The sequence below is a fragment of the Variovorax sp. FG153 genome, assembly GCF_057809595.1.
On the sequence record NZ_JBMDKG010000041.1, the window covers coordinates 1 to 55,215 of the forward strand.

The following is a 55,215-nucleotide window of genomic DNA, read 5'->3' on the forward strand; positions in this document are numbered from 1 at the left end:
TCGACTTCATGCAGGCCAAGATCACGACCGCGCGCTTCTATGCCGAGCACATCCTCGCGAAGGCGCCGGGCCTGCGCGACAGCATCGTCGACGGTGCCGAGAGCGTGAACGCGCTGGCGCTCGAGGCTTTCTGACATCCGGACTTCCGTACGCGAAGGTCGCAAAGGTTACGCAAAGGACGCGAAAGAGAAATCAAAATTTGGTTTTGCTTTTGCGCACTTCGCGGAATCTTCGCGTCCTCCGCGTCCGGCTGTCCGCTCCCGAATTCAACAACCCCTGAGACAACGACCATGTCGAAACTGCCCCCCGTGCTCGCGAACCTGCCGCTGCCGATCATCGGCTCGCCGCTGTTCATCATCAGCAACCCCAAGCTCGTGATCGCGCAATGCAAGGCCGGCGTGGTCGGCTCGATGCCGGCGCTCAACGCGCGGCCCGCGGCGCAGCTCGAGGAGTGGCTGATCGAGATCACCGAGGAGCTCGCGGCCTACAACAAGGCCAATCCCGACAAACCCGCCGCGCCCTTCGCCATCAACCAGATCGTGCACAAGAGCAACGACCGGCTCGAGCACGACATGGAAATGGTCGTGAAGTACAAGGTGCCGATCGTCATCACCTCGCTGGGCGCGCGCACCGACGTCAACGACGCGGTCCACAGCTACGGCGGCGTGACCTTGCACGACGTGATCAACAACAAGTTCGCGCAGAAGGCGATCGAGAAGGGCGCCGACGGCATCGTCGCGGTGGCGGCCGGTGCCGGCGGCCATGCGGGCATCAAGAGCCCGTTCGCGCTGATCCAGGAGATCCGCCAGTGGTTCGACGGCCCGATCGCGCTGTCGGGCTCCATCGCCACCGGTGGCGCGGTGCTCGCGGCGCAGGCCATGGGCGCCGACTTCGCCTACATCGGCACCGCCTTCATCGCCACCGAGGAGGCCCGCGCGAGCGACGCCTACAAACAGGCCATCGTCGAGGGCACTTCGGACGACATCGTCTACTCGAGCCTGTTCACCGGCGTGCACGGCAACTACCTCGCGCCCAGCATCGTCAACGCCGGCATGGACCCGGCGAACCTGCCCGAAGGCGACGTGAAGACCATGAGCTTCTCGGGCGGCGAGGGCAGCAAGGCCAAGGCCTGGAAGGACATCTGGGGCTCGGGCCAGGGCATCGGCGCGATCAGCGAAGTCTCGAGCGCCGGCGTCTTCATCGAGAAGCTCAAGCGCGAATACCAGGAGGCTCGCCAGCGGCTCGCGCTTTGAGAACGCGTTCCTAGCGTGAACGACCTGCCGGCCCCGGCGGCGAGCGCCGCACCTGCTCCCGCCGCGCGGCGGGAGCGCATGCCGCTGCTCGACGCGGCCAAGGGGCTCGCCTGCGCGGTGATCGTCGGGCATCACTTGTCGCGCTACGGGCCGATGCCCGCGGGCGCGTTGTCGCTCGCACCCGATTTCCTCGGCTGGCTGGCCAACGACGGGCGGCTCGCGGTCCAGATCTTCCTCGTGATCGCCGGCTTCCTGGCCGCGGCCAGCCTCGCGCCCGACGGGCTGCTGCGCATCGACCGGCCGCTCGTGCGCATCTTCCAGCGCTACGGCCGGCTGGTGATGCCCTACCTCGCCGCGCTCACCGTCTGCGTGCTGGTGGCGGCCGCGGTGCGGCCCTGGCTCGACGCCGAGCTCGTGCCGGCCTCGCCGAGCATCGGCCAGCTGCTCGCGCACGGGCTGCTGCTGCAGGACCTGCTGGGCTACGAGGCACTGTCCACCGGCGTCTGGTATGTGGCGATCGACTTCCAGCTGTTCGCGCTGGCGCTCACGCTGATCGGGCTGCCGGCGCTGCTCGCGCCTCCGGCGGACCAACTGGCGCGGCCCGGCGAAGCCGCGCGCCGGCGCTGGCTCGCGGTCGCGCTGGTGCTCGGCGTGGCCGTCGCATCGCTGGCGCTGTTCAACCGCGAGTCCGAGCTAGACGACACCGCCTTCTATTTCTTCGGCGCCTACGGCCTCGGCATGTTGGTGTTCTGGATCGGCCGCGCCACGCGCGCGAGCACCTGGCAGAGCGCCATCGCGCTGCTGCTGCTGCTGGGCACGGGCGCGCTGGCGCTCGAGTGGCGCAGCCGCATCGCGACCGCGCTGGTCACGGCGCTGCTGATCGCGGTGGCGCAGCGGCGGCAATGGCTGTCGCCGCCGCGCTGGCCGCTGGCGGCGGTCGCGCTGCAGCGGCTGGGGCGCATGTCCTATTCGCTGTTCCTGATCCACTTTCCGGTGCTGCTCGCGGTGAATGCCGCCGTGGTGCGGCTCGGGCCGCACGCGCCCTGGGTCGACGGGCTCGGCATGCTCGCGACCTTCGGCCTGTCGATCGCCGCGGCCGCGCTGCTGTACCGCTGGGTCGAGACCCGGCCGGCCTCGTGGCGCGCCGTCGCCGCGCTGTTCGCGGGGCTGCTGATCAGCGGCATCGTCGTCTCGCACTGAGATCCCGCCGGCCGTTCGGGCCGGACGCGTTCCTTCGTTGACTTGCGCCCGTGCGGCGAAGCGGGCAGGCTTCGCCGTGCTCGCTGTCCGGTCAGGTTTTCGGTATCATTGTGGAAATTTCAGTAAATACTGAAAATTCACGAAATCAAAAACAGATGAACCCTTCCGCCCACCGTCGACCCCTGCGTGCCCTGGCCCGGCCGGAGATCGGCGGCGTAGTGCAGGGCGCGGCCGCGCTGTTGTGGCTGCCGCAGGCGGCGCTGCTGGCGGGGGCGGTGCAGGCGCTGGCCGATGGCGGCGGGCTGGCCGCGGTGCTGTGGCCCGCGCTCGGCATCCTCCTGTTCGGCTGGCTGCGCGCCGCCTGCGAAGCCTGGGGCGCGCGGCGCACCTTCGGGCGGGCACGCGCTCGGCTCTCGGACTTGCGCGCCCAGGCCGCGGAGGCATTGGCCGGTGCCTCGCCACTCGACCGCGGCCGCGTGCCCTCGGGCCTGGCCGCGAGCGCGCTGGCCGAGCAGGCCGAGGCGCTGGTGCCGTACCTGGTGCGCTACCAGCCCGCGCGCTGGCGTGCCACCGTGGTGCCGCTCGCGATCCTCGCCGTGGTCGCGAGCCAGACCTGGGTGGCGGCGCTGGTGCTGCTGTTCGCGGCGCCGCTGATCCCGCTGTTCATGGCCATCGTCGGCTGGCGCGCCAAGGCGGCCAGCGAGGCGCAGATGGTGCAGATGGGCGGCATGAACGCCTTCCTGCTCGACCGCCTGCGCGGCCTCGCGACCCTGCGCGCGCTCCGCGCGGTCGATGCCACCGCGGCGCGGCTCGCCGACTCGGCGCAGTCGCTGCGCGAACGCACCATGGCCGTGCTGCGCATCGCCTTCCTGTCCTCGGCCGTGCTCGAGCTATTCTCGGCGCTGGGCGTGGCGATGGTGGCGGTCTACGTCGGCTTCCATCTGCTGGGCACGCTGGGCTTCGGCACCTGGAACGGGCCACTGAGCCTGGGCCAGGGCCTGTTCGTGCTGCTGCTCGCGCCGGCCTTCTTCGAACCGCTGCGCGAACTCTCGGCCGTGTGGCACGACCGCGCGGCGGGCGAGGCCGCGCTCGAGGCGCTCGAGGGCCTTCAGCGCGAGGCGCTGCCGCTGCCGGGCGCCCACGCGCCGGACGTGCACGTGGTCTCGATGCAGCCGTCGAATGCCGCGCCCTCGGTGGTCGTGCACGACCTGCATTTCGCCTGGCCCGGCGAATCGCGCCGCGTGTTCGAAGGCCGTGAGCTGCGCGTGGCCGCGGGCGAGCACATCGCGCTGGCCGGTGCCAGCGGTGCTGGCAAGACCGCGCTGCTGTCGCTGCTCGCGGGCCTGGTGCCGGCGCAGCAGGGCGAGATCCTGATCGGCGGCGTGCCGATGAACGACCGCACCGCCGCCGCGCTGCGCGCGCGCATCGGCTGGATGGGCCAGAAGCCGCACGTGTTCGCGGGCCCTGTCGCCGCCAATGTCGCGCTGGGCCGTGCGCTCGAAGCTGGCAGCGTCGAGGCCGCGATGCGCTTCGCGCAGCTCGAGCACGTCGCGCAGGCGCATCCGGGCGCGGCGCTGGGCGAGGGCGGCCTGGGCCTGTCGGGCGGCGAGGCCGTGCGCCTCGCGCTGGCGCGCATCGCGGTCCATCCGCAGGCCGACCTGCTGCTGGTCGACGAGCCCACCGCCCACCTCGACACCGAGACCGCGCGGCGCGTGGCCGATGCGCTGCTCGAACTCGCGCGCGGCCGCACCATGATCGTCTCCACGCACGATCCCGCGCTGGCCGCGCGCCTGGACCGCGTCGTGCAACTCGGCGCCGATGCCGCGGAGAAGGCCGCATGAAGCCGAACACGCACCGTCACGCGGGCGAATTGCGCCTGGTGCTGCGTCCCTTCTTCGCGGCCCAGCCGCGCGCCTTGCGCTGGGGTGCGCTGCTGGCCGCCGTGACCGTGCTCGCGGGCATGGCGCTGCTCGGCCTCTCGGGCTGGTTCATCACCGCCACCGCGCTCGCGGGCCTGCATGCGGCCACGGCCTTCACCTTCGACGTGTTTGCGCCCTCGGCCGGCATCCGGCTGCTGGCGCTGGGCCGCACCGCCTCGCGCTACGGCGAGCGGCTGGTCACGCACGACGCCACCTTCGGCGCGCTGGCCGCGCTGCGCGTGCGACTGTTCCGCGGCTGGGCGCGGGCCGAGGCGGCGCGCGCGCTGGCGCTGCGCCCGGCGCGCCTGCTGTTCCGGCTCACGAGCGACATCGATGCGCTCGAGTCGCTCTACCTGCGCCTGCTGGTGCCGGCCGCAGCCGCGCTCGGCGCCGCGCTGCTGGCGGGCGTCGTGCTCGGCACGATGCAGGCAGCGATGGGTGCCGCGCTCGCGGCCTGGCTCGTGGCCGTGGGCTGGGGCCTGGCCTTCGCGGTGTCGCGCCGCGCGCGGCGTCCGGCCTTGCGGCGCGCGCGCGCCATCGAGACGCTGCGCGAGCGCGCGGCCGACCTGGTGGCCGGCCAGACCGAACTGGCGATGGCCGGCCGCCTCGATGCGCAGCGCGAGGCTCTGGCCGCGGCCGACCGCCGGCTGGCGCGCGCCGACCTCGCGCTCAACCGCCTCGAGAGCACGGCCGGCCTGGCCTATGGCGGCGCGGGCACGCTCACGCTGGTGGCCGTGCTGCTCGCCGTGGCGGCGCTGGTGGGCGAGGGCGCGATCGGCGCACCCGCTGCCGCGCTCGCGCTGCTGGTGGCGCTCACCGCGCTCGAACCCTTCGCCGCGCTGCGCCGCGGCGCGCTCGACGCGGGCCGTACCTGGCTCGCGGTGCGTCGCCTGGCACCGCGCATGGCGCAGGACGACGCGCCCACCGCGCCCCGGCTTCCCGAGGACGCATCGCTCGCGCTGCGCCTCACGACGATCGATGCCTTCCACCGCGCCAGCGCCGTGCCCGCAATCGAAGGCCTCTCGCTGGCCATCGCCAAAGGCGAGCGCGTCGCCATCGTCGGCCCCAGCGGCAGCGGCAAGTCCACGCTGCTCTCGGTGATAGCGGGCGAACTCGCGCCGCGCCGTGGCGAGGTGGCCGCGCTGCCCTGCTGCCTGCTGACCCAGCGCACCGAGCTGTTCGAGGACACGCTGCGCGACAACCTGCGGCTGGCCGATCCCGCCGCCGACGACGAACAACTGTGGGCCGTGCTGCAGGCCGCGGGCCTGGCCGACGACGTGCGCCATCTGTCGTCCGGCCTGTCCACGCGCCTCGGCGAAGGCGGCCTCGGCCTCTCGGGCGGCCAGTCGCGCCGCCTCGCGCTCGCGCGCCTCTTTCTCCGCCCGGTGCCGCTGTGGCTGCTCGACGAGCCCACCGAGGCGCTCGATGCCGCGGTCGCGCACGACGTGCTGCAGCGCCTCGCGCGCCATGCCGAGGGCCGCACGCTCGTGATCGCCACCCACCTGCGCCGCGAGGCCGCGCTCGCCGACCGGCTGCTGCGCATCGAGGACGGCCGCGTCGTCGCCGACCTGCGGCGCGGCGGCGAGGCCTTCGAGCAGGCGCTGCGGCAACTGCGCGCCGATTGAACGACACCGAAGCAACGCCAACCACTCCACCACGAAGAACACAGGGAACACAAAGGAAGCCACCATGGACCTCGACATCGTCGCCTTGTCGCGATTGCAATTCGCCGTCACGGCGCTCTACCACTTCCTCTTCGTCCCGCTGACGCTGGGGCTCTCGATCGTCATCGCCATCATGGAGACCGTCTATGTCATGACCGGCCGCGTGATCTGGCGCGACATGACGAAATTCTGGGGCGTGCTGTTCGGCATCAACTTCGCGATGGGCGTCGCCACCGGCGTGGTGATGGAGTTCCAGTTCGGCATGAACTGGAGCTACTACAGCCACTACGTCGGCGACATCTTCGGCGCGCCGCTGGCCATCGAGGGCCTGATGGCCTTCTTCATGGAGGCGACCTTCGTCGGCCTGTTCTTCTTCGGCTGGGACCGGCTCTCCAAGGTCGGCCACCTCGCCACCACCTGGGCCGTGGCCATCGGCTCCAACTTCTCGGCGCTGTGGATCCTGATCGCCAACGGCTGGATGCAGAACCCGGTGGGCGCGGCCTTCAATCCGCAGACCATGCGCATGGAGGTCACCGATTTCGCCGCCGTGCTGACCAACCCGGTGGCGCAGGCGAAGTTCGTGCACACGGTGTCGGCCGGCTATGTCTGCGCGGCGGTGTTCGTGCTGGGCATCTCGGCCTGGTACCTGCTCAAGGGCCGCCACATCGAGCTCGCCAAGCGCTCGATGACGGTGGCTGCCTCCTTCGGCCTCGCGGCCTCGCTGTCGGTGGTGGTGCTCGGCGACGAGAGCGGCTACCTCTCGACCGAGCACCAGAAGATGAAGCTCGCGGCCATCGAGGCCATGTGGGAGACCCAGCCCGCGCCCGCGGCCTTCACCGCCTTCGGCTTTCCCGACCAGGCCGCGCGCGAGACCCACTACGCGATCCACATCCCGGGCGTGATGGGGCTGATCGGCACGCGCTCGCTCACCACCGTGATCCCGGGTATCGACGAGCTCGTGAAGCGCGCCGAGGCGCGCATCCGCGAGGGCATCAAGGCCTACGACGCGCTGCAGAAGATCCGCGAGGCCGGCGGCAAGCCGGTCACGCAGGGCGTGCGCGACGCCTTCGAGAACAACGGCGTCGACATGGGCTATGCGCTGCTGCTCAAGCGCTACGTGGACGATCCGCGCCAGGCCACCGACGAGCAGATCGCCAAGGCGGCCTGGGACACGGTGCCGCAGGTGGCGCCGCTGTTCTGGCTGTTCCGCATCATGGTGGGCATCGGCATGCTGCTGATCCTCTTGACCGGCACCTTCTTCGTGCTGTCGGCGCGCCGCACGCTGGACCGCCACCGCTGGCTGCTCAAGGCCGCGGTGATCGCGATCCCGCTGCCGTGGATCGCGGCCGAGGCCGGCTGGCTGGTGGCCGAGTTCGGCCGCCAGCCCTGGGTGATCGAGGGCGTGCTGCCGACCGCGGTGGCGGTCTCGAACATCGGCATCAAGTCGGTGCTGTTCACGCTCGCGGGCTTCGTCGCCATCTACACCGTGCTGCTGGTCATCGAGCTCAAGCTGATGGTCAAGGCGATCCGCAAGGGGCCGGTCGCCGAGCACTCGCCCGACGAGGGCGACGCGCGCTCGCACGTTCCGCCCGCCCACGCCGTCTCGACCACCGGGAGCGCCGCATGATCCTCCACACACTCCTCGACTACGACACCCTGCGCTTCATCTGGTGGGCGCTGATCGGCGTGCTGCTGGTCGGCTTCGCCGTCACCGACGGCTTCGACCTCGGCAGCGGCATGCTGCTGCCGTTCGCGGCCCGCAACGACGTCGAGCGCCGGCTCGTCATCAACAGCGTGGGCCCGGTCTGGGAAGGCAACCAGGTCTGGCTGATCCTCGGCGGCGGCGCGGTGTTCGCGGCCTGGCCGCAGCTCTACGCCGTCTCGTTCTCGGGCTTCTACCTCGCGATGTTCGTCGTGCTCTCGGCGCTGATCCTGCGGCCGGTGGCCTTCAAGTTCCGCAGCAAACGCGAGTCGCCGCAATGGCGCGCGCGCTGGGACGGCGTGCTGTTCTTCAGCGGCCTGGTGCCCGCGCTGATCTTCGGCGTGGCGGTGGGCAACGTGCTGCAGGGCGTGCCGTTCCGCTTCGCGACCGACATGCACATCCACTACGACGGCAGCTTCCTCGGACTGCTCAACCCCTTCGCGCTGCTGTGCGGGCTGGTGTCGGTGGCGATGATGGCGATGCACGGCGCGGCCTGGCTGCAGCTGAAGACCGCCGGGCCCGTGGCCGAGCGCTCGCGCCGCTACGGCATGGTCGCGGCCGCCGCCACCATCGTGCTCTACGCGGCGGCGGGCTTCTGGATGGCCTCGGCCGTCGGCGGCTACCGCATCACCAGCGCGGTCGATACCGTGGGGCCGTCGAATCCGCTGCTCAAGACGGTCGAGCTGCAGGCCGGTGCCTGGTTCGCGAACTACGCGGCCCACCCCTGGACCCTGGCCGCGCCGGTGGCCGGCTTCGCGGGCGCGCTGCTGGCGCTGATGGGGCTCGCGCTGCGGCGCGAACTGCTCGCGCTGCTGGCCGGCGCGTTCGGCATCGCCGGCATCATCCTGAGCGTGGGCGCCTCGATGTTCCCGTTCATCCTGCCGTCCTCCATCGATCCGCGCGCCAGCCTCACCGTGTGGGACTCGTCCTCGAGCCACCTCACGCTGTTCATCATGCTGGTGGTCACGGCCATCTTCATCCCGCTGATCGTGGCCTACACGACCTGGGTCTACCACGTGCTGTGGGGCAAGGTCGACGAGAAGGCGATCCGCGAGGAACGCGGTCATGCGTACTGATCGCAAGAAAGGAATAGAACGATGTGGTACTTCGCCTGGATCCTCGGCCTGCCGCTGGCGGCCGCCTTCGCGGTGCTCAACGCGATGTGGTTCGAGCTGATGGCCGACGACGCCATCCGCAAGGAGAAATTCGAGATGCCTGAAACGCCGGAGGGGCAGGAAAGGCTCTGAAAGCGGACAGCCGGACGCAGAGGGCGCGAAGGTTTCGCGAAGAACGCAAAAGGGTCAAGGAAGAAATTTCAAATGTCTTCTTTCGCGACCTTCGCGGAATCTTTGCGTCCTTCGCGTCCTTGTCCCCGTATTGACAGCCTCAATCCGTCGCAGGCTTCTTCTTCCTCGATGCACCCCCCGTGATCCGGTCCTTGAGCGTCAGCACCTTGGTCACGGTCGAGCCCATGCCCATGAGCTGCATCGCGGTCTCGGGCGACAGCCGCTGCACGTCGTCGAACCACTTCATGAGCCGGTCGATCAGGTCGTGCATCTCGCGCATGCGCTCCTGCGCATGACGCTCGGCCTCGCTGTGGGGCGACTCGAGCAGGGCATTGCGCAGCATCGAGAGCGTGGGTTCGATCTCGCGGCGGCGGCGCTCCTCGGCCAGCACGCGGAAGATCTCCCACACGTCCGACGGCGCCTCGAAGTATTCGCGCCGGTCGCCGGGCTGGTGGCGCAGGCGCACCAGGCGCCAGGCCTGCAGCTCCTTCAGGCCCATGCTCACGTTGGAGCGCGAGAACTCGAGCAGCTCGGCGATCTCGTCGGCATTGAGCGGACGTTCCGAGAGGAAGATCAGCGCGTAGATCTGGCCGACGGTGCGGTTGATGCCCCACTTGCTGCCCATCTCGCCGAAATGGGCGACGAACTGGCGGTTGAGCGGGGGCAGGTCGGAGGTGGGAGGCATGGGGCGATTGTCGCCCGGGCCTTGCGGCCGTTCCGGAAGCTTCTGAAAACTCAGGGCGCCGGCAGGGAATCGCCACCGCCGGCCGCGGCCACGCGGCGCCGGTACGAACCCGGCGCGCCGCCGGTCCAGGTCTTGAAGGCGCGCTGGAAGGCCGCGCTGTCGGCAAAGCCCAGTTCCGCGGCCAGCGCCGCCAGCGGCACGGCGCTGGTGGCCAGCCGCACGATCGCCACGTCGCGTCGCAGCTGGTCCTTGAGCGCCTGGAACGAGGTGCTCTCGGTCGCCAGGTGGCGCTGCAGGGTGCTGACCGACATGTGCAGGCAGGCGGCCACGGTCGCGAGGTCGGCCCAGGCCGGGCGCTTCTGCTGCAGGATCTCGCGCACCCTGGCGCTGATGGGCTGTTCGGCCAGCCGCGGCAGGATCACGTTGCCGGGCGAGGCCGCGAGGAAGTCGCGGATCGCATGCGCGTCGCGGTGCATCGGCGTGCGCAGCGCCTCGGCGTCGAACCACACGGCCGAGCAGGGCTGGCCGAAGCGCAAGGTGCCGGGGAACACCTTGGCATAGCCGGCCGCGTAGGGCGGCAGCGCGAAGCCGAAGTCGAAGCGCCGCGCCGCCAGCCGCCCGCCGTGCAGCCAGGCCAGCAGGCGCCAGTACACGCGCAGCATCAGCTCGTGCAGGAAGTTCTGGTGGCCGATCGCGGGGTTCTCGATCGCGATGCCGAAGCCGGCGAGCTCGCCCTCGCGCAGCAGCACCAGCCGCAGGTCGTCCTGCAGCAGGCTGAAGGTGTGGGCCACGCGGCGCAGCGCATGGCCGAAATCGGGGGCGCCGAGCGTGGAGCGCGCGATCAGCGCCAGGCTGCCGCGGCGCATCCGGCGCGTGAGGAAGCACAGCGACTCGTCGTCGAGCCGGTCCATCAAGAGCGCGAACAGCGCCACGTACTGCTCGGCCGTGACGCGCGCGCCCGGCTCGGCCAGCAGCGGCGGCGGCACGCCCGCGTCTTCCAGCGCTCGATCGATGTCGATGGGCGCGGCGGTGCCCCGGGCGCGGATGCCGGAGAGCATGCCTTCGACGAAGGCGACCGGGATGGTGACGGGCGGTTGCAGCATGGAGGAGGGCGATTCGACCGTACACGGGACGCGGCGGGCCGTCGATTGACGTTTTCTGCAATGCGAACGAAGCGAAGCGCAATCGCCGGCCCGGGCCCGGATTTCTACCATGCGCTCACGCCAGAAAAAGACCTGCAAAGGCGTGCCGACAAGACCAACGATTAGGAGACGAGCCACCATGTACCTGACCCAGGCGCTGCACCGCGCGATGCAGCAGAAACCGGACAAGACCGCGGTGCGCTTCGGCAGCCGCAGCACCAGCTTCCGCACCTTCGGCGAGCGCATCGCGCGGCTGGCCGGCGCGCTGCAGAAGCTCGGCATGAAGAACGGCGACCGGGTCGCGATGCTGTCGCTCAACTCCGACCGCTACCTCGAATACCAGATGGCCGTGCCCTGGGGCGGCGGCGTGCTCAATCCCTGCAACATCCGCTGGTCGCCGGCCGAGATCCTCTATTCGCTCGAGGACTCGGGCTCGCAGATCCTGCTGGTCGACGACGCCTTCCGCGCGGCGGCCGAGCAACTGCGCGGCCAGTCCACCACCCTGCGCGAGCTGATCTACTGCGGCGATGGCGCGGTTCCCGCCGGCATGCTCGGCTACGAGGCACTGCTCGACAGCGCGGCGCCGGTGCCCGACGCCTACCGCCATGGCGACGACCTCGCCGGCATCTTCTACACCGGCGGCACCACGGGTTTTCCCAAGGGCGTGATGCTGAGCCACGCCAACCTCTGCGCCTCGGCGCTGGCCGCCCAGGCCGAGGGCATGGCGCCGGCCGAGGGCTGCTACCTGCATGCGGCGCCGATGTTCCATCTGGCCGACATGGGCATCTCGGGGCCGCACTGGTTCCAGGGCAACACGCACGTGGTGATCCCGATGTTCAACCCCGAGGCCGTGCTCGACGCGATCGAGCGCGAGCGCGTGACCCACACGCTGCTGGTGCCGACCATGATCCAGATGCTGGTCGACCATCCCGCCATGCGCGACAGGCCGCGCGAGCTCGGCAGCCTGCGCGGCATCGCCTACGGCGCCTCGCCGATCTCCGAGGCCGTGCTCAACCGCGCGATGGCGGCGCTGCCGGGCGTGGACTTCGTGCAGGCCTACGGCATGACCGAGCTGTCGCCGGTGGCCACCATCAACCCCGCCTGGTACCACACGGTCGAGGGCCGCAAGGCCGGCAAGCTGCGCTCGGCCGGCCGCGCGAGCTTCTGCATGGAGGTGCGCATCGTCGATGCCGAGGGCGCCGAGGTGCCGCGCGGCACGGTGGGCGAGGTGGCGGTGCGCGGGCCGAACGTGATGCTCGGCTACTGGAACAAGCCCGAGCAGACGGCCGCCGCGGTGCGCGAGGGCTGGATGCACACCGGCGACGGCGCCTACATGGACGACGACGGCTTCATCTTCGTGGTCGACCGCATGAAGGACATGATCATCAGCGGCGGCGAGAACATCTACTCGGCCGAGGTCGAGAATGCCATCGCCCAGCATCCGGCGGTCGCGGCCTGCGCGGTCATCGGCATCCCGAGCGAGGAGTGGGGCGAGGCCGTGCATGCGGTGCTGGTCGCCAAGCCGGGGCAGCCGGTCACGGCCGACGAGCTGATCGCGCATTGCAAGACCCTGATCGCGGGCTACAAGTGCCCGCGCAGCGTGGCGCTGGTCGAGGCGCTGCCGCTCTCGGGCGCCGGCAAGGTGCTCAAGACCAAGCTGCGCGAGCCGTTCTGGAAGGATCGCCAGCGCGCGATCGCCTGATCTCTTCGTTTTCGCTTCAACACCCAGAGAGGAATTCCCATGACCCAGGATGTGCATGTCGTCGGCGTCGGCATGATCCCCTTCACCAAGCCCGGCGCGAACCTGCCCTATCCGCAGATGGCGGCGCAGGCCCTCAACGCGGCGCTGGCCGATGCCGGCATCGGCTACGAGCAGGTGCAGCAGGCCTACGTGGGCTATGTCTACGGCGACTCCACCGCCGGCCAGCGCGCGCTCTACGAGGTCGGCATGACCGGCATCCCCGTGGTCAACGTCAACAACAACTGCTCGACCGGCTCGACCGCGCTGTTCCTCGCGCGCCAGGCCGTGGCCAGCGGCGCGGCCGACTGCGTGCTCGCGCTCGGCTTCGAGCACATGAGCCCGGGCGCGCTGGGCGCGGTGTTCGACGACCGGCCCAGCCCCTTCGACCGCTTCGAGTCCATCACCGACGAGCTGGTCGGCAACGAGCAGGTGCCGCTGGCGCTGCGCTACTTCGGCGGCGCGGGCCTGGCCCACATGCAGCAGTACGGCACGCAGCTGTCGACCTTCGCGAAGATCCGCGCCAAGGCCAGCCGCCATGCATCGAACAACCCGGTGGCGCTGTTCCGCACCGTCGTGACCGAGGACGAGGTGCTGGCCACGCCCGTGATGTGGCCCGGCGTGATGACGCGGCTGATGGCCTGCCCGCCGACCTGCGGCGCGGCCGCCGCCATCGTCTGCTCGGCCGGGTTCGCGCAGCGCCACGGCCTGGACCGCGGCGTGCGCATCAAGGCCCAGGCCATGACCACCGACCGCCCCGTGAGCTTCGAGGCGCGCGACATGCGCGAGGTGGTCGGCTTCAGCATGGCGCGCGAGGCGGCGCAGAAGGTCTACGAGGCGGCGGGCGTCGGCCCGCAGGACATCGACGTGGTCGAGCTGCACGACTGCTTCGCGCACAACGAGCTGATCAGCTACGAGGCGCTGGGCCTGTGCCCCGAGGGCGGGGCCGAGAAGTTTGTGCTCGACGGCGACAACACCTACGGCGGCAAGGTCGTCACCAACCCCTCGGGCGGCCTGCTGTCCAAGGGCCATCCGCTGGGCGCCACCGGCCTCGCGCAATGCACCGAGCTGGTCCAGCAGCTGCGCGGCACGGCCGACAAGCGCCAGGTCGAGGGCGCGCGGCTCGCGCTCCAGCACAACCTGGGCCTGGGCGGCGCCTGCGTGGTCACGCTCTACGAACGCGTCTGAAGAAGGGCCCCGCCATGATCGACAGGAAATGGATCGGGCACGAGCTGCCCGCCTCGGTGCTGCCGCTGGAGCGCACGCGGCTGCAGTTCTTCGCCAAGGCGATCGGCGAGACCGATCCGGTCTACACCGACCCCGCCGCCGCGCGCGATGCCGGCTATGCCGACCTGCCCGCGCCGCCCACCTTCCTGTTCGCGGCCGAGCTCGACTCGGGCGCGTCCAACCGGCTGCTGGCCGACCTGGGCATACCGCTGGCCAAGCTGCTGCACGGCGAGCAGGGCTTCAGCTACCACCGCGCGGCCTGCGCGGGCGATACGGTGACGGTGCGCTCGACCATCACCGACATCTACGACAAGAAGAACGGCGCGCTCGAGTTCGTGGTGAAGAGCTCGCGCGCCACCAACCAGCGCGACGAACTGGTGGCCGAGCTGCGCACCGTGATCGTCTGCCGGCATTGAGCCCGAGGAACCCCATGACCGCACCCAACCACGACACCGTGCAGGTCGGCGACGAACTGCCGCCGCTGCAACTGCCGCCGGTCGACCGCACCACGCTCGCGCTGTTCGCGGGCGCCTCGGGCGACCACAACCCGATCCACATCGACATCGACTTCGCGCGCCGCGCCGGCATGCCCGACGTGTTCGCGCAGGGCATGCTGGGCATGGCCTGGCTCGGCCGGCTGCTCACGCAGTGGGCGCCGCAGTCGAAGCTGCGCCGCTTCGATGTGCGCTTCCAGGGCGTGACCCACCTGGGCCATGCGGTGCGTTGCACGGGCCGCGTGGTCGAGAAGCTCGAGCGCGACGGCGAGCGCTGCGTGCGCGTGGAAGTCAGCAGCACCAACCAGCATGGCCAGGTGCGCATCGCGGGCGAAGCGCTGGTGGCGCTCGCCTGAAGACTCAACGAAGAAAGACATCCAGACATGACATCCAGACTCGAAGGCAAGGTCGCCCTCATCACCGGCTCGGGCCGCGGCATCGGCCGCTCGATCGCGCTCAAGCTCGCCTCGGAGGGCGCGCGCGTGGTGGTCAACGATCTCGACGCCGGCCCCGCGGACGAGACCGTGCAGGCCATCCGCGCCGCCGGCGGCCAGGCCGTGGCCTGCAACGGCAGCGTGGCCGCGCCCGACTTCGCCGAGCGCTTCGTCGGCACCGCGGTCAGCGAGTTCCAGGGCCTCGACATCATCGTCAACAACGCCGGCTACACCTGGGACAGCGTGGTGCAGAAGATGACCGACGAGCAGTGGTACGCCATGCTCGACGTGCACCTCACGGCGCCGTTCCGCATCCTGCGCGCGGCGCAGCCGGTGATCCGCCAGCTCTCGAAGACCGAGACCGAGGCCGGCCGGCGCACCGTGCGCAAGGTGGTCAACATCTCCTCGGTGGCGGGGCTGTTCGGCAACGCGGGCCAGGCCAACTACGCGACCGCCAAGGCCGGCATCGTCGGCATGACGCAGACGCTGGCCAAGGAATGGGGCCGCATGAACGTCACCGTGAACTGCGTGGCCTTCGGCTTCATCCAGACCCGGTTGACCGCGAGCGCGGCCGACGCCACCACCGCCCACATCGACGGCCGCGAAATCAAGGTCGGCATCAACCCCGGCCTGCTGTCGATGATGGAGCAGACCATTCCGCTGGGCCGAGGCGGCACGCCCGAGGAGGCGGCCGGCGCGGTCTACCTGCTGTGCATTCCCGAGTCGGACTACGTCAGCGGCCAGACGCTGATGTGCACCGGCGGCCTCACGGGCATCTGAGATGCCGCTCGAGCAGGGCATCGCCTGGTCGGTGGAGGAGGGCATCGGCCGCATCGTGCTGCGCCGTCCCGAGCGCGCCAACGCGATCGGCGCCGCGAGCAGCCGCGCGCTGGTGCGCGCGATCGACGAGGTGCTGGCGGCCGCGCCGCGCGTGGTGCTGCTGACCGGCGAGGGCCGCGTGTTCTGCGCCGGCGGCGATATCGAGGAGTTCGTTGCGGCCGGGGACGACCTGCCCGCGCTGGTCGATGAAATCCTCGATCCCCTGCATCCGGCGCTGCTGCGGCTGGTGAACGGCCCGGCGCCGCTGATCACGGTGCTCAACGGCGCGGTCGGCGGGGCGGGCGTGGGGCTCGCGCTGGCCGGCGACTTCGTGCTCGCGGCCGAGTCGATGAAGCTGCGCACCGGCTACGCGGCCATCGGCCTGTCGCCCGACGCGGGCAGCTCGTGGTTCCTCGCGCGGCGCATCGGGGTGCTGCACGCGCAGCAGTGGCTGATGCTCAGCGAGCCCATCGACAGCCAACGCTGCCTGGCGGCCGGCGCGGTCGATGCGCTGCATCCCGACGCCGAACTGGCCGCGGCCGGCGAGGCGCTGGCACGGCGGTTGGCCGCGGGCGCGCCCGGCTCCTTCGCCGCGATCAAGGCGCTGTGCGCGGAGGCGCCGGGCCGCACGCTCGAGGCGCACCTGGCGCTCGAGCACCGCCTGCTGCGCGAGCGCGCCGGCAGCGCCGATGCGCGCAAGGGCGTGGCGGCCTTCCTGCAGAAGCGCGCGCCGCGTTTCGGCGCATCCTGAGACGCGGCGGCGCTCAGCCGCCCGCCAGGCGCGCCGGGCCGAGCATCTCGTGCGTGTCGTGCGCCATCACCGCGAGAAAGGCCACCAGCCCGATGTAGTAGACGGCGTAGGTCAGCCGCGTCTCGGCCGACACCGCGTAGTACTGCCGGTTGGCCGGATCCTCGGGGTCGTACTTCCAGGCCCGCATCACCTGCGGCGCCGCCAGCACGGCCACCAGCACCAGCATCGGGCTCGGCCGCCAGAAGAACAGGGCGACCAGCACCGGCACCCCGAGCAGCCAGATGCGCGGCGTGAGCACCGCGGTGATGCGGCCGCCATCGAAGGGCGAGAGCGGGATCAGGTTGAACAGGTTGATGAAGAAGCCCGCGTAGGCGAGCGCCAGCAGCAGCCGGCTGTCGCTCTCGCGCGCGAGGAAGTAGCAGGCCAGCGAGGCCAGGCTGCCGAGCAGCGGCCCGGCGAAGCCCACCCAGGCCTCGGTCTCGACGTCGTGCGGCTGGTCCTTGAGCTCGACCCAGGCGCCAACGAAGGGAATGAAGGTGGGCGCGCCCACGTCCAGGCCGCGCTGGCGCGCCGCGAGGAAGTGGCCCATCTCGTGGATGAAGATCAGCGCCACGAAGCCCACCGCGTAGCGCCAGCCGAAGACGAAGGCATAGGCGACCACCGACAGCAGCATGGTGCCGCCGGTGAGCAGCAGCTTGCCGAGCTTGCCCGCGCTCAGCAGCAGGAGCAGCAGCTTGACCACGGCCCGCGCGCGCTCAGGCCGCGGGCGGATTCGTCGGCGGCAGCCCGCCGGCCGGCGTCTCGCTCGCCACCGGCGCCTTCTCCTTGCGCCGGAACAGCTTGCCCGCACCCCACAGTGCGCCGCCCACCGCCACCGCGATGATCTTGGCGAACTTGGCCAGGAAGGCTGCGATCACCGCGAACAGGCCGAGCTTCTTGACCGCCGCGCCAGCCACCAGCGCCGCGAGGCCATAGGCCGCGACCTTGTCGGTGGAGGCATCGAAGTCGGCATAGCGCTTGCCGTCGTCGTACTGCAGCGCTGCCAGCAACTGGGTCGCGTCGGGCTTGTACTTCTCGAGGTCGTCGGCGTTGGTCACGAGGTTCAGGCTGATGTAGCCCTCGCGTCCCAGCGCATAGGTGTTGTAGTTGACGCCCTGGCCGCCCGAGGCCTCGCCCTTGTGCCTGGAGAGCGCCGACCACACGAGGCGGTGCACCGAGGCGTCGTACTGCGGCTTCTGTGCCCAGCCCGTGACCTCGATCGCCGGGATGCCGCGCTTGGCGCGCTCCTCGTTCGCGGCCTCGGTGCCTTCCTTGAGGCTCTTGAGCAGGTCGTCGGCGTTCCAGTCCTTGGCGTCGTCGTCCTTGATGTAGCCCTCCTTGACGAACTTCACCACGGCGAACCAGTCGGCGTCGTTGTTCGGGAACACCGCGCCGAGGAAGCTGTCGTCGACCCGGTTGCCCATGCTGCGCATGAGCTGCGCCGCGGCCGGCGTGGGCACCCAGACATAGCCGGGCGGCAGCTTCAGGTGGGCCTGGTCGCGCAGGGCGATGTCGGCCGGGCCGGTCTTCTGCACCGCGCGCGCGGCCTTGAAGGCGGCCTCCTGCTCGGCTTCGAGCGAGTTGGCCGGCACGGCGGCGGAACTGGGGGGATTGGAAGGCGGCGCGGCGGCGGCGGGGCCGGCGGCCAGGACGGCGAACGCGAACAGGACGCCCGCCGACAGGCGGGCCATGGGGATCCTCATGCTCTCTCTCCTCGGTTGTTATCGGTTTTGCGAGACGAGGGCGCAGTCTATCGGGCAGGTTCGCGCGCCGTCCGTAGGACGGCGGCGAAAGCCGGTTTCCGGGGGCTCAGGCCCAGGGCGTCGGCGGCGGGATCTCGCACACCGGCTCCACGTCCACGCTCTTGAAATCGGCCGGCGAGACGATCTCCAGGTACTCCATGTCGGGCGAGTAGTCGAACAGGTAGTGCCGGATGCCGGGGCGCTGGTGCACCACGTCGCCGGCTTCGACCAGGGTTTCCTTGTCCTCGTACATGAAGCGGGCCCAGCCCTTGACCATGATCACGATCTGGAAGTCGGCCTCGTGGCGATGCCAGCCGGTGCCCGCTTCCGGTGCCATGTTGGCCTTGACGAGGTGCGCGATCACCTTGCCGTTGGTGGCGGCGGCAACGCCGAGGTCGCGGTAGAGGAAGAAGTCGCGCAGTCCGCCCGAGACGAATTCGGTGTCGCCCGGCTTGACGTGGGAGAACTGGGTGGCGGTACGGTCCAGCATGGAAGCTCCTTTGCGGCGAGTGGGGTGGGGATGCTGCGCCGCAGCACGCATAAAGCGTTCCCGGATCGCCCGCGAATATCCCCATGCCTTGACGCTGGCGCGCGGGCTCCAGATACTCAACCGCATGGTTCACTCAGATGCCGCCGCGCCGCCCGCGCCCGTTGCCCTCGATGCCGTGTTCGCCGCGCTCGCCGACTCGACGCGCCGCGCGGTGCTCGAGACCCTGGGCGAGCGCAGCCTCAGCGTGACCGAGCTGGCCGCGCCGCATGCGATGTCGCTCACGGGCTTCATGAAGCACCTGCGCGTGCTCGAGGACGCGGGGCTGATCTCGCGCACGAAGGAAGGCCGGGTCGTGCGCTGCGAGCTCTCGCCGCGGCCGATGCAGGAGGCCGCCGTGTGGCTGTCGCGCTACGAGAAGTTCTGGACCGGGCGCCTCGATGCCTTGGCGCGCTTTCTCTACCACCAGGAGCAAACCGAATGGCGGAACCTGCCAGCCCCAACACCGGACGTCCCTCCCTCACCCTCCGCCGCCACTACGCCGTCGCGCCCGACAAGGTCTGGCGCGCGTGGACCGACCCGCAGGCGCTGAAGCACTGGTTCGGCCCCGAGGAGATCGTCGCGGTGCCGCATGCCGAGGTCGACCTGCGCGTGGGCGGGCGCTTCCGCGTGGCGATGCTCGCGGCCGACGGCGAGACGCACGACGTCAGCGGCACCTACCTCGAGATCGTGCCGCAGCGCCGGCTGGTCTTCAGCTGGGCCTGGCGCAGCACGCCCGAGCGCGAATCGCGCGTCACGGTGCGCATCGAGCCCGATGCGGCCGGCACCGGCTGCGAGCTCGAGCTGCTGCACGAGCAGTTCTTCGACCAGGCCGCGCGCGAGGGCCACGAGCATGGCTGGACCGGTTCGATGCTGCGGCTCGAGCGCTGGCTGGGCAGGCCGGAGCCCGCCGCATGACGGACGCGGTGCGCGCCACGCTCGAGGCGGTCTACCGCGGCGAATCGCGCCGCATCTTCGCCACGCTGGTGCGCCTGCTCGGCGATTTCGACCGCGCCGAGGAGGCGCTGCACGAGGCCTTTCGCGCCGCGCTCGAGCAGTGGCCGGCGCAGGGCGTGCCCGCGAACCCGCGCGCATGGCTGGTGTCGGCGGGGCGCTTCAAGGCGATCGACGCCATCCGGCGCCAGGCGCGCTTCTCGCCCTGGGACGAGTCGGCCGAGCGCGCCGAGGCGCTGGCCGACCCCGCGCCGGGCTGGGACGCCGACACCGACGAACTCGAGGACGACCGCCTGCGCCTGGTCTTCACCTGCTGCCATCCGGCCCTTTCGCCCGATGCCCAGGTGGCGCTCACGCTGCGCGAGGTCTGCGGACTCGCGACCGAGGAGATCGCGCGCGCCTTCATGGTGCCCGCACCGACCATCGCGCAGCGCATCGTGCGCGCCAAGGCCCGCATCCGTGACGCGCGCATTCCCTACCAGGTGCCCACGCGCACCGAGCTGCCCGAACGGCTCGACGCGGTGCTGCGCGTGGTCTACCTGGTCTTCAACGAAGGCTATGCGGCTTCCTCGGGCCAGAGCCTGACGCGCGCCGATCTCTCGGCCGAGGCGATCCGGCTCGGCCGGCTGCTGGTCGAGCTGCTGCCCGGCGCCGAGGCCGCGCCCGAGGCGCTGGGCCTGCTGGCGCTGATGCTGCTGCATGATGCGCGCCGTGCCGCGCGCACTTCGGCGCAGGGCGAGATCGTGCTGCTCGACCAGCAGGACCGCGGCCTCTGGCACCGCGCGCAGATCGAGGAGGGCGCCGCGCTGGTCGAGCGCGCGCTGCGCTCGCGCCGCTTCGGCCCCTATGCGCTGCAGGCGGCGATCGCTGCGGTCCATGCCGAGGCCGAGCGTGCCGAGGCCACCGACTGGCCGCAGATCGTCGGTCTCTACGACGTGCTGCTGCGGCTCGATCCCTCGCCCGTGGCCGAACTCAACCGCGCGGCCGCGATCGCGATGCGCGACGGCCCGGCAGCGGGCTTGGCGCTGGTCGACGCGCTGTTCGCGCGCGGCGAACTGGCCGACTACCACCTCGCGCATGGCGCGCGGGCCGAGCTGTGCCGCCGCCTCGGCCGGCTCGGCGAGGCGCGCGGCGCCTACGAGCGCGCGCTCGCGCTGGCCCGGCAGCAGCCCGAGCGGCAGTTCCTCGCGCGGCAACTGGCGTCCTTGCCCGGCTAGAAATATTTGCAGTTCGTCGCGCCCGCATGTCGATCCGGCGCCTCGCCGATCGACCAGTGGTGTCCTCATTCCATCCGAAAGGAGATTCCGCATGAAATACCTCTGCCTCGTCCACTGCGACCCGGCCCTGTTCGCCACCCTGTCGCCCGACGAGCGGCGCGCGCTCGACGAAGACTCGATGGCCTACGACCGCGAGCTCGAGAAGAACGGCCACTTCATCGCCGCCGACGTGCTGGCGAGCGCCAGGTCCGCCAAGGTCGTGCGCGTGCGCGACGGCAAGGCCTCGCACGTCGACGGGCCGTTCGCGGAGGTGCGCGAGCAGCTCTGCGGCTTCATCCTGATCGAGGCGCGCGACCTCAACGTCGCGATCCAGCTCGCGGGCCACATCCCCATGGCGCGCCACGGCAGCATCGAAGTCCGTCCGATCCAGAGCATGGACGCCGCCGAGGGGAATGCCGCATGAAGTACCTTTGCCTGATCTACGAAACCGAGGCTCCGCCGCTCGACATGGCGCACTACATCCAGGAACACATCGACTACGACGCGCAGTTGCGCGCGCGCGGCCAGCTGGTCGAGGCCGAGGCCCTGCAGCCGGCCGAGACCGCCACCACCGTGCGCATGCGCCGCGGCCGGCTGTCCGTGACCGACGGCCCCTTCGCCGAGACCAGCGAACAGCTCGGCGGCTTCTACCTGGTCGAGGCCGGCAGCGAGGAGGAAGCGCTGCGGATCGCGGCCGGCATCCCGTCCGCGCGCAACGGCAGCATCGAACTGCGGCCGATCCTCTCGTTCGGCCCCGGCCCCGAGGGCCCTCGATGAGCGGCGCCGCGCCGCCGCGCGCCACGGTGCGCGAATGGACCGGCCTGGCCGTCATCGCGCTGCCGTGCATGCTCTATTCGATGGACCTCACGGTGCTGAACCTCGCGATCCCCGCGATCAGCGAGGCACTCAAGCCCACGGCGGCGCAGCTGCTGTGGATCGTCGACATCTACGGCTTCCTGGTCGCGGGCCTGCTGGTCACCATGGGCACGCTGGGCGACCGCATCGGGCGGCGCCGGCTGCTGCTGATCGGTGCCGTGGCCTTCGGCCTGGCCTCGGTGCTGGCGGCCTTCTCGAACAGCGCCAACATGCTGATCGCCACCCGCGCGCTGCTCGGCGTGGCCGGCGCGACGCTGGCGCCGTCCACGCTCTCGCTGATCCGCAACATGTTCCTCGATCCGGGTCAGCGCACGCTGGCCATCGGGGTCTGGATCTCGAGCTTCTCGGCGGGCGCGGTCATCGGCCCGGTGGTCGGCGGCGTGCTGCTCGAATACTTCTGGTGGGGCTCGGTGTTCCTGGTCGGCGTGCCGGTGATGGTGCTGCTGCTGATGCTCGGCCCCGTGCTGCTGCCCGAGTACCGCGACCCCGAGGCCGCGCGGCTCGACCTCGCGAGCGTGGCGCTGTCGCTGGGCGCGGTGCTGCCGGCCATCTACGGCGTGAAGCAGACGGCCGAGCACGGCGCGAGCGCGCTGTCGCTCGCCGCCATCGTCGTGGGGCTGGCCATCGGCTGGCTGTTCGTGCGGCGCCAGCGCCGGCTGGCCGATCCGATGATCGACCTGCGGCTGTTCCGCGCGCCGGCCTTCAGCGTGGCGCTGGGCGCCTACATGCTGTCGTGCTTCGTGATGTTCGGGCTGTTCCTCTACGAGGCCCAGTACCTGCAGATGGTGCTCGGGCTGTCGCCGCTGCAGGCCGGCCTGTGGAGCGTGCCCAGCGCGGGCGCCTTCATCGTGGGCTCGATGGCCGCGCCCGCGCTCACGCGGCGCGTGCGGCCGGTGCATGCGATGACCGGCGGACTGGTGGTCGCGGCGCTGGGCTTCGGGCTGCTGGTCGCGCTGCCGGTGCAGGGCGGCCTGGCGCTGCTGGTGGGCAGCATGGTCGTGTCCTCGCTCGGGCTGGCGGTGGTGTTCACGCTGTCGACCGACCTGGTGGTGGGCAGCGCGCCGCCCGAGCGCGCGGGCGTGGCCTCGGCGATTTCGGAAACGAGTTCCGAATTCGGTGGCGCGCTGGGCATTGCCATCCTCGGCAGCGTGGGCGCGGCGGTCTACCGCGCCATGATGGCCGACGCCGTGCCGGCCTCGCTCGGCGATGCCGCCGCGGTCGAGGCCGCGCGCAGCACGCTCGGCGGTGCCGTGGCGCTGGCCGGGCAGCTCGGCGGCGCGGCCGGTGCCGAACTGCTGGCCGATGCGCGCACGGCGCTGCTGCGCGGCCTGCACCTGATGGCCGGCATCGGCGTGGTGGTGCTGCTGGCCATCGCGGGGCTGCTGGCCGTGGTCATGCGCCGCTCGGGACAAACCCGGCCCGCCGCGGCCGATGCGTTGCCCTGAGGCCGGGCCGGGCCCATACTGGCCGCGTCACCGAACGAACCCCACGGAGAGTCCATGAGCAACGAACTGCGCAAGAAGCTGCACGACCTCGCGGAGCTGGTCGACAACACGCCCGATCCGCAGGCCCGCGCGATCGTCGAGGCGATCCGGCTGCAGACCGCGGTGCTCAACGAGCGGCTGTTCTCGATCGAGCTTCAGCTCGGCGCGCTGGCGCGTCGGCTCGAGGGCGCCACCGAGTAGGCCGCGCGGGCGTTGCCCTCGGGCATTCGGGCGCCGCGCCGTCCGGCCCCGCTTTGCGGGGGATAATCCCCGCCCATGAGCGGCAACACCTTCGGACATCTCTTCGCGGTCACCAATTTCGGGGAATCCCACGGCCCGGCCATCGGCTGCGTGATCGACGGCTGCCCCCCGGGCATGGCACTGAGCGAAGCCGACATCCAGGCCGACCTCGACCGCCGCCGTCCCGGCACCAGCCGCCACGTCACCCAGCGCAACGAGCCCGACGCGGTGCAGATCCTCTCGGGCGTGTACGAAGGCAAGACCACGGGCACCCCGATCGCGCTGCTGATCCAGAACACCGACCAGCGCAGCAAGGACTACGGCCAGATCGCCCAGCAGTTCCGCCCGGGCCACGCCGACTTCACGTACCACAGGAAGTACGGCATTCGCGACCCGCGCGGCGGCGGGCGCTCCTCGGCCCGGCTCACCGCGCCCACGGTCGCGGCCGGTGCGGTCGCCAAGAAGTGGTTGGCCGAGAAATTCGGCATGGTGTTCCGCGGCTGCATGACGCAGATCGGCGAGATCGCGATCCCCTTCGAGAGCTGGGACCACGTGCCGAACAATCCCTTCTTCGCGCCGATCGCCGACGTGAGCGCGCTCGAGGACTACATGGACCGGCTGCGCAAGGCCGGCGACTCCTGCGGCGCGCGCGTGCGCGTGACGGCCACCCGCGTGCCCGTCGGCCTCGGCGAGCCGCTCTACGACAAGCTCGATGCCGACATCGCCTACGCGATGATGGGCCTCAATGCCGTGAAGGCGGTCGAGATCGGCGCCGGCTGGGACAGCGTGACGCAGCGCGGCACCACCCATGGCGACTCGATCACGCCGACCGGCTTCCTGAGCAACAACGCGGGCGGCATCCTCGGCGGCATCAGCTCGGGGCAGGACCTCGAGGTCAGCATCGCGATCAAGCCCACCAGCTCGATCATCAGCCCGCGCCAGTCGATCGACGTGAACAACAACCCGGTCGAGGTGGTCACCAAGGGCCGCCACGATCCCTGCGTGGGCATCCGCGCGACGCCGATCGCCGAGGCGCTGCTCGCGCTGGTCGTGATGGACCATGCGCTGCGCCACCGCGCCCAGTGCGGTGACGTGCAGGGCGACAACGAGAAGACCCAGGCCACGTCGCCGCAGGCGTCCTTCCTCTAGTGTCCACGCCGCCGCCCGTGGCCGGGCGCGGCCACCTGTTGGCGTTCGCTGGCCTGTCGGCCAGCTATTTCGCGCACATCGGCTTCTTCAATCCCTACCTGCCGCTGTGGCTCAAGGACCAGGGGCTGCCGATCTTCACCATCAGCCTGCTGGCCTCGGTGCAGTCGGTCACGCGCGTGTTCGCGCCCTATGCCTGGGGCGCGCTCAGCGACCACACGGGCCAGCGCGTGCTGCTGCTGCGCATCAGCGCCGCGATCGCGCTGCTGAGTTCCTTCGGCCTGTGGTGGAGCGGCGGCCCCTGGTGGCTGGCGCTGGTGCTGCTGCTGATGTTCACCCACACCAGCTCGATGATGTCGCTGACCGAGGCCGCCATGGCGCACCTCGTGGCCGGCGACTGGGGCCGCTACGGGCGCATCCGGCTGTGCGGCTCGGCCGGCTTCCTGGTCACGGTGTTCGTCGCGGGCGAGTGGTTCGACCGCTTCGGCATGAAGCACTTCCCGGCCTGGGCCGCCGGCACCCTGGCGCTGGTGCTGTTCGCCACCCTGCGCCTGCCCGACAGCCGCGAGCCCGTGGCCGCGCACGACGCGCCCGGCGAACCCATCGGCCCGGTGCTGCGCAACCGCGTCGTGCAGTGGTTCTTCGCGGCGCTGTTCTTCCAGGTGATGTCGCACTTCTCGGTCTATGCCTTTTTCTCGCTCTACCTCGATTCGCTCGGGTACGGCAAGAGCACCATCGGCCTGCTGTGGGCGCTGTCGGTGGTGGCCGAGATCGTCTGGTTCTTCCTGCAGGGCCGGCTGATCGGCCTGCTGCCGATGCCGCGCTGGATGCTGGTGTGCGGCATCGCGGCCGTCGCGCGGCTGGGCCTGACCGCCGGCCTCGGCGGCTGGATCGCCGCGCTGGTCGTGGCCCAGTGGCTGCACGCGCTGAGCTTCGCGGCCCACCACACCACCTGCATCGCCGTGGTGTCGCGCCGTTTCCCGGGCCGGCTGCGCGGACGCGGCCAGGCGCTGTTCACCGTCATCGGCTACGGCTTCGGCGGCGTGCTCGGCGTGCTGCTGGGCGGCGCGGTGGCGCAGGCCTTCGGCTACCGCACGATGTTCGCGCTGGCGGCGCTGCTCGCGGTGGCGGGGACCTTGTGCGCGTGGAAAGTGATGCGGCTGGAGGCTGGGGCGCGGCGGGCTGCCAGCCCGGCGTGATGCGCGGTCAAACCAGCAAGGGCCCGAGGTAGATCGCCAGGGCCAGCAGCCACGACAGCATCGAGCCCAGGAACAGCAGCAGCGCTGCCTGCGTGGCCTGTGGCGGCCAGCGCCGCGCCAGTGCCGTGCGCTCGAACAGGGCCTGCAGCAGGAAACCGCCGTTGCTGCCGGGCAGCGGCAGCAGGTTGAAGGCGGCGGTCTTCGCCGCGACCAGGCCGAGCAGCGGCACGAAGTCCAGGCCGCCGGCCGCCTCGGCCGCGAGCCGCAGCAGCCGCTGCGCCTGCCCGAATGGCGACAGCGCGCCCTCGACGTACTGCACGAAACCGCTGCCGACCTGCCCGAGGCCGTCGAAGGGCGACACCAGCAGCGCGAGCGTCAGCAGCGCGAACGGCCCGGCGCAGCCGATCAGCAGCCGCGTCGTGCGTGGCTGGCTGTCGAAGGCATCGCGCTTGGCATCGCCCTCGAGCCCTTCGGCCCCGCCGTCCTTGAGCACGACCGAGCCCGCGAACACCAGCGGCTTGATCCGCAGCGGGCCGATGCGCAGCAGCGTCGGGCCCCAGCCGTAGTGGATCTCGCGGATCGGGATGCCGAAGCGCATCGCCGCCAGCGCGATGGCGCCCAGGTGGAGGGCGGTGCAGAGAGCGGCGGCGACCAGGATCCAGGCCATGCGGTCTATCGAAGGCGGGCGTGCCAGGCGGTGCGGCGCTTCATTGCAGCTTCGGCCGCAGCACCAGCACCATCGTCGACGGCACGGTACCGTCGTCGGTCAGCGGCATGCGGTCGGTCCTGAGGATCGCGCGCAGCGCGGCGGCATCCCATTCGGGAACGCCGCTGGCTTTCGACAGCCTGGCGTCCATGATCCGGCCGTCGGGTCGCAGCGCCAGCGTGTATTCGACCGCCGGATTGCCCGGCACGTTGTTGGAGAACACGATGTTCGGGCGGACCGCCGCCGTGACCCTGTCGCCATAGCTGCGGCGCGGTGCCGGGGGCGTTGCCGTGCTCGCAGGCCGGTCGGCATCGTTCAGCGTGAACTGGATCGAGGCCTTGTACCAGGCACCCACGCCGCGACCGTCCATGCCCTTCCTCGGAACGACCCGGGCCTCGCGCACCGCGTCGATGGCGGCGTTGTCCAGGCGCGCGTGACCCGAGCCCTGCAGCACCACGGCATCGCTCACCGCGCCTTGGGCATCGGCCCGGACCTTGAGCGTGACGGTCCCTTGCTCGCCGAGCCGCTTCGACAGGGCGGGATAGATCGGGCGCGGGGCGGTCGTGTACCTGGCGGCCGGAGGATCGGGTTCGATCGACGGGCGCTGGGGTGCCGGGATGGCGGGGGTGTCGGAAGCCCCTGCCTGCGCAGCGGGCGACGGTTGCGAGGACTGCCGGGCGCGTGCATTGCGCAAGAGCTCCTGGACGGCGGCTGCTCCTGCACGCTGCGCGGCCTGCTCGGTCGGCGACGCAGGCTGCCCCGAGGGTGCGGCCTTTAGCAGCACGATCAGCAGCACCACGCCGCAGAAAGCAACGAACCAGGTCACCATCTGCGAGGTGCTGACCGAGTCGTCGTAGACGGGCGCCTTCGGGTTGGTGCGCGTCAAGTCCGCGTTGCGTTCGTTCCAGGCCTCGATGTTCGCGGTGTTCGAGGTCAGGCGCAGCCAGGTCGGGTAGTGGGCCGCGGCGTGCATGACCGGTCCGAGCCCCAGCGCCAGCATCCGAGGCTCGGGCCGTGCCGTGCGCCGCAGCAGTTCCAGGTATTCCAGCTGGCTGTCGCGTGCGAGCGGCGCCTGCTGCCCCTGCGCATCCTGCTCGACGATCGCACGGTCCACCACCTGCCCGGCCTGTCCCAGCCGCAGCAGCCGCGCCGAGTCGGTGCGCCAATCGAAGAGAACGAGCGCGGCCTCGAACAGGTGTTCGTGGCCGGGCCGCCAGCCGCAGGCCAGCAGGTGGGCGATGTTGGCCTCGAACAGGAAGCGCGCATCCATGTCGAGCAGGCGCGGGTCCTCGAGCGTTTGTTCGAGCAGCGCGGTGGCTTCGGGGACGCTGCGCAGCGGCTCCCGCTGCAACCGGGTGTCGAGCGCGACGAGGATGTCGCGCACGGGGTCGGGACGCGGTTCGGCGGGGGCCGGGGGTGGCGCCGGTTCGGGGACGACCTCGACCACGGCTTCGGGCGGGGAGGGCGGCGGGGGCACCGCCTCGGCCTGCTGCACGTCCCGCGCTTGCCGCGCCCAGTGCAACGCGGCCTCGTAAGCCTCGCGCAACTGCTGGAACTGCAGCGGCTGCGCCGCCTGGTCGATCTGCTTGAGCTGCACCGCATAGGCGCGCCGCACGGTGCGCTCGTCGGCATCGCAGGCCGAGTTCGAGCAGGAAGCCGGGGACCTCGGTCATGGTCGTCGCCCCGTCTCAATCGGCCAGCGGGCCGTCGCGCTCGATCTGCTCCAACTGCTCCTGGAACTGGCGCTGCATCGCCGCGATCTGCCGCTTGTCCTGCAGCGCCAGCACGCGTTCGAATTCGGCGATGCGGATGCCCAGCCACTCGCGCACGTCGCCGCGCAGCTGCTGGTAGATGCGTTCGGCGCGCGCCAGCAGGGTGCGGTTCTCGATGCGGTCGCGCGGATGGATCTTGAGCGCGCTCAGTGCCGCCATCCGTTCCTTGATCTCGGCCTCGCTCAGCAGGCCCGGGTTGCCCTCGATCAGCAGGCTGAAGGTCTCCTGCGTCTTCTGCACCGTGGCCTCGACCTGCAGCAGGCCGTTGACGTCGTAGGTGAAGCGCACCTCGACCGCGGCGTCGCCCGGGGACGCTCCCGCTCCCAGGCTCGGCAGCGGCACGTGCAGGGTGCCCAGGTGCACGTTGTCGCGCACCATGCGCGACTCGCCCTGGAACACGTGCAGGTCGACCGAGGTCTGGCTGCCCGAGTTCGGCACGTAGCTCTTCGAGCGGCTCACGGGCACCGTGCTGTTGCGCTCGATGATCGGGTCGAAGTGGCCGTGCGTCACCGTGGTGTCGCTGAGCCAGCGGCTGACCGCCACGCCCAGCGAGTAGGGCGCCACGTCGGTCATCACCACTTCCTTGAGCGCCGCGTCGCGCGCCTTCAGGCCGGCCTGCACGGCGGCGCCGAGCGCCACCACCTCGTCGGGGTTGAAGTCGATCGAGGGGAAGCGGCCGAACATGGTGGTGGCCAGGCGCCGCACCACCGGCATGCGGGTGGCACCGCCGGCCAGCACCACCGCGTCGAGCTCGCCGGCGCGCAGGTTGGCGTCGCGCAGCGCGCGCTCGACGGGTGCGCGCAGCCGCTTGAGCAGTGCGGCGCAGGCCTGCTCGAGCGTGCCTTCGTCGAGCGACAGCCGGTGCTGCGCCGCCTCGTGCGCGACCACGATCTCGGCCGTCGGCTGCGTGCTCAGCGCGCGCTTGGCGGCCTCGGTCTGGGCGGCCAGGCGCTGCATGAAGTGGGCATCGGTGCGCAGGCTGGCCGGCAGCTTGTTGCGCTCGAAGAAGAGCGCGATCAGCGCCTCGACGAAGTCCTCGCCGCCCAGGAAGTTGTCGCCCGCCGAGGCACGCACCTCCATCACGCCCTCGAACATCTCGAGGATCGACACGTCGAAGGTGCCGCCGCCGAGGTCGAACACCAGGAAGCGGGTTTCGGCGCGCATGTCGTGCATGCCGTAGGCCAGCGCGGCGGCGGTCGGCTCGTTGAGCAGCCGCTCGACCTTCAGGCCCGCGAGCTCGCCCGCGGCGCGCGTGGCCTTGCGCTGGGCATCGGAGAAGTAGGCCGGCACGGTGATCACGGCCTCGGTGACCGGCTCGCCGAGCATCGCCTCGGCATCGGCCTTGAGCGAGCGCAGCACCAGCGCCGACAGCTCCTCGGGCCGGAACTCGCGCTTGCCCAGCCGCACCGTCTTGTTGCTGCCCATGTAGCGCTTGAACACCGCGGCCGTGCGCTCGGGATGCGTCTGCAGCCGCTCGCGCGCCGCCTTGCCGACCAGCACCGAATCGTCCTCGTCGATGCTGACGCAAGAGGGCGTCAGGTACTCGCCGAGCCCGCTGGGCACCAGCACGGAAGCGCCATCCCGCCACACCGCCGCCAGGCTGTTGGTGGTGCCCAGGTCAATTCCAACGATCATTCTTCTCGCCCCTTCGCGGGCCCCTCTTCTGTTTCCCGCCATCGTATGCCAGGGCGTCGCGGCGCCGGGAGAAAGACGGCCTCGAAAAGCAAAAACGCCGCGAACCTTTTCAGGCGCGCGGCGCGATGGCTTTGCTCCCGGATCACCGGGAGCGCTGTCGGATCGTCAGTTCACCAGGCCGATCTGGATGTAGCCGGCCACGGGGCCGCCTCGAGCGCCGACGACGGCCGAGATGGTGCCGTCCTGCGCGCCGAAGTAGCGGTCCGTGCCCGATTGGTTGATGCCCTTGATGCCGGCGATGGAGGCGCTGGTGATGTTGAGCGGATAGCCCACTGCGTAGACGGTGGCATCGGGCTGCGCCAGGACGGTCTCGTAGGTGGTGGCCGTGAACTTCAGCGTGCCCCAGCGGCCGGCGGTATCGCCGCCGCTGGCGGTCGTGGCGCCCCAGGTCGAGGATTCGACCAGGCCGATACGGAACAGCGCGTCGTTCGGCGCCCTGGGGTTGGTGCCGGCGGACAGGTACACGTTCTTGCCCGCGACGCGCGCGATCGAGAACGTGCCCGTGTCCGTGGGGTCGGTCACCCTGGCGATGTTCCATGCGTCGGGCGTCGCGCCGGGCGTCACGTTGTAGGTCAACACGGAAGCCGGCGGGCAGCTGGCGGGCGCGGTGATCGCCACCTCGTTGCACAGCAGGAACACCGTGCCGCCGCCCGTCACGCGGGCCTGGCGGATGTTCGAGTCGCGCACGCTGGCCAGCGCGCCGATGCCGAGGCGGTTGTAGTCGCCATCCAGGTCGCTCTGCTTGGTCACGAGCGCGCGCGATGCCACGAAGGGCTGCACCGCGTAAGTGTTCGGCACGCCAGCGGCTTCGAACGGGAAGCTGCCGACCACCGTGTCGGTGACCATGCGGAAGCGCGTGTTGATCGCCTTGGCGGTGTTGCGCGACGACTGGAACAGGTAGGTGCCGGCTTCCGAAAGATCGGTGCTGAAGCTGTCCTCGACAGCCACGCCGGCGTTGTCGGTCATGACGTAGAACTGCGCATCGAAGTTGAGCGCCAGCTTCTGCCGGGTGCCGTTGGTCGCGAAGACGCTGTAGGTGCCGTTGCTCGCGTTGCCCGCGGAAACGTTGAAGACGGCGTCCTTGACCTGCGCCGCGTCGGCGCTCGCCTTGGCGCTCACGGTGAACACGGCGGCCGCGGCGGTGTTGTTGACGATCTGGGCCGACCACTGGCTGCTCGAGATCGCGGCCTTGCGCAGGCTGACCGAGCCCGCGGGCGTCGAGCTGTTGTTCCAGCCGGTGCCCTGGTTGGGCGTCAGCGTGACCGTGTCGCCCGGCTTGATCGAATACTTGCCGCCGGCGTCCGCCGTGACGGCCTTGCCGTTCACCTGAACGGCGAGGGTCATGGGTGTCGAGGGCACGACCGGGAAGGGCAGGCCTCCGCCGCCCCCTCCACCGCCTCCTCCGCATCCTCCCAATACCCCGACCAGCGCGGCTGTGGTCGCCGCGTATGCAAACCATTTCATTCCAGTATTCCCTCAGTGTTTCTTGGAGTTATCGCAGCCATCGACCTGACGGCCGTCGACCGTCAAATCGTAAGCGGATAAATCAAGATGTAAGAAAAAAGGAGGGAAGGGGAAACCCTTGAAACCTGAAAAAAATGAAAATGAATTTGGAGGGGCTGGCCGGGCGGCTGCCCGGTCCCACTTTCCGCTACTTACTTCTTCTTGCCCCGTTTCGCCGCCTTCTGCGGCTTCACCACCACCGCCGACACCGCCGGATCGCTGCTGCGCCTGGCCTTGCCCGACTGCTGCTCGAAGCGCGCGAAGTACTCCGACGCCAGCTTGCGCAGCGAGCGCCCGATGTTGGCGTAGTCGTACTCGTTGAGGTTGGCCAGCGAGACCCGGCCCGAGGCGTGCTTGCCGCCGAAGCCGCGGCCCGGCAGCAGCACGATGCCGGTCTCCTCGGCGATGCGGAACAGCGCCTCGTTGGGCTGCAGCTGGGTCACGATCCAGGCGCCGAAGCGCTCGCCGTACATCTGGGTGGCGATCTCCTGCAGGTCGAGCAGGTGGTAGTAGCTCACCGAGTTCGGGTCGGCCGACAGCGGCAGCCCGAGCTCGCGGTAGAGCGCCTCCTTGCGCCGCTTCACGATGCGCTTCATCGCATGCTTGTAGGCCTCGGGTTCGTCCATCAGGCAGAACAGCGAGAACATCACCATCTGCGCCTGCACCGGCGTCGACAGGCCGGCCGTGTGGTTGAGCGCCACGGTGCGGCTGTCGGCCACCAGCCGGTCGATGAACTTGAGCCGGCGCGGCTCGGTGGTGATCGAGCTGTAGCGCGCGTCGAGTTCCTTCAGCGCCGCCTCGGGCAGGGCCGCGATCTGGTGGTCGAGCACGTTGTCCTCGTGCGTGGCCACCACGCCCATGCGCCAGCCGGTGGCGCCGAAGTACTTCGAGAACGAATACACGAGGATGGTGTTGCGCGGGCAGATCGCGAACAGCGAGCGGAAGTCGTCGGCAAAGGTGCCGTAGACGTCGTCGGTCAGGATGATCAGGTCGGGCCGCTGCTTGACGATGTCGGCGATGTCGCCGAGCACCTCGTCGCTGATCTTCACCGAGGGCGGGTTGCTCGGGTTGCACAGGAAGAAGGCCTTGACCTTCGGGTCGAGCAGCTTCTGCAGCTCCTTCTTCGTGTACTGCCAGCCGTTCTCGGACGGCGCGTCGATCAGCGCCTCGATCAGCTGGTAGTCGTTGAGGTGCGGGATCTCGATGTAGGGCGTGAAGATCGGCATGCCCAGCGCGATGGTGTCGCCGGGCTCGAGCAGCCCGTTCTCGCGCAGGCTGTTGAACAGGTAGGTCATGGCGGCGGTGCCGCCTTCCACCGCGTACATGTCGAACCTGCCCACGAAGGGATGGGTGCCGATCATCTCCTTGTGGATGTACTGGCCCACGATGATCTCGCTGAGCCGCAGCATGCGGTCGGGCACCGGGTAGTTGCAGCCCAGGATCGCCTCGCACATCTCGTAGATGAAGTCGCCGGCCGACAGGCCGAGCTGGTCGCGCACGTACGACACCGCCGCCTCGATGAAGCGCACGCCGGGCCGGCCCGCGTTGGCCTTGGTGAAGATCTCGAAGCGCGCCTCGATGCCCTCGCGCTGCGGGAAGCCGCCCACGCCCTCCATGTAGACGAAGGAGCGCTCGCTCTCGGTCATGGCGAATTCGCCGAACGCGAAGAAGCCGTGGCGCGGCGTGGTCGCGAGGAAGTTCGGATTGCCGCGCCCCGCGTTGAGCATCAGGCGGTCGCCCTGGCTGGCCACCTGGATCAGCGCGTCCTTGAGTTCGAAGGGGCTCAGGCCGCTGAGTTTTTTCACGTCGCCGAAATCCATGGAAAGGCTCCTTGGTTGTGAGTAAGGCAGGAAAGGAAGAAGAGGGAGGGCGTGCTCAGACCAGCGCGACGATCAGCGGCCCGAGCAGCGTGAGGAACACGTTGGCCAGCGCGTAGGTGATCGCGAAGGGCACGGTGGGGATCGAGTTCTCGGCCTTGTCGAGCACCTCGCCGAAAGCCGGGTTGGCGCTGCGCGAGCCGCTGAGCGCGCCCGCGAAGATCGCGGTGTTGGCATAGCGCAGCACGTAGCGGCCGAACAGCATCGTGAGGATCATCGGCACGATGGTCACGACCACGCCCACGCCGAAGATCGTGAGCCCGTGCTCCTTGACGGTCTGCACCGCCTGCAAGCCCGACGACAGCCCCACCACCACCACGAAGCCGGCCAGGCCCAGGTCCTTGAGCAGTTGCACGCCGCTGGTCGGCAGTGCGCCGAAGGTCTGGCGCCGCGCGCGGTACCAGCCGAACAGCAGGCCCGAGAGCAGGGCGCCGCCACCGGCGCCGAGCGTGAGCGGGATGCTGCCGATCTTCACGCTCAAGAGGCCCACCAGCAGGCCGACCACCAGGCCCGCGCCGAGGTAGACGAAGTCGGTCTTGGCGCTCGGCACGATCACGTCGCCGACGATCGCGGCCACGCGCTTGACGTCCTGCTCGGCGCCGAAGATCGTGACCACGTCGCCGGCCTGCACCACGGTGTCGGGCTGCATCGGCAGCACCTGGCCCATGCGGCTCAGCTGCACCACGAAGATGCCGTGGCGCACGCCGCCCGCGGTGGCCTCGCGGATCTGCGCCACGGTCTTGCGCTCGAAGTCCTTGTTGGTCAGCACGATGTCGCGCTTGTGCATGGTGAGCTCCATGCCCTCGACCGCATAGACCTCCTTGCCCAGCAGCGGCGCGCTCGCCACCACCGCGTCGCGCCGGCCGACGGCCAGCACGATGTCGCCGCGGCGCAGCGCGAGCGTGGGGCTGACCTCGACGAAGCGGCCGTCGCGCTTGACGCGCTCGATGGTGATGGTGGTGACCGGGTCGGCGTTCTCGATGTCGGCCACGGTGCGCTGCGGATCGGCCGTGAGCTCGTAGATGCGGCCCACCAGCGAGGGCGCGGCTTCCTCCTGGTCGGCACCGAGCACCTTCACGCCGGCCTGCATCGCGGTCTCGGCCGCGATCGCGTCGTCGCGGATGGTGCGGCCCATGAACTTGGGCAGCAGGTTGACGCAGACGATGATCGCGCCGAAGGACCCGAACACGTAGGTCACGGCATAGCCGATCGCCACGTTGGCCTGCAGCCGCGCGGTCTCGGCCGCGTCGAGGCCGAGCTTGGCGATCGCGTCGCCGGCCGTGCCGATGATGGCCGACTGCGTGAGGCCGCCGGCCGCCACGCCGGCCGCCAGGCCCTTGTCGAGCCCGAACCACTTGGCCATGACCACCACCGTGGCCAGGCCGGTGGCCGCCATGACCGCGGCCAGGACGATCTCCTTGATCGATTGCCGCCCCAGCGAGCTGAAGAACTGCGGGCCGCTCTCGAAGCCCACCGCATAGATGAAGAGCGCGAACAGCACCGCCTTCACGCCGGCGTCGACCTGCACGCCGACCTGGCTCACGATCACCGCCACCAGCAGCGAGCCGGCCACGCCGCCGAGCTGGAACTTGCCGAACTTGATCTTGCCGATCCAGTAGCCGACCGCCAGCGAGAGAAAGAGCGCCATCTCGGGCGACTTCTTGAACGTTTCGTGCAGCCATTCCATGGATCAGCTCCTTCGAGGTTTCGAATTCATTTCGCCGCGTGGTGAACCAGCCCGGCCAGCGCGACGATCAGCGGTCCCATCAGCGGCAGCACCACGTTCGAGATCGCATAGGTGATGGTGTAGCCCAGCAGCGGCGTGGCGTTGCCGGCCGCGTTCTGCACCGCGCTGAGGGCCGGCGTGCTGCACTGCTGGCCCGCGATCGCGCCCAGCAGCACCGGCGCCTCGAGCTTGAGCAGCCGGTGGCCGACGAACAGCGACAGGCTCGCCGGCACCACCGCCACGGCCACGCCGACCAGCGGCAGCGCCACGCCGAATTTCTTGATCAGCGCCAGCGCCTGCGGCCCCGAGGCCAGGCCGACGCAGGCGATGAAGGTGGCCAGGCCCAGGTCCTTCATCAGCGCCAGTGCATCGGGCGGCACGCTGAGCCGGTGCGGGTTCTTCGCCTGGTACCAGCCGAAGCCCAGGCCGGTGAGCAGCGCGCCGCCGCCGGTGCCGAGCGAGAACGGGATGCCGCCGAGCTTGACGCTGAAGCCGCCGATGAAGACGCCGAGCAGGATGCCCGCGGCCGCGAAGCTGATGTTGCTGCGCGTCGAGGCCAGCACCCGGTCGCCGGCCAGCGGCAGCGCGCGCGCCACCTCGTCGACCGGGCCGTAGAGCTGGAGCACGTCGCCGCGCGCGAGCCGCAGCTCGCCGAGCAGCGGCATCGCATGGCGGTCGCGCGCCACGCCCGTGACCTGCACCGAGGGCGGCAGCGCCGCGGCCAGTTCGCGCAGCTCGCGGCCGAACCATTCGCGCCGGCTCAGCACCGCCTCGGTGGTCTCGACCACCGCGTCGAAGGCCGTGGTGTCGGCGAATTCGCGGCCCAGCAGCTCGGCCACGTTGACCAGCGCCGCGCGCCGGCCGATGGCCAGCACCCGGTCGCGGGCGCGCAGCCGAAGCGCGGGCTCCACCGCCAGGCTCTGGCCGGCGCGCAGCACGCGCTCGATGTGGGCCTGGCCGCCGAGGATCGTGGCCAGCTCGCCGATCGAGCGGCCGCGTCCGGTCGTCACCTCGAACACGCGGCCGACCATCTCGGGCACCGCGCTCGCGGCGCCGGGATCATCGCCGCCGCCGCCCATGGTCTTCCACAGGCGATCGGCCTCGGCGCGCAGGTCCACGCGCAGCAGCAGCGGAAACACCTGGCTCGTGAAGACCACGATCGCGATCAGCCCGAACACATAGGTGATCGAGTAGGCCGTGACCACGTTGGCCTGCAGCTGCTGCATGTCCGCCGCGGGCAGGCCCAGCTTGGAGATCGCGTCGGTGGCCGTGCCCACCACCGCCGACTCGGTGGCCGCGCCGGCCATCAGCCCGGCGGCCGTGCCCTGGTCGAGCGACAGCAGCACGGTGGCGCCCAGCACCAGCGCGAGCACCGCCACCACCTCGACGAGGCACAACAGGCCCAGGCGCAGGCCCTTGGCGTCGAGGTTGGCGAAGAACTGCGGGCCGCCCGCATAGCCGAGCGCGAAGATGAAGAGCATGAAGAACACGTTCTTCACGCTGTCGTCGACCCGGATGCCGAGCTGGCCGACCACCAGCGCGGCGATCAGGGTGCCGCAGATGCCGCCGAGCTGGATCGGTCCGAAGCGGATGGTGCCGACGGCATGGCCGATGGCGAGCACGAGGAACAGCGCGATCTCGGGCTGGGTTCTCAGCAGTTCGACGACCTCGCCACTCACGCGTGCTTGACCTCCAAATGCTGGCTCATTCTGTCGGTAATGTGAGTAAATGCAAGTAACTGTTTCGTTTGACAGGCGTCCAGATCCATCGCCGCGAGCCGAATCCTTGATGCTTCCTGTGCGGGTTTTCGATAACTAAACCAACTTGATTTAGTCGTTTCCTTGGCCGATAGTCCGCTGGCGCCCGGCCCGGCGACGCCATCCGCATGGCGAACGGGCCGGATCCCGAGAACCACGGGGCGGTCCGATCCAGCCGCCCGCCCAAGGAGAGACAACCATGCCCCGCATCCGCTGCATCCTGGCCCTGGCGGCCGCGTCCGTCGCCGCCTCTACCGCCTTCGCCGCCGGCGAACCCGTGATCGGCCTCGTCACCAAGACCGAGACCAACCCCTTCTTCGTGAAGATGAAGGAGGGCGCGCAGGAAGAGGCCAAAAAGCTCGGCGCCAAGCTGCTGTCGGGCGCGGGCAAGGCCGACGGCGACAACGCGGGGCAGATCACGGCCATGGAGAACATGATCGCGGCCGGCGCCAAGACCATCCTGATCACGCCGAGCGACGCCAAGGCCATCGTGCCGGCGATCAAGAAGGCGCGCGACAAGGGGATCATGGTGATCGCGCTCGACAGCCCGGCCGATCCGCCCGAGGCCACCGACGCGCTGTTCGCCACCAACAATTACACGGCCGGCGTGCTGATCGGCGAATACGCCAAGGCCGCGATGGCCGGCAAGACGCCGAAGATCGTCGCGCTCGACCTGCTGCCGGGCCACCCCGTGGGCGCGCAGCGCCACAACGGCTTCATGAAGGGCTTCGGCCTGCCGGCCAACGACGCCAAGTCGAACGAGCTCTCGAAGGCGCCCGAGATCGTCTGCATGGCCGACAGCTTCGGCGACCAGGCCAAGGCCCAGACCGTGATGGAGAACTGCCTGCAGAAGGCGCCCGACGTGAACCTGGTCTACACCATCAACGAGCCCGCCGCGGCCGGTGCCTACAACGCGCTCAAGCGCGCGGGCAAGGAGAAGGGCGTGCTGATCGTCTCGGTCGACGGCGGCTGCCAGGGCATCAAGGACACCAACGCCGGCATCATCGCCGCGACCTCGCAGCAGTACCCGCTGAAGATGGCCGCGATGGGCGTGGCCGCGGGCGTCGAATTCGCGAAGACCGGCAAGAAGGCCTCGGGCTACGTCGACACCGGCGTGACCCTGATCGCGGGCAAGAGCGTGGCCGGCGTCGAGAGCAAGGACACCAAGACCGGTGCCGAGCTGTGCTGGGGCAAGAAGTAACCAACCCGCCCCGGGGAGGCACATCGATGGCGAAATCCGCAACGCACCACATCCCGTGGGGCGCCCTCGGGCCGTGGCTGGCCCTGCTGGGTGCCTGCATCTTCTTCGCGACCCAGTCCGACCGCTTTCTCACCGGCGGCAACCTCTCGCTGATCCTGCAGCAGGTGATGGTGGTGGGCGTGATCGCGATCGGCCAGACGCTGATCATCCTCACGGCCGGCATCGACCTGTCGTGCGGCATGGTGATGGCGCTGGGCGGCATCATCATGAGCAAGTTCGCCACCGAGCTCGGCCTGCCGGTGCCGGTGGCCATCCTCTGCGGCATCGGCGTGACCACGCTGTTCGGCCTGCTCAACGGCCTGCTGGTCACGCGCATCAAGCTGCCGCCCTTCATCGTGACGCTGGGCACGCTCAACATCGCCTTCGCGATCACGCAGCTGTATTCGTCCTCGCAGACCATCACCGACCTGCCGGCCGGCCTCACGGGCCTGGGCACCACCTTCACCATCGGCAGCGCCGAGGTGGCGTGGGGCTCGGTGCTGATGGTGGCGCTCTACGGCCTCGCCTGGTTCGTGCTGCGCGAGACCGGCGCCGGCCGCCACGTCTACGCGGTGGGCAACAACGCCGAGGCCACGCGGCTGGTCGGCATCCCGACGCAGCGCGTGCTGCTGGGCGTGTACGTGGCCGCGGGCGTGCTCTACGGCATCGCCTCGCTGCTGTCGGTGGCGCGCACCGGCGTGGGCGACCCGAACGCGGGCCAGACCGAGAACCTCGACGCCATCACGGCGGTGGTGCTGGGCGGCACCAGCCTGTTCGGCGGCCGCGGCATCGTGCTCGGCTCGCTGATCGGCGTGCTGATCGTGGGCGTGTTCCGCAACGGGCTCACCCTGATGGGCGTGTCGTCGATCTACCAGGTGCTGGTGACAGGCGTGCTCGTGATCCTCGCGGTGGCGGCCGACCAGCTCTCGCGCAAGGGGGCCCGCTGATGAACGCCGTGACGAACCCGAAGGTGGTGATGCAGGCCCAGGGCCTGGTGAAGCGCTACGGCCAGGTCACCGCACTCGACGGCGTCGACTTCGAGCTGCGCGAGGGCGAGATCCTTGCGGTGATCGGCGACAACGGCGCGGGCAAGTCCTCGCTGATCAAGGCGCTGTCGGGCGCGATCGTGCCCGACGAGGGCCGGATCCTGCTCGACGGCCAGCCGGTGCAGTTCCGCAATCCGCTCGATGCGCGGCGGGCCGGCATCGAGACCGTCTACCAGGACCTGGCCGTCGCGCCCGCGATGACCATCTACGAGAACCTGTTCCTCGGCCGCGAGCTGCGCCGCCCCGGCTTCCTCGGCAACGTGCTGCGCATGCTCGACAAGAAGAAGATGCTGCTGGAGAGCACGGCCCGCATGGCCGACCTCAAGGTCGGCATCCAGTCGATGACGCAGGCCGTCGAGACCCTCTCGGGCGGCCAGCGCCAGTGCGTGGCGGTGGCGCGCAGCGCGGCCTTCGCGCGCCACGTGGTCATCATGGACGAGCCCACCGCCGCGCTCGGCGTGAAGGAGGGCAACATGGTGCTCGAACTGATCCGCCGCGTGCGCGACCGCGGCCTGCCCGTGGTGCTGATCAGCCACAACATGCCGCACGTGTTCGAGGTCGCCGACCGCATCCACGTCGCGCGCCTGGGCAAGCGAGCCGCCGTGCTCGATCCGAAGAAGATCAGCATGAGCGACACCGTGGCCGTGATGACCGGCGCCATGCCGCCGAGCGCCTTGCCCGCGGAGGCGCATGCCTGATGCCGCGCCGGCCGCGCGCATGCCCGACCTGCTGCGCCCGCGCGGCTCCAACCAGGTCGGCATGCGCCAGTTCAACGAGCGCACCGTGCTGCAGGCGCTGCGCGTGCACGGCAGCCTGCCCAAGGCCGACCTCGCGCGCCTCACCGGCCTGAGCGCGCAGACCATCGGGCTGATCACCGCGCGGCTCGAGGAGGACGGGCTGATCGTCAAGCAGAGCCGCGTGCGCGGCCGCATCGGCCAGCCCTCGGTGCCGCTCGCGCTCAACCCCGACGGCGCCTTCGCGATCGGCGTCAAGGTCGGCCGGCGCGGCGCCGAGTGGCTGCTGATCGACTTCACGGCCCGGGTGCGCGAGCGCCATGCGATGGCCTACGACTTTCCCGACGCCGACGCGCTGCTGCCCGCGATTGCCCAGCACACCCACCGGCTGCGCGACGGCCTGGGACCCTTGGCCGCGCGCACCGTCGGCGTGGGGCTCGCCGCGCCGTTCCTGCTCGGCGGCTGGCACCGCACGCTCGGGCTGTCGAAGGCGCAGTCCGACCTGTGGAACGGCATGGACCTGGGCGCCGAGGTGCGACAGCGCACCGACCTGCCGGTGATCTTCGCGCGCGACACCGTCGCGGCCTGCGTGGCCGAGCTGGTGAGCGGGCGCGGCCACGACCTGAAGAGCTTTCTCTACGTGTTCGTCGACACCTTCGTCGGCGGCGGCCTGGTGCTCAACTCGCACCTGCATGGCGGCGCGCACGGCAATGCCGGCGCGCTCGCCTCGCTGCCGATGCAGCGCGTGCGCGGCTCCAAGCGCGATGGCGATACAGCGCCGCCGCAACTGATCGCCGAGGCCTCGCTGTGGGAGCTCGAGCAGCGGCTGCAGCGCGAGGGTGTCGACCCCGACGCGGCCTACGACGAGCGCGCGCTGCAGCCGCCGTTTGCCGACGCCACCGCGGCCTGGCTCGCCTCGGCCGCCGAGGCGCTGGCCCATGCGATCGCGAGCGGCACCGCGATGCTCGACCTGGCCGACGTGGTGATGGACGGCTCGATGTCGCGCCCACTGCAGCAGGCGCTGCTCGAAGCCACGCGCGCCGCGCTCGACGGCTGCAACTGGGAGGGCCTGTGGCGCCCGCAACTGCATGGCGGCCGCGTCGGCGCGCAGGCCTGCGCGCTGGGCGGCGCGATGCTGCCGCTGCACGCCAACTTCGCGCCCGATCACGACGTGTTCCTCAAGGCCGGTTGAAGACCGGCCGGCAGGCGGGCATGCCCGAGAATCGGCGCATGCCCCACGCCGTCTCCCTGCTGCGCGCCGAACGCCTCGCGCGCAGCGTCAAACCCTTCCTGGCCCGTGGCGGCTTCAAGCGCGAACGTTGCGCCGGCTGCCGGCTCGCGCCCAGCCATTGCCTGTGCGCGCTGCGGCCCTCGATGGCGACGCGCGCGGGCGTCTGCCTGATCATGGGCGACATCGAGGCGCTCAAGCCCAGCAACACCGGCTGGCTGATCGCCGACGTGGTCGAGGACACCTTCGCCTTCGGCTGGTCGCGCACCGACGCCGATCCCGCGCTGCTGGCCCTGCTGGCCGATCCGCGATGGCAGCCGTACGTGGTGTTTCCGGGGCAGTACGCCGCGCCCGGGCGGGTGGTGCAGACCGTCGCGCTGCCCGAGGCATCGCCAGGCGGCCCCGCGAAGCGCCCGCTGTTCGTGCTGCTCGACGGCACCTGGGCCGAGGGGCGCAAGATGTTCCGGCGCAGCGCCTACCTCGCGCAGCTGCCGGTGCTGAGCCCGGTGCTCGCGCGCAGCACGCAGTACCGGCTGCGCCAGTCGGGCCGCGACGACCACCTCTGCACCAGCGAGGTCGCGAGCCTGTGCATGGAACTGGCCGGCGACGCGCTGGCCGCGCAGATCCTCGACGCCTACCTCGCGGTCTTCACCCACCACTACCTGCAGGCGAAGAACCAGTCGCCGATCGATGCGCAGGGCGAGGCGCATCGGCGACTGCGGGCGCTGTCGGCGCTGCGGGCCTGAAGCCGCTTCGCGACACCCTCGGGCTACTGCGCCTGCAGCCCCAGCTCCTTCGTCATCGCCTGGTAGGTGGGCCAGGTGCGCTGGATGAAGCGCTGCAGCTCGGCGCCCGTCAGCGGCGCTTCCTCCACGCCGAGCTGCGCCAGCACATTCTTGACGGCCTCCGACCTGGACGCCGATTCGCGGCAGGCATCGGCGACGCGGCGCACCACGTCGGCCGGAAGACCCGCGGGGCCCAGGATCATGTTGCACTCGGTGAGGTTCTCGAACGCGGGCCCGGTGAAGCCCTCGTCGGCCCAGGTCGGAATGCCGGGCAGCAGCTTCTCCGAGCGCCCGCCCGAGATCACCAGCACCGGCCGGAAGCTGCCTTTCTGGATCCCGGGGCCCAGGCCTGCCAGCGAGCCCGCGCCGATGTCGATGTTGCCCGCCATCAGGTCGAACACCATCGGGCCCGTGCCCTTGTAGTTCACGATGTCGAACCTGGCGCCGGTCTGCTTGGCGAGCTGGGTCATCATGATCTGCCAGCCCGAGCCGATGCCGTAGTTGCCCACCGACACCGGCCGCTGGCGCGCGAGCGCGAGCAGTTCCTTGAAGTTCTTCACCGGCAGGTCCTTCTTCACCACCATCGGCGACACGCCGGTGCTGAAGGCCGCGATAGGCACCAGGTCCTTCGAGGTGTCGAGCGGCACCTTCTTGAGCATCACCGGTGCCTGTGCGAGCTGGCTGTGCAGCGTGATGAGCAGGGTGTAGCCGTCCGCGGGGGAGCGCGCCACGTTGTCCGCCGCGATCATGCCGATGCCGCCGGGCTTGTTCTCCACCACCACCGCCTGGCCCAGGCTCGAGGTCATGTACTCGGCCACCGCGCGCGCGGTGGCGTCGTTGGACGAGCCGGGCGCCTGCGCGGCCACCAGCCGCACCGGCTTGGTGGGCCAGTCCTGCGCGAAGGCCAGCCGCGGCAGTGCGCCGGTGCCCAGCGCCAGGCCGGCCGCGAGCAGCTGCCGCCGGCGGGCGGCGTCCAGGGGCAGGAACGGTTCGATCTTGTCTCGTTGCATTGCTTTGTCTCCTTCGGGTCGCTTCAGGTGACGCGGCTGCCGGCGGCAGCGCGTCCATGGGTACGCGCGCCTACATGCCGATGCGGTCGGCCCGCTCGACCAGGTTGCGCACGATGCGCACCGACGCGATGTCGATCATCTTTCCGTCGTACTGCACGGCGCCGAGGCCCTGCGCGAGGGCCTGGTCGTAGGCCTGGATCATGTCGCGCGCGCGCGCCACGTCGGCGGCCGGCGGCGAGAAGGCTTCCTGCGCGAGCGCGACCTGCGAGGGATGGATGGCCCACTTGCCGACCATGCCGAGGATCATCGAGCGCCGGCATTCCTCGCGGAAGGCGTCGGGGTCCCTGAAGTCGGCGAAGGGGCCGTCGACGGCATCGATGCGGTGCGCGCGCGCGGCGATGGTCAGCTTGTGGCGCTGGTAGTGCCAGATGTCGCCGGGGTAGCCGCTGGCGCCGCCGATGTCGCGCAGCGAGATGCCCTGGCTCGCCGAGTAGTCGCCCATGCCGAAGATCAGGCACTCGAGCCGCGGCGTGGAGGCCGCGATCTCCTCGACCCGCATCATGGCCTCGACCTCCTCGATCAGCACGTCGATGCCGATGCGCTTCTTGAGGCCCAGCTTCTTCTCCATCATCGACAGCAGCTTGTCGACGAACTGCACGTCGGCCGCGCTCATCGCCTTGGGCAGCATGATCACGTCGAGGTTCTCGCGCGCGCCCTCGACCACCTCGATGATGTCCTCGTAGGCGTATTCGGTCGTCAGGTCATTGATGCGCACGCAGCGCGTGGTGCGGCCCCAGTCGAGGCCGTTGAGCGCGTGCACGATCTTCGCGCGCGCGGGGCGTTTCTCCGACGGCGCGACCGCATCCTCGAGATCGAGGAAGACGAAGTCGACGTCCATGCCGGCGGCTTTCTGCATCATCTTCTCGCTCGAGCCGGGCACGGACAGCTGGCAGCGGCGCAGTCTCTGGGGTCGTTCTTGCATGGAACTCGTTTCCTTCAGGCAGTGGTTTCAGTGGATGACGTGGTCGGCGCGCAGCGCCGCGATCTCGGCCGGCGCGAAGCCGAAGCCCTGGAGCACCGCGTCGCTGTGCTCGCCGGTGAGCGGCGCGCGCCGGTGCACGCCGCCGGGCGTGTCGCTCATGTGGACGGGCGTGCCGGCCACGGTCAGCGCGCGCGCGGCGCCCGGCTGCTCGGTCTCCACCAGCATCCCGCGCGCGCGGAAATGCGCGTCCTCGAAGATGTCCTGCGCGTCGAACACCGGGCCGAACGGAATCTCCGCGCCGAGCAGCGACGACAGCTCGGCCTTGGTGTGGCGAGCGGTCCATTCGCCGACCAGGGCCTCGACCTCGGCGCGGTGCGCCATGCGCGCCTCGTTGCTCGCGTAGCGCGGATCGCCCGCGAGCTCGGGCCGGCCCATGCGCTGCACCAGCGGCACCCAGAAGCGGTCGTTGGGCACGCCGAGGCTCACGTGGCCGTCCTTCGCGGGGAACAGTCCGAAGGGACACAGCAGCGGGTGGCCGTTGCCCTCGGGGCCCGGCGACTCGTGCGAGGCGCTGTACTGGTAGACCAGCCGCTCGCAGATCGCCAGCACCGCATCGACCATCGACACGTCGACGAACTGGCCGCGCCCGGTGCGCTGCGCGCGCCAGCAGGCCGAGGCGATGCCGAAGGCGAGGAAGGTCGCGGGCACCAGGTCGCCGACGCCCGGTCCGATCTTGGTCGGCGCACCCGCGGGTACCGGGCCGGTGATGCCCATGATGCCGCCCATCGCCTGCGCGACCGGGTCGTAGGCCGGCCAGTCGGCGTAGGGGCTGCGGCCGCTGCGCGGGTCGCCGAAGCCGCGCATCGCGGCATACACCAGGCGCGGGTTCTCGGCGATCAGCGCCTCGTAGCCCAGGCCCAGCCGTTCCATCACGCCGCAGCGGTAGTTCTCGACCAGCACGTCGGCGCCGCGCACCATGCGCAGCAGCGCGGCCTTGCCGGCGGGCTGCTTGAGGTCGAGCGCGAGCGACTGCTTGTTGCGGTTGATCGAGGCGAAGTAGCCACCGAAGCCGCCTTCGGCGATGGTCAGCGCGCCGGGCAGGTGCGGGCCGGTCCGGCGCGTGGGGTCGCCGCCGGGCGGCTCGATCTTCACCACGCGCGCGCCCTGGTCGGCCAGCATCATGGTGGCGTAGGGGCCGGCCAGCATGCGCGTGAGGTCGAGCACGACCAGGCCGTCGAGCGCGCCGGTGGCGGCGGGGGCAGCCTGCGTCACCGGCCCGCCCAATGGCTCTTGCGCTTGAGCAGCACGGTGCGCTCGGCCTCGACGCAGAGCTTGTCGTCCTGGTTCAGGCCGTAGTGCCGGAAGCGCACGATGCCGGCGTCGTCGCGGTCGGCCGCGCGCGCTTCCAGCACCTCGCTGTAGGCATAGAGGGTGTCGCCATGGAACACCGGATGCGACAGGCGGATCCTGTCGAGCGCCAGTTCCTGCAGGCATTGCTCGGCCGTGTCCTGGGCCGCGAGCCCGAGCACCATCGACAGGTTGATGCCGCCGAACACCACGCGCTGCGCGAAGATGCCGCGCGCATCCTGCTTCTTCATCGCGTCCTCGTTGAAATGGCCCTCGGCGGTGTTCATCACCAGGTTGGTGAGCAGCACGTTGTCCATCTCGGTCACGGTCTTGCCGCGGTGGTGGCGCAGCAGCAGGCCGACCTCGAAGTCCTCGAAGTAGTTGTCGGCGCTGGTGAGTTCGGCGCTTCTCATGCCGCGCCGCCTTTCTGCGCCACGGCCGCGAAGGCGCGCCCGGCGATCATGGCCTCGACCTCCGACTTGCCCAGCAGGCTGGTCGCGATGATGCGCTGCTGGATCTCCGAGGTGCCCTCGAAGATCTTCGTGAGCCGCGCGTCGCGCCAGTAGCGTTCGACCGGGAACAGCCTGGTGTAGCCCGCGCCGCCGAAGATCTGCATCGCCTCGGAGGTCACGCGCTCGGCCATCTCGGAGGCGAAGTACTTCGCCATCGAGGCTTCCTTGTCGCAGCGCCGGCCGCTGTCGATCGCGCTGCAGACGAAGTGCATGAGCTGGCGCGCCGCCTCGATCTCGGTCGCCATGGTGGCGATCTTGAAGCGGATCGCCTGGTACTCGGCGATCGGCATGCCGAACTGCTTGCGCTCGCCCGCATAGGCGATGGCGTCCTCGAGCGCACCCTGGGCCAGCCCGATGGCACGCGCGGCCGTGTGGGCGCGCGCGCCTTCCAGGCCCTTGGTCATCAGGTGGAAGGCCTTGCCTTCCTCGCCGATCAGGCAGTCCGCCGGCACGCGCAGGCCGTCGAGCGCGAGCTCGAAGGTCTTCCAGCCGAAGTAGCCGATCTTGGGGATCGACGCGCCGGTCATGCCCTTCGGAAAGCTGCCGCGCTCCTTCTCGATCAGGAAGCAGGAGATGCCGAGCCAGCGCTTGTCGGAATTGGGCGGCGGCGCGGTGCGCGCGAACAGCGTGATGTAGTCGGCGCCGTCCGCGAAGGTGCACCAATACTTGTTGCCGGTGATCACCCACTCGTCGCCGTCGCGCACCGCGCGGCAGGAGATCGAGGCCAGGTCGGAGCCGGTGTCGGGCTCGGACAGCGCGCTCGCGTTGAGGAACTCGCCGCGCACCACGCGCGGCAGGTACCTGGCGCGCATCTCCTCCGGCATGGCGGCCTTGATCCAGCCGCCCTGGGCGCGCGCGACGATCGAGGCGACCGACATCCAGCCGCGCGCCAGTTCCTCGCAGATCAGGCAGTACTCGAAATAGCCGAGACCGAGGCCGCCGTACTGCTCGGGAATCATGATCCCGAAGTAGCCCATGTCGGCGATCTTCTGGCGCAGTTCCATCGGGATCTCGCCCTCCGGGCCGTCGAGCCTGTTGGCGACCGGCAGCACCTCCTTCATCGTGAATTCGCGCGCCGCGTCGCGGATCATGCGACGCTCTTGCGTCATGTAGCCCAGACCATCTTCCGACATCGTTTCAGTTCCTCGTTTTGACCAGGTTCGTGCGCTTGAAGGCGATGACCTCCTCGCCGCGTTGGTTGCTGCCGCGCGTGTGCCAGGTGACGATGCCGTAGCCCGGACGGTTGCTCGCCAGGCGCGCGGCCACCACCTCGGAGCGGGCCTCGAGCGTGTCGCCCGGATAGACGGGCAGCAGGTAGCTGAGCTCGTCCACGCCGAGGAAGGGACCGCCGCCCTCGGACAGGTCTTCCACCGACAGGCCGAACACCGTGTTGAACACCAGCAGCGGATTGACCGGCGTGGTCGGGTGGCCATGGGCCTGGGCGAAGGCCTCGTTGGTGTAGTGCGGGTTGTAGTGCAGCGTCAGCGTGGAGAACAGCGTGTTGTCCGCGGCCGTGACCGTGCGGCCCCAGTGGTGCGCGAAGCGGCGGCCGATGTCGAAATCCTCGTACCGGTTGCCGCGTGTCCTGGGCCTGGCCTCGGCCTTCAGGCGTTGGACCGTGATGTCGTTGGGCGTCATTGAATCGCTTCGATCAGGGAGTGGAGGTGGAGAGAGGTGGGGAGTGCCGCGATCGCGTGCGCCAGCCGCTCGAAGCGCGCGGCGCCGATCACCGGCTCGGCGATCGCGCGCGCCTTGGCATGCAGGCGTTGCCATTGCGCATCGAGGTCGGTGGCGGGAATGGCGACGTTGGCCTGCGCGCTCAGCACCCGGCCATCGCGCGTGCGCAAGGTGGCGGTCGCGGTGTCGCGCTGCTGCGTGTCGGCGACCTCGAGCGTCACGCGCTCGCGCGCCCGGCGCCAGCGCGGATCGCTTGCCGTCTCGTCGGTGTAGAGACCGAGCGCGGCGGTGTCGGCGCCGTCCAAAGCCAGCGCGGCCAGGTGGCGGATCGAGAACTTGACTTCGAGCCCGGTCGCCGGGGCCTCGATGTCGCAGACGCCGCGGTGGTTGCCTTCGCCCGAGACCGTCAGCGTCAGCGTCTCCAGGTCGTCGAGGCCGACGCCATGGCGCGCGCGCAGCTCGCGGATGGCCTCGATCGACGAGTGCGTGAGGTAGCAGGCGGCGTGGTACTTGAACAGCGTGCGCTCGATCGCGAAGCCGGACGTGGTGTCGATGGTGGCGGGGAAGGGTTTGAGCTCCGGTGCCAGCGTGCGCGCGAAACCCTGCGCGCCCTCGATCGCCTGCTCGTTGGCGGTGAAGCCGCGCGCCGCGAGCTGCGCGGCCATCAGCCCGTTCATCGCGGCCTTGCCCGCGTGCAGCGGCTTGGCCATGGTGCCGAACATCGACTTGAGACCGGCGGCCTGGGTGGCCGCGAGGCCCAGCGCATGCGCGGTCCGCGACGGGTCGAGTCCTTGCAAGTGGGCACAGGCCGCGGCGGCGCCCAGCGTGCCGACGGTGCCGGTCGCATGGAAGCCGTGGCGGTAGTGGCTCGGACCCACCATCTCGCCGACGCGGCTCTCGATCTCGTGGCCGACCACCACGGCCTGCAGCAGCGCGAGGCCGGAGGCGCCGCGCGCCTGTGCCAGCGCCAGCGCCGCGGGCACCACCGGCACGCTGGGGTGGCCGAACATGCGCGAGGCCACGTCGTCGAAGTCGAGCGCATGGCCGGCTGCGCCGTTGATCAGTGCCGCGTCCAGCGGCCGCGCACGGCGGCCGCTCGCGATCAGCGAGGAGGCTTCGTTACCGCTGCCGCCATATTCTTCCGCAAGTATCCGCACCAGCGGTTCGCTGCTGCCTGCGATGGTCACGGCGAGCCAGTCGAGCATCACGTGCCGCGCCCATTCGAGCGCCAGCGGCGTGATCGCCTGCTGCGCGCCGCCGCCGATCCATTCGGCCAGCAGCCGCGTGGCCTCCACGTCCTTCGTCACGCCGGTATGCGCTTCGCTCATCTTTTTCCTGCCGTCTGGTTGTCTCGTTCGCTGAAGTATCCGGGCGTGCGTCGGCGAAAAGCATCATGGATGTGATGGTTGACGATGCGCGAGAACCATCACATATGCGATGGAGGGCATGCGAGCGAAGCGGCAGACTGCACGACCATGAATGCACTTCAGCACCCACCGCGCCGTTCGGCGCTCTACGTTCCGGCCTCCAATCCACGCGCCCTCGCCAAGGTCGACGGCCTCGATGCCGATGCCGTGGTCTTCGACCTCGAAGATGCCGTCGCTCCCGAGATGAAGGAGGCGGCGCGCGGCCACCTGCTGCAGGTCTTCGAAGCCGGACGGCCCGGGCCGCACTACAGGGTGGTGCGCATCAACGCCATCGGCAGCGCGGACTTCGATGCCGACATGCGCACCGTGGCGCGCTGCCGCCCCGATGCGTTGCTGGTGCCCAAGATCGGCAGCGCGAACGACGTACGCTTCCTGTCGGAGGCCGCGCTGCGCCATGGTCTCGGCACTGAATTGCGGCTATGGCTGATGGTCGAGACGGCCGACGCACTCGCGGCGCTCGACGACATCGTGCGCGCCGGCCTCGGCGCGCGCCCGCGGCTCGAGGCCCTCGTGGTCGGCACCAACGATCTCGCGAAGGAAACGGGCGTGTTCGCGGGCGATGGGCGGCGCTACCTCATGCCCTGGCTGATGAATGTCGTGCTCAATGCGAAGCGGCACGGCATCTGCGTGCTCGACGGCGTCTGGAACGACTTCGCCGACACCACGGGCTTCGATGCGGAGGCCCTGCAGTCGTCGCGCATGGCCTTCGACGGCAAGACGCTGATCCATCCGTCGCAGATCGCGCCGGCGAACGCGGCCTTCTCTCCCTCGGCGGCGGCGCTCGAGGAGGCGCGGGCAATCGTCGCGGCCTTCGAACTGCCCCGCCATGCGGGCGCGGGCGTCATCAACCTCGAGGGCCGGATGGTCGAGCGGCTGCATCTTGCGCAGGCGCAGCGCCTGCTGGCAATGCAGGCGGCGATCGAGGCGCGCGACCAAGGCCGCTGAGCGCCGCGCTCAGCAATTTCCCGCGGCGGCCAGCAGCGCGGGCAGCAGTTGCTTGCGCCGCTGGTGCAGCCGATCGACCGGCGCACCGATCCCGATCGCCAGCCGCTGGCTGCGGATCTTGGTGGGGATCAGGGTGGCGATCACGCCCGCGCCCGAGGTCGCGAGATTGGCCGATTCGTACCAGCCCTGTTCGCGCGCCTGCTCGACCGCGCGCAGGGTCTGCGCGATCCGTGCGATCGGGCCGCCCTTGCCGCGCTCCGCGTTGTAGCGCCGCAGCAGCAGTTCGATCTGCTCGTCCTTCATCTCGCTCAGCAGCATGATGCCGATGGCGGCGTGGTGCATGGGCCGCTTCACGCCCGGCGAGGGCGAGAAGCGCAGCGCGTGCTGCGACTGGATCACCGAGATGTACTGCAGCGAGAGGCCGCTCTTGCGCCCGAGCAGCACCGACTCGCCGGTCTCGCTGGCCAGGCGGCGCAGCGTGTCGTGGATCGTCTCGCGCTGGCCCGGCATGCGCGTGGCCCATTCGCAGAGGAACGCGACCCGCACCGACGGGCAGTAGCTGCGCGTCGCGCGCTCGTACTCCATGTAGCCCTGGCTGGCCAGGGTCTTGAGCAGCATCGAGACGCTCGATTGCGGCGCGCCCAGCTTCTGCACGATCTCCGCCACGCGCAGCGGCCGCTGCTCGGCCTCGAACAACTCGAGGAGTTCGAAGACCCGCACCGCGGATTTCACGAGGGTGTTCTGCATGGCCGTTGCTACGCGGTCGGTTCGGGCGGCGGGCGCAGCGCCACGAATTCGCCCGTCAGCCGCCCCACGACCTGCCCGCCGTACTCGAGCTGCGACGACACCGAGATGCGGGCCTTGCCCTTGCGCGCCAGCATGCGCGCGAACGGCAGCCACTGCGCGGGTTCGTCGAAGGCCGAGCGCGCGATGAAGTCGCCCTCGATCGGCAGCTCGTAGGCCATGGTGTTGCGCTGGATCACGAGCCGGCTGGCCAGGCCCTCGGCCGTCAGCCGCGTGTTGAGCAGCGACCAGGCCGCGAGGATCGCGACCGCCGAGGCGCTGCCGCCGAACACGGTGTCGCGGTGGTTGATGTTGGGCGCGAGCGGTGCGCGCAGCACCACTTCATGCGCTGCCACCGAGGCGACGGACACGGCCATGGCCTTCGAGAGGGGGATGTGGTCGTGGAGGTAGGTTTGCAGTTCCGAGGGGATCAAGACTTCTCCTGGTTCGAAGGATGCATCGCCTTCGGTGGATCGACGCGGGCCGGATCGAGATCAAGGATTCCACCGCCGCAATCCCAGTTCTTCGGCCTGCTGCCGATAAACCTGGATGCGTTCCCGCACATAGGCATCGAGCGCGGCCCCCGTGAGCGCGAAGGGATAGAGCCCATGCCGCTCGCGCAGCGCAGCATAGCCGGGCGCGGCCATGGCCTCCTCGAAAGCGGTGGTCCAGGCGCGCAGCGCGGCGTCGGGCACGTCGGCGCTGATGTAGAGGCCGCGCACGGTGGGCCACACGAGGTCCACGCCCTGTTCGCGCGCGGTCGGCACGCCCGCGAGCGCGCCGCCGAGCCGCGCTTCCGACAGCACCGCGAGCAGGCGCACGGCGGTGCCGCCGGCCATGGCCTGCAGCGCCTCGGCGGCGTCGCCCGCGAACACGTCGACATGCCGGCCCTGCAGCGCGCCGAGCGCATCGCCGCCGCCTTCGAAGGAGACGAAGCGCATCGCGCGGTGGTCGCCGCCGGCGGCGCGCACCAGCAGCGCGGCCTTCACCCAGTCCTGGCTGCCGACGGTGCCGCCGGCGCCGAACACGATGCGCGAGGGCGACTGGCGCAGCGCGGCCATCAACTCGCGCAGGCTGCGCCAGGGCGAGTCGCGGTGCACCACGACCACGCCGTAGTCGGTGCCGAGCGCGGCGACCCAGCGCACGGCACTGGTCGGATGCGGGCCGAAGCGGCCCTGCGCGAGGTTGAGCAGCGAGCCGCTCGAGAACGCGACCAGCGTGCCGGGACCGCCGAGGCGGCCGGTGGCGATGCGGTCGAAGGCAAGGGCGCCGATGCCGCCCGGCAGGAAGCGCTGAGCGAGCGGCGCGCGCGCGGGGCGCACGGCCTGCAGCGCGTCGCGCGCGAGCGCGCAGGTGAGGGCGAAGCCGCCGCCGGCCTTGGCGGGGATGATGCATTCGGCCGCGGCCTGCGACGGATCGGCCGGATCGAGTTGCGGCGCCGCGAAGGCGCGCATCGCGCCGCCGGGCAGCAGCAGCGCCGAGAGCGCGCGCAGGGCGTGGCGTCGAGGGTGATCGATGCGGATCGGCATGGCGGGGATTCTGGCCGCGAAACGAGGCGCGACGGCGCTCAGGCCGTGCCCGGCTTCGGCCACCAGATGATGGCATGCAGCCCGCTGCCGCTCTCGCGCGCCTCGAGCCGCAGCTCGCCGCCATGGCGCTGCGCGATCGAGCGCGCGATGGCCAGGCCGAGCCCGAAGCCGCCCTTGCCCGCTCGCGCGCCGCGCCGGAAGCGCTGGCCGAGCTGGGCGCGCTCCTCCTCGCCGAGGCCGGGGCCGTCGTCCTCGACATTGAGGCTCCAGCCGGCCGCGTCGCCGGCCGCGAACACGGTGATGGTGCCCTCGGCCGGCGTGTAGGCGATCGCGTTGGCGACGAGGTTGGTGAGCGCCTCGCGCAGCAGCGCGCGGTCGGCGATGGCGAGGTGCGCGTGCTCCGCGGCTTCGTCGGGTGCCTGGATGCCGAGGTCGATGCGCTTGGCGCGCGCCTGCGGCAGCAGGTCGACGGCCACCTCGCGCAGCAGGCCGGCGAGTTCGAACGCCGCCGGCGCCACGGCCACGGTGTCGCTGCGGCCCAGCGCCAGCAACTGCTGTGCGCTGCGCGTGGCGCGGCCGATCTCGGTGCCCAGCGCGTCGAGCGCGGCGCGCACCTGCAGCGGATCGTGCTGGCGCTGCGCGTAGTCGGCCTGCATCTGCAAGGTGGTCAGGTGGGTGCGCAGCTGGTGCGAGGCATCGTCGAGGAACTGCCGCTGCTGCGCCACCAGGTCCTGCGTGCGCGACATCTGGCGATTGACCGCGGCCACCAGCGGCCGCACGTCGGCGGGCAGGTCGGCGTCGGCGATGCGCGTGAGGTCGTCGGGCTTGCGCGCCTCGACCTCGCGCGCGAGGCGCGACAGCGGCCGCAGCGCCGCCGCCAGCGCGGCGCCGGTGCCGAACACCAGCAGCGCGAGCACCAGCGCATCGCGCAGTGCGGCGCTGCGCACGAAGCGCGCGCTGAATGCCTGGCGCGAGCGCGTGCTTTCGCCGACCTGGATCAGCACGCTGCGCCCGGCGCTGCCCGAGGGCGCGCGGTCGAGCTCGCGCCGGTAGGCCGCGAGCCGCACGGCCTCGCCGAAATACTCGGCGTCGTAGAAGGCCGGCACGCCGAGCGCGAGCGAGGCGGGCGGCGCGGGCAGGTCGGCGCTGCCGAGCTCCACCAGCCCGTCGGAAGTGGCCACGCGAAAGAACACCTGGCCGCTGGCCGTGAGCTCGAAGAACTCGAACATGGTGTAGGGCAGCTCGACCGAGAGCCCGCCCGAGGCGGTCGAGATGTTGGCGTCGATGGACTTGAGCGCGCCGAGCAGCGAGCGGTCGTAGGCCGCGTTGGCCGATTCGAGCGCGTCGTGCCGCGTGCGCCACAGCTCGATGCCGATGACGGCGACCAGCGCGGGCAGCAGCAGCAGCGCAAGCCGCTGCCAGAGGCTCGCGCGGCGCAGCCAGCCGGTCGAGGGACGCGCCCTGAACACGTTCTCAGTCCGCCTCGAGCACGTAGCCCAGGCCGCGCAGCGTGACGATGCGCACGCCGCTGCCGTCCAGCCGCTTGCGCAGCCGGTAGACCAGCACCTCGACGGCCTCGGGATGCACCTCCTCGTCGTCGGAGAACACGCGCTCGAGGATCTGCTGCTTCGACAGCGGCTCGCCGCTGCGCTGCACCAGCACGCGCAGCACCGCGAGCTCGCGCGGCGACAGCGCGAGCGCCTCGCCGGCCAGCGCGAACTGCCGCCGCGCGCCGTCGTACACCAGCGGGCCGCAGGCCAGCCGCGGATGCTCGACGCCGCGCGCGCGGCGCACCAGCGCATGCAGCCGGGCCTCGAGCTCGGCCAGCGCGAAGGGCTTGGCGAGGAAGTCGTCGGCGCCGGCATTGAGCGCGCTCACGCGCTCGTCGAGCGAGTCGCGCGCCGTGAGGATCAGCGCGGGCAGCCGCTGGTCGCGCTCGCGCAGCCGCTGCAGCACCGCATGGCCGTCGAGCCCGGGCAGCCCGAGGTCGAGCACCAGCGCATCGTGGTCGCGCTGCTGCAGCGCGCGGTCGGCCAGCCGGCCGTCGTCCACCCACTCGACCTGAATGCCCGCATGCTCGAGCGCCTTGCTGAGCCAGGTGCCCAGGGTGTGTTCGTCTTCGGCGAGCAGGATGCGCATGGGCGTGATCCTAGAGCCGGAAAGCGGGGGCGGACAGCCGAACGCAGAAGTCGCGAAGGTTTCGCAGAAGACGCAGAAAAAAATATCTTCTGGATTCTTCTGCGGCTTCCGCGCAACTTTTGTATTTCTTCTGCGTTCGGCTGTCCGCTCCCGCCCCCGTTTTCAGTCGGGCTTGATACCCGCCCGCGCGATCACCTTCTGCCAGCGTGCCTGCTCGCTCGCGATGAACTGCGCGAACTGCTCGGGCGTGCCGCCGACGGCCTCGGCCGCGTCGCCGGTCAGGCGGCGCATCGACTCGGGCGCCTTCACGGCGTTCATGGTTTCGGCCGAGAGCTTGGCGAGCTGGGCCGGCGTGATGCCGGCCGGCGCGAGCATGCCGTACCACTGCGTCATCTCGAAGCCCGGGAAGCCCTGCTCGGCCACGGTCGGCACGTCGGGCAGCTGGGCCAGCCGCTTGGCCGAGCCGGTGGCGATGCAGCGCACCTTGCCGGCCTTGATGAAGGGGATGACCGCGGCCGCGCCGATGGCCGAGGCATCGAGCCGGCCCGACAGCAGGTCGGTCACCATCGGGCCGGTGCCGCGGTAGGGCACGTGCAGCATGAAGACCTCGGAGGTCATCTTCAGGTATTCGAAGGCGAGGTGGCCCGCGCTGCCGTTGCCGGCCGAGCCGTAGCTGAGCTTGCCGGGCTTGCTCTTGGCATAGGCGATGAACTCCTTGAGGTTCTTCGCCGGCACGTCGGGATGCACCACGTAGAGGCTGGGCACCTTGGCCAGCAGGCTCACGGGCTTGAAGTCCTTGTTCGCGTCGTAGGGCAGCTTGGCGAAGATGTAGGGGTTGACCGCCAGCGTGCCGATGTGGCCGAGGATCAGCGTGTGCTGGTCGGTGCTGCGCGCCACCTCGCTCATCGCGATGTTGCCGGCCGCGCCGGGCTTGTTGTCGACGAACACGTTCTGGCCCAGCGTGCGCGACAGCTCGACCGCGGTCGAGCGCGCCACGATCTCCGAGCTGCCGCCCGGCG

The 55,215-nt window shown here is 70.5% G+C and carries 54 protein-coding genes (1 of these 54 only partly in view); 29 read left to right on the forward strand and 25 right to left on the reverse strand.

Features of this window, described 5'->3' with window-relative positions:
• The 8 genes from ACODT0_RS31915 to cydX all read left to right on the forward strand — a co-directional run.
• Positions 1 to 134 (forward strand): acyl-CoA dehydrogenase C-terminal domain-containing protein (locus ACODT0_RS31915; RefSeq protein ID WP_489043139.1); only part of this gene is annotated, 134 nt, incomplete at its 5' end.
• Between the two features lie 156 nt (positions 135 to 290).
• Positions 291 to 1,253: an NAD(P)H-dependent flavin oxidoreductase gene (locus ACODT0_RS31920; RefSeq protein WP_057595808.1), complete on the forward strand. Its 963-nt coding sequence runs from the start codon at positions 291 to 293 to the stop codon at positions 1,251 to 1,253.
• 78 nt (positions 1,254 to 1,331) lie between these two features.
• On the forward strand, positions 1,332 to 2,453 hold the full coding sequence (locus tag ACODT0_RS31925; RefSeq protein ID WP_489043140.1) for an acyltransferase family protein: 1,122 nt from the start codon (positions 1,332 to 1,334) through the stop codon (positions 2,451 to 2,453).
• Between the two features lie 155 nt (positions 2,454 to 2,608).
• Complete coding sequence (gene cydD, locus ACODT0_RS31930; protein ID WP_489043113.1) at positions 2,609 to 4,294, forward strand: thiol reductant ABC exporter subunit CydD; 1,686 nt, start codon at positions 2,609 to 2,611, stop codon at positions 4,292 to 4,294.
• Positions 4,291 to 5,997 (forward strand): amino acid ABC transporter ATP-binding/permease protein, encoded by a 1,707-nt coding sequence (locus tag ACODT0_RS31935; RefSeq protein ID WP_489043114.1) that lies wholly within the window; start codon positions 4,291 to 4,293, stop codon positions 5,995 to 5,997. Before cydD ends, ACODT0_RS31935 begins: the two co-directional genes overlap by 4 nt.
• 64 nt (positions 5,998 to 6,061) lie before the next feature.
• The gene (locus tag ACODT0_RS31940) at positions 6,062 to 7,663 is read left to right on the forward strand and encodes a cytochrome ubiquinol oxidase subunit I (RefSeq protein WP_057595805.1); all 1,602 of its coding nucleotides are present in this window, start codon (positions 6,062 to 6,064) and stop codon (positions 7,661 to 7,663) included.
• The gene (cydB, locus tag ACODT0_RS31945; RefSeq protein ID WP_489043115.1) at positions 7,660 to 8,814 is read left to right on the forward strand and encodes a cytochrome d ubiquinol oxidase subunit II; all 1,155 of its coding nucleotides are present in this window, start codon (positions 7,660 to 7,662) and stop codon (positions 8,812 to 8,814) included. Before ACODT0_RS31940 ends, cydB begins: the two co-directional genes overlap by 4 nt.
• A gap of 21 nt (positions 8,815 to 8,835) precedes the next feature.
• Entirely contained in the window at positions 8,836 to 8,985 is a 150-nt protein-coding gene (gene cydX, locus ACODT0_RS31950; protein WP_057595803.1) for a cytochrome bd-I oxidase subunit CydX, read from the forward strand.
• A gap of 139 nt (positions 8,986 to 9,124) precedes the next feature.
• On the opposite strand, the gene ACODT0_RS31955 is transcribed toward cydX, so the two are convergent.
• Complete coding sequence (locus ACODT0_RS31955; protein ID WP_057595802.1) at positions 9,125 to 9,709, reverse strand: GbsR/MarR family transcriptional regulator; 585 nt, start codon at positions 9,707 to 9,709, stop codon at positions 9,125 to 9,127.
• Positions 9,710 to 9,759: 50 nt separating this feature from the next.
• Positions 9,760 to 10,812, reverse strand: coding sequence for an AraC family transcriptional regulator (locus ACODT0_RS31960; protein ID WP_057595801.1), 1,053 nt, complete (start codon positions 10,810 to 10,812; stop codon positions 9,760 to 9,762).
• A 178-nt stretch (positions 10,813 to 10,990) separates the two neighbouring features.
• Here ACODT0_RS31960 and ACODT0_RS31965 point away from each other — a divergent pair, with 178 nt between their 5' ends.
• From ACODT0_RS31965 to ACODT0_RS31990, 6 genes are read left to right on the forward strand one after another with little or no spacing between them, the layout of a single operon-like run.
• Positions 10,991 to 12,553, forward strand: a complete 1,563-nt coding sequence (locus ACODT0_RS31965; protein ID WP_413763016.1) for a long-chain-fatty-acid--CoA ligase — start codon at positions 10,991 to 10,993, stop codon at positions 12,551 to 12,553.
• A 39-nt stretch (positions 12,554 to 12,592) separates the two neighbouring features.
• A complete protein-coding gene (locus ACODT0_RS31970) occupies positions 12,593 to 13,777 on the forward strand; it encodes a lipid-transfer protein (RefSeq protein ID WP_209542831.1) in 1,185 nt (394 codons plus the stop codon).
• Positions 13,778 to 13,791: 14 nt separating this feature from the next.
• A complete protein-coding gene (locus ACODT0_RS31975; protein ID WP_057595798.1) occupies positions 13,792 to 14,232 on the forward strand; it encodes a MaoC family dehydratase N-terminal domain-containing protein in 441 nt (146 codons plus the stop codon).
• Positions 14,233 to 14,246: 14 nt separating this feature from the next.
• The gene (locus ACODT0_RS31980; RefSeq protein ID WP_261216469.1) at positions 14,247 to 14,666 is read left to right on the forward strand and encodes a MaoC family dehydratase; all 420 of its coding nucleotides are present in this window, start codon (positions 14,247 to 14,249) and stop codon (positions 14,664 to 14,666) included.
• A 27-nt stretch (positions 14,667 to 14,693) separates the two neighbouring features.
• A complete protein-coding gene (locus tag ACODT0_RS31985) occupies positions 14,694 to 15,524 on the forward strand; it encodes an SDR family NAD(P)-dependent oxidoreductase (RefSeq protein WP_057595796.1) in 831 nt (276 codons plus the stop codon).
• A 1-nt stretch (position 15,525) separates the two neighbouring features.
• Positions 15,526 to 16,314, forward strand: a complete 789-nt coding sequence (locus tag ACODT0_RS31990) for an enoyl-CoA hydratase-related protein (protein WP_489043116.1) — start codon at positions 15,526 to 15,528, stop codon at positions 16,312 to 16,314.
• A gap of 13 nt (positions 16,315 to 16,327) precedes the next feature.
• Here ACODT0_RS31990 and ACODT0_RS31995 read toward each other — a convergent pair whose 3' ends face one another.
• The 3 genes from ACODT0_RS31995 to ACODT0_RS32005 form a co-directional block, all read right to left on the reverse strand.
• Entirely contained in the window at positions 16,328 to 17,056 is a 729-nt protein-coding gene (locus ACODT0_RS31995) for a site-2 protease family protein (protein WP_296741991.1), read from the reverse strand.
• A gap of 13 nt (positions 17,057 to 17,069) precedes the next feature.
• Positions 17,070 to 18,056 carry a DUF2167 domain-containing protein gene (locus ACODT0_RS32000; RefSeq protein ID WP_489043117.1) on the reverse strand — a complete coding sequence of 329 codons (987 nt, stop codon included), beginning with the start codon at positions 18,054 to 18,056 and terminating at the stop codon, positions 17,070 to 17,072.
• Positions 18,057 to 18,162: 106 nt separating this feature from the next.
• A complete protein-coding gene (locus ACODT0_RS32005) occupies positions 18,163 to 18,585 on the reverse strand; it encodes a cupin domain-containing protein (protein WP_057595793.1) in 423 nt (140 codons plus the stop codon).
• Between the two features lie 124 nt (positions 18,586 to 18,709).
• Here ACODT0_RS32005 and ACODT0_RS32010 point away from each other — a divergent pair, with 124 nt between their 5' ends.
• The 9 genes from ACODT0_RS32010 (at position 18,710) to ACODT0_RS32050 (ending at position 25,776) form a co-directional block, all read left to right on the forward strand.
• The gene (locus tag ACODT0_RS32010) at positions 18,710 to 19,174 is read left to right on the forward strand and encodes an ArsR/SmtB family transcription factor (protein ID WP_057595811.1); all 465 of its coding nucleotides are present in this window, start codon (positions 18,710 to 18,712) and stop codon (positions 19,172 to 19,174) included.
• Positions 19,063 to 19,539, forward strand: coding sequence for an SRPBCC family protein (locus ACODT0_RS32015; protein ID WP_413763022.1), 477 nt, complete (start codon positions 19,063 to 19,065; stop codon positions 19,537 to 19,539). The genes ACODT0_RS32010 and ACODT0_RS32015 overlap by 112 nt, the downstream gene beginning before the upstream one ends.
• A complete protein-coding gene (locus tag ACODT0_RS32020; protein WP_489043118.1) occupies positions 19,536 to 20,792 on the forward strand; it encodes an RNA polymerase sigma factor in 1,257 nt (418 codons plus the stop codon). Before ACODT0_RS32015 ends, ACODT0_RS32020 begins: the two co-directional genes overlap by 4 nt.
• 91 nt (positions 20,793 to 20,883) lie before the next feature.
• Positions 20,884 to 21,255, forward strand: a complete 372-nt coding sequence (locus ACODT0_RS32025; protein ID WP_093355834.1) for a YciI family protein — start codon at positions 20,884 to 20,886, stop codon at positions 21,253 to 21,255.
• Positions 21,252 to 21,608 carry a YciI family protein gene (locus ACODT0_RS32030; RefSeq protein WP_261216487.1) on the forward strand — a complete coding sequence of 119 codons (357 nt, stop codon included), beginning with the start codon at positions 21,252 to 21,254 and terminating at the stop codon, positions 21,606 to 21,608. Before ACODT0_RS32025 ends, ACODT0_RS32030 begins: the two co-directional genes overlap by 4 nt.
• Entirely contained in the window at positions 21,605 to 23,152 is a 1,548-nt protein-coding gene (locus tag ACODT0_RS32035; protein WP_489043119.1) for an MFS transporter, read from the forward strand. Before ACODT0_RS32030 ends, ACODT0_RS32035 begins: the two co-directional genes overlap by 4 nt.
• A 54-nt stretch (positions 23,153 to 23,206) precedes the next feature.
• A complete protein-coding gene (locus ACODT0_RS32040) occupies positions 23,207 to 23,392 on the forward strand; it encodes a hypothetical protein (RefSeq protein WP_093355843.1) in 186 nt (61 codons plus the stop codon).
• 75 nt (positions 23,393 to 23,467) lie between these two features.
• The gene (gene aroC / locus ACODT0_RS32045) at positions 23,468 to 24,580 is read left to right on the forward strand and encodes a chorismate synthase (RefSeq protein WP_057595786.1); all 1,113 of its coding nucleotides are present in this window, start codon (positions 23,468 to 23,470) and stop codon (positions 24,578 to 24,580) included.
• The gene (locus ACODT0_RS32050; protein WP_489043120.1) at positions 24,580 to 25,776 is read left to right on the forward strand and encodes an MFS transporter; all 1,197 of its coding nucleotides are present in this window, start codon (positions 24,580 to 24,582) and stop codon (positions 25,774 to 25,776) included. Before aroC ends, ACODT0_RS32050 begins: the two co-directional genes overlap by 1 nt.
• Positions 25,777 to 25,783: 7 nt before the next feature.
• On the opposite strand, the gene ACODT0_RS32055 is transcribed toward ACODT0_RS32050, so the two are convergent.
• The 7 genes from ACODT0_RS32055 to aspT (ACODT0_RS32085) form a co-directional block, all read right to left on the reverse strand.
• The gene (locus ACODT0_RS32055; RefSeq protein WP_261216493.1) at positions 25,784 to 26,443 is read right to left on the reverse strand and encodes a site-2 protease family protein; all 660 of its coding nucleotides are present in this window, start codon (positions 26,441 to 26,443) and stop codon (positions 25,784 to 25,786) included.
• A 40-nt stretch (positions 26,444 to 26,483) separates the two neighbouring features.
• On the reverse strand, positions 26,484 to 28,097 hold the full coding sequence (locus ACODT0_RS32060; protein ID WP_489043121.1) for a TonB family protein: 1,614 nt from the start codon (positions 28,095 to 28,097) through the stop codon (positions 26,484 to 26,486).
• Positions 28,098 to 28,170: 73 nt separating this feature from the next.
• On the reverse strand, positions 28,171 to 29,889 hold the full coding sequence (locus ACODT0_RS32065) for an Hsp70 family protein (RefSeq protein WP_489043122.1): 1,719 nt from the start codon (positions 29,887 to 29,889) through the stop codon (positions 28,171 to 28,173).
• 165 nt (positions 29,890 to 30,054) lie between these two features.
• Positions 30,055 to 31,293: a hypothetical protein gene (locus tag ACODT0_RS32070; protein ID WP_489043123.1), complete on the reverse strand. Its 1,239-nt coding sequence runs from the start codon at positions 31,291 to 31,293 to the stop codon at positions 30,055 to 30,057.
• 311 nt (positions 31,294 to 31,604) lie between these two features.
• Positions 31,605 to 33,272 (reverse strand): bifunctional aspartate transaminase/aspartate 4-decarboxylase, encoded by a 1,668-nt coding sequence (locus ACODT0_RS32075; RefSeq protein ID WP_489043124.1) that lies wholly within the window; start codon positions 33,270 to 33,272, stop codon positions 31,605 to 31,607.
• Between the two features lie 55 nt (positions 33,273 to 33,327).
• Positions 33,328 to 35,016 (reverse strand): aspartate-alanine antiporter, encoded by a 1,689-nt coding sequence (gene aspT / locus ACODT0_RS32080; protein ID WP_489043125.1) that lies wholly within the window; start codon positions 35,014 to 35,016, stop codon positions 33,328 to 33,330.
• Between the two features lie 26 nt (positions 35,017 to 35,042).
• Complete coding sequence (gene aspT, locus ACODT0_RS32085) at positions 35,043 to 36,734, reverse strand: aspartate-alanine antiporter (protein ID WP_489043126.1); 1,692 nt, start codon at positions 36,732 to 36,734, stop codon at positions 35,043 to 35,045.
• Positions 36,735 to 37,011: 277 nt separating this feature from the next.
• Between aspT (ACODT0_RS32085) and ACODT0_RS32090 the strand changes: the two genes are divergently transcribed.
• From ACODT0_RS32090 to ACODT0_RS32110, 5 genes are read left to right on the forward strand one after another with little or no spacing between them, the layout of a single operon-like run.
• Positions 37,012 to 38,013 (forward strand): sugar ABC transporter substrate-binding protein, encoded by a 1,002-nt coding sequence (locus ACODT0_RS32090; protein ID WP_057593595.1) that lies wholly within the window; start codon positions 37,012 to 37,014, stop codon positions 38,011 to 38,013.
• 26 nt (positions 38,014 to 38,039) lie between these two features.
• Positions 38,040 to 38,999, forward strand: coding sequence for an ABC transporter permease (locus ACODT0_RS32095; RefSeq protein ID WP_261216501.1), 960 nt, complete (start codon positions 38,040 to 38,042; stop codon positions 38,997 to 38,999).
• On the forward strand, positions 38,999 to 39,796 hold the full coding sequence (locus ACODT0_RS32100) for an ATP-binding cassette domain-containing protein (RefSeq protein ID WP_489043127.1): 798 nt from the start codon (positions 38,999 to 39,001) through the stop codon (positions 39,794 to 39,796). The genes ACODT0_RS32095 and ACODT0_RS32100 overlap by 1 nt, the downstream gene beginning before the upstream one ends.
• The gene (locus ACODT0_RS32105) at positions 39,789 to 41,024 is read left to right on the forward strand and encodes an ROK family transcriptional regulator (RefSeq protein ID WP_489043128.1); all 1,236 of its coding nucleotides are present in this window, start codon (positions 39,789 to 39,791) and stop codon (positions 41,022 to 41,024) included. The genes ACODT0_RS32100 and ACODT0_RS32105 overlap by 8 nt, the downstream gene beginning before the upstream one ends.
• A 38-nt stretch (positions 41,025 to 41,062) precedes the next feature.
• The gene (locus ACODT0_RS32110) at positions 41,063 to 41,806 is read left to right on the forward strand and encodes a tRNA-uridine aminocarboxypropyltransferase (protein ID WP_489043129.1); all 744 of its coding nucleotides are present in this window, start codon (positions 41,063 to 41,065) and stop codon (positions 41,804 to 41,806) included.
• Positions 41,807 to 41,829: 23 nt separating this feature from the next.
• On the opposite strand, the gene ACODT0_RS32115 is transcribed toward ACODT0_RS32110, so the two are convergent.
• The 7 genes from ACODT0_RS32115 to ACODT0_RS32145 all read right to left on the reverse strand — a co-directional run bounded on the left by ACODT0_RS32115 (position 41,830) and on the right by ACODT0_RS32145 (position 48,701).
• The gene (locus ACODT0_RS32115; protein WP_479670244.1) at positions 41,830 to 42,855 is read right to left on the reverse strand and encodes a Bug family tripartite tricarboxylate transporter substrate binding protein; all 1,026 of its coding nucleotides are present in this window, start codon (positions 42,853 to 42,855) and stop codon (positions 41,830 to 41,832) included.
• A gap of 70 nt (positions 42,856 to 42,925) precedes the next feature.
• On the reverse strand, positions 42,926 to 43,837 hold the full coding sequence (locus ACODT0_RS32120; protein ID WP_261216515.1) for an HpcH/HpaI aldolase/citrate lyase family protein: 912 nt from the start codon (positions 43,835 to 43,837) through the stop codon (positions 42,926 to 42,928).
• 27 nt (positions 43,838 to 43,864) lie between these two features.
• Complete coding sequence (locus tag ACODT0_RS32125; protein WP_296739559.1) at positions 43,865 to 45,109, reverse strand: CaiB/BaiF CoA transferase family protein; 1,245 nt, start codon at positions 45,107 to 45,109, stop codon at positions 43,865 to 43,867.
• On the reverse strand, positions 45,106 to 45,597 hold the full coding sequence (locus ACODT0_RS32130; protein WP_203201675.1) for a MaoC family dehydratase: 492 nt from the start codon (positions 45,595 to 45,597) through the stop codon (positions 45,106 to 45,108). Before ACODT0_RS32130 ends, ACODT0_RS32125 begins: the two co-directional genes overlap by 4 nt.
• Positions 45,594 to 46,829 carry an acyl-CoA dehydrogenase family protein gene (locus ACODT0_RS32135; protein WP_489043130.1) on the reverse strand — a complete coding sequence of 412 codons (1,236 nt, stop codon included), beginning with the start codon at positions 46,827 to 46,829 and terminating at the stop codon, positions 45,594 to 45,596. Before ACODT0_RS32135 ends, ACODT0_RS32130 begins: the two co-directional genes overlap by 4 nt.
• Before the next feature lie 4 nt (positions 46,830 to 46,833).
• Entirely contained in the window at positions 46,834 to 47,334 is a 501-nt protein-coding gene (locus tag ACODT0_RS32140) for a MaoC family dehydratase (protein WP_489043131.1), read from the reverse strand.
• Positions 47,331 to 48,701: an MmgE/PrpD family protein gene (locus tag ACODT0_RS32145; RefSeq protein WP_489043132.1), complete on the reverse strand. Its 1,371-nt coding sequence runs from the start codon at positions 48,699 to 48,701 to the stop codon at positions 47,331 to 47,333. The genes ACODT0_RS32140 and ACODT0_RS32145 overlap by 4 nt, the downstream gene beginning before the upstream one ends.
• A gap of 147 nt (positions 48,702 to 48,848) precedes the next feature.
• On the opposite strand from ACODT0_RS32145, the gene ACODT0_RS32150 reads away from it, so the two are divergent.
• Positions 48,849 to 49,745, forward strand: coding sequence for an HpcH/HpaI aldolase/citrate lyase family protein (locus ACODT0_RS32150; protein ID WP_489043133.1), 897 nt, complete (start codon positions 48,849 to 48,851; stop codon positions 49,743 to 49,745).
• A gap of 9 nt (positions 49,746 to 49,754) precedes the next feature.
• Here ACODT0_RS32150 and ACODT0_RS32155 read toward each other — a convergent pair whose 3' ends face one another.
• The 6 genes from ACODT0_RS32155 to ACODT0_RS32180 all read right to left on the reverse strand — a co-directional run.
• Positions 49,755 to 50,492 (reverse strand): IclR family transcriptional regulator, encoded by a 738-nt coding sequence (locus tag ACODT0_RS32155; RefSeq protein WP_057593612.1) that lies wholly within the window; start codon positions 50,490 to 50,492, stop codon positions 49,755 to 49,757.
• A gap of 8 nt (positions 50,493 to 50,500) precedes the next feature.
• Complete coding sequence (locus tag ACODT0_RS32160) at positions 50,501 to 50,962, reverse strand: YiiD C-terminal domain-containing protein (RefSeq protein WP_489043134.1); 462 nt, start codon at positions 50,960 to 50,962, stop codon at positions 50,501 to 50,503.
• 60 nt (positions 50,963 to 51,022) lie between these two features.
• Entirely contained in the window at positions 51,023 to 52,057 is a 1,035-nt protein-coding gene (locus ACODT0_RS32165) for a tripartite tricarboxylate transporter substrate binding protein (protein ID WP_479670240.1), read from the reverse strand.
• Between the two features lie 38 nt (positions 52,058 to 52,095).
• The gene (locus ACODT0_RS32170; RefSeq protein WP_489043135.1) at positions 52,096 to 53,526 is read right to left on the reverse strand and encodes a sensor histidine kinase; all 1,431 of its coding nucleotides are present in this window, start codon (positions 53,524 to 53,526) and stop codon (positions 52,096 to 52,098) included.
• Between the two features lie 4 nt (positions 53,527 to 53,530).
• Positions 53,531 to 54,196: a response regulator gene (locus ACODT0_RS32175; protein ID WP_489043136.1), complete on the reverse strand. Its 666-nt coding sequence runs from the start codon at positions 54,194 to 54,196 to the stop codon at positions 53,531 to 53,533.
• A 162-nt stretch (positions 54,197 to 54,358) separates the two neighbouring features.
• Positions 54,359 to 55,215, reverse strand: partial view of a Bug family tripartite tricarboxylate transporter substrate binding protein gene (locus ACODT0_RS32180; protein WP_057593620.1) — the 3' portion only. The gene runs 163 nt beyond the window's last position; the window shows 857 of its 1,020 coding nt (coding positions 164-1,020); the start codon falls outside the window, past its right edge; its stop codon occupies positions 54,359 to 54,361.

Excerpts from the sequence above, each read along its gene's own strand:
- ACODT0_RS31935 (WP_489043114.1), top strand. The coding sequence starts at position 4,291 with ATGAAGCCGAACACGCACCGTCACGCGGGCGAATTGCGCCTGGTGCTG.
- ACODT0_RS32000 (WP_489043117.1), bottom strand. The coding sequence starts at position 18,056 with ATGAGGATCCCCATGGCCCGCCTGTCGGCGGGCGTCCTGTTCGCGTTC.
- ACODT0_RS32105 (WP_489043128.1), top strand. The coding sequence starts at position 39,789 with ATGCCTGATGCCGCGCCGGCCGCGCGCATGCCCGACCTGCTGCGCCCG.
- ACODT0_RS31975 (WP_057595798.1), top strand. The coding sequence starts at position 13,792 with ATGATCGACAGGAAATGGATCGGGCACGAGCTGCCCGCCTCGGTGCTG.
- ACODT0_RS31965 (WP_413763016.1), top strand. The coding sequence starts at position 10,991 with ATGTACCTGACCCAGGCGCTGCACCGCGCGATGCAGCAGAAACCGGAC.
- ACODT0_RS32120 (WP_261216515.1), bottom strand. The coding sequence starts at position 43,837 with ATGCAAGAACGACCCCAGAGACTGCGCCGCTGCCAGCTGTCCGTGCCC.
- ACODT0_RS32150 (WP_489043133.1), top strand. The coding sequence starts at position 48,849 with ATGAATGCACTTCAGCACCCACCGCGCCGTTCGGCGCTCTACGTTCCG.
- ACODT0_RS32100 (WP_489043127.1), top strand. The coding sequence starts at position 38,999 with ATGAACGCCGTGACGAACCCGAAGGTGGTGATGCAGGCCCAGGGCCTG.
- ACODT0_RS32165 (WP_479670240.1), bottom strand. The coding sequence starts at position 52,057 with ATGCCGATCCGCATCGATCACCCTCGACGCCACGCCCTGCGCGCGCTC.
- ACODT0_RS31920 (WP_057595808.1), top strand. The coding sequence starts at position 291 with ATGTCGAAACTGCCCCCCGTGCTCGCGAACCTGCCGCTGCCGATCATC.
- ACODT0_RS31960 (WP_057595801.1), bottom strand. The coding sequence starts at position 10,812 with ATGCTGCAACCGCCCGTCACCATCCCGGTCGCCTTCGTCGAAGGCATG.
- ACODT0_RS32075 (WP_489043124.1), bottom strand. The coding sequence starts at position 33,272 with ATGGATTTCGGCGACGTGAAAAAACTCAGCGGCCTGAGCCCCTTCGAA.
- ACODT0_RS31925 (WP_489043140.1), top strand. The coding sequence starts at position 1,332 with ATGCCGCTGCTCGACGCGGCCAAGGGGCTCGCCTGCGCGGTGATCGTC.
- ACODT0_RS32040 (WP_093355843.1), top strand. The coding sequence starts at position 23,207 with ATGAGCAACGAACTGCGCAAGAAGCTGCACGACCTCGCGGAGCTGGTC.
- ACODT0_RS31970 (WP_209542831.1), top strand. The coding sequence starts at position 12,593 with ATGACCCAGGATGTGCATGTCGTCGGCGTCGGCATGATCCCCTTCACC.
- ACODT0_RS32055 (WP_261216493.1), bottom strand. The coding sequence starts at position 26,443 with ATGGCCTGGATCCTGGTCGCCGCCGCTCTCTGCACCGCCCTCCACCTG.
- ACODT0_RS32095 (WP_261216501.1), top strand. The coding sequence starts at position 38,040 with ATGGCGAAATCCGCAACGCACCACATCCCGTGGGGCGCCCTCGGGCCG.
- ACODT0_RS32135 (WP_489043130.1), bottom strand. The coding sequence starts at position 46,829 with ATGTCGGAAGATGGTCTGGGCTACATGACGCAAGAGCGTCGCATGATC.
- ACODT0_RS32035 (WP_489043119.1), top strand. The coding sequence starts at position 21,605 with ATGAGCGGCGCCGCGCCGCCGCGCGCCACGGTGCGCGAATGGACCGGC.
- ACODT0_RS32155 (WP_057593612.1), bottom strand. The coding sequence starts at position 50,492 with ATGCAGAACACCCTCGTGAAATCCGCGGTGCGGGTCTTCGAACTCCTC.
- aspT (WP_489043125.1), bottom strand. The coding sequence starts at position 35,016 with ATGGAATGGCTGCACGAAACGTTCAAGAAGTCGCCCGAGATGGCGCTC.
- ACODT0_RS32145 (WP_489043132.1), bottom strand. The coding sequence starts at position 48,701 with ATGAGCGAAGCGCATACCGGCGTGACGAAGGACGTGGAGGCCACGCGG.
- ACODT0_RS31980 (WP_261216469.1), top strand. The coding sequence starts at position 14,247 with ATGACCGCACCCAACCACGACACCGTGCAGGTCGGCGACGAACTGCCG.
- ACODT0_RS32020 (WP_489043118.1), top strand. The coding sequence starts at position 19,536 with ATGACGGACGCGGTGCGCGCCACGCTCGAGGCGGTCTACCGCGGCGAA.
- ACODT0_RS32090 (WP_057593595.1), top strand. The coding sequence starts at position 37,012 with ATGCCCCGCATCCGCTGCATCCTGGCCCTGGCGGCCGCGTCCGTCGCC.
- ACODT0_RS32015 (WP_413763022.1), top strand. The coding sequence starts at position 19,063 with ATGGCGGAACCTGCCAGCCCCAACACCGGACGTCCCTCCCTCACCCTC.
- ACODT0_RS31940 (WP_057595805.1), top strand. The coding sequence starts at position 6,062 with ATGGACCTCGACATCGTCGCCTTGTCGCGATTGCAATTCGCCGTCACG.
- ACODT0_RS31955 (WP_057595802.1), bottom strand. The coding sequence starts at position 9,709 with ATGCCTCCCACCTCCGACCTGCCCCCGCTCAACCGCCAGTTCGTCGCC.
- ACODT0_RS32115 (WP_479670244.1), bottom strand. The coding sequence starts at position 42,855 with ATGCAACGAGACAAGATCGAACCGTTCCTGCCCCTGGACGCCGCCCGC.
- cydD (WP_489043113.1), top strand. The coding sequence starts at position 2,609 with ATGAACCCTTCCGCCCACCGTCGACCCCTGCGTGCCCTGGCCCGGCCG.
- ACODT0_RS32140 (WP_489043131.1), bottom strand. The coding sequence starts at position 47,334 with ATGACGCCCAACGACATCACGGTCCAACGCCTGAAGGCCGAGGCCAGG.
- ACODT0_RS32175 (WP_489043136.1), bottom strand. The coding sequence starts at position 54,196 with ATGCGCATCCTGCTCGCCGAAGACGAACACACCCTGGGCACCTGGCTC.
- ACODT0_RS32005 (WP_057595793.1), bottom strand. The coding sequence starts at position 18,585 with ATGCTGGACCGTACCGCCACCCAGTTCTCCCACGTCAAGCCGGGCGAC.
- cydX (WP_057595803.1), top strand. The coding sequence starts at position 8,836 with ATGTGGTACTTCGCCTGGATCCTCGGCCTGCCGCTGGCGGCCGCCTTC.
- ACODT0_RS32010 (WP_057595811.1), top strand. The coding sequence starts at position 18,710 with ATGGTTCACTCAGATGCCGCCGCGCCGCCCGCGCCCGTTGCCCTCGAT.
- ACODT0_RS32065 (WP_489043122.1), bottom strand. The coding sequence starts at position 29,889 with ATGATCGTTGGAATTGACCTGGGCACCACCAACAGCCTGGCGGCGGTG.
- ACODT0_RS32130 (WP_203201675.1), bottom strand. The coding sequence starts at position 45,597 with ATGAGAAGCGCCGAACTCACCAGCGCCGACAACTACTTCGAGGACTTC.
- ACODT0_RS32110 (WP_489043129.1), top strand. The coding sequence starts at position 41,063 with ATGCCCCACGCCGTCTCCCTGCTGCGCGCCGAACGCCTCGCGCGCAGC.
- ACODT0_RS32025 (WP_093355834.1), top strand. The coding sequence starts at position 20,884 with ATGAAATACCTCTGCCTCGTCCACTGCGACCCGGCCCTGTTCGCCACC.
- ACODT0_RS32030 (WP_261216487.1), top strand. The coding sequence starts at position 21,252 with ATGAAGTACCTTTGCCTGATCTACGAAACCGAGGCTCCGCCGCTCGAC.
- aroC (WP_057595786.1), top strand. The coding sequence starts at position 23,468 with ATGAGCGGCAACACCTTCGGACATCTCTTCGCGGTCACCAATTTCGGG.
- cydB (WP_489043115.1), top strand. The coding sequence starts at position 7,660 with ATGATCCTCCACACACTCCTCGACTACGACACCCTGCGCTTCATCTGG.
- ACODT0_RS31985 (WP_057595796.1), top strand. The coding sequence starts at position 14,694 with ATGACATCCAGACTCGAAGGCAAGGTCGCCCTCATCACCGGCTCGGGC.
- ACODT0_RS31990 (WP_489043116.1), top strand. The coding sequence starts at position 15,526 with ATGCCGCTCGAGCAGGGCATCGCCTGGTCGGTGGAGGAGGGCATCGGC.
- ACODT0_RS32070 (WP_489043123.1), bottom strand. The coding sequence starts at position 31,293 with ATGACCCTCGCCGTTCAGGTGAACGGCAAGGCCGTCACGGCGGACGCC.